This is a genomic window from Streptomyces sp. NPDC048560 (assembly GCF_040650955.1).
Taxonomy (GTDB): Bacteria; Actinomycetota; Actinomycetes; order Streptomycetales; family Streptomycetaceae; genus Streptomyces.
On sequence record NZ_JBEZIJ010000001.1, the window covers coordinates 949,288 to 1,006,958 of the forward strand.

Below are 57,671 nucleotides of genomic sequence, written 5' to 3' on the forward strand. Positions count from 1 at the left end.
TCGATGCCCTCGACATCGCCCGGGACGCCGGGAGTTACCCGTGGAGCTTCAGCGGAGTGATGGGTCTCGCCGAGCGCTGCCTCGATCCGGCCGAGGCCGACCGGCTCGAAGTCCTCACCACCACTCCGGACGAGCCGGAGGGCGCGTCACCCGGCGCGGGTGGCTACTGGTCGGAGGCGTTCCAGCGCCTCGTGTCCACGTTGCGCCTGCGCTCCGCCATGGACAGGGAGCTGACCCCCGGGTCGCCGTGAACGGAGGCGGTGCGGGGGACGCCCGCGCACGGCCCACCGACCGATCGGGCCGGTCGGCGGGCAGCGGCGAGCGGGCGGCCGTGAGCGGGTGTACCGGAAGCGGCCGGTCAGGCGCCCGCCGTCTGACGGACGTTGGCATTCACCCAGTCGACGATCGACGTCGTCGTCGCACCCGGGGTGAAGATCTCCGCGACGCCCTGCTCCTTCAGCGGCGCGATGTCCGCCTCCGGGATGATGCCGCCGCCGAACACCTTGATGTCCTCGGCCTCGCGCTCCTTGAGGAGCGCGATCACCTTCGCGAAGAGCGTGTTGTGCGCACCGGAGAGGATCGAGAGGCCGATGGCGTCGGCATCCTCCTGGATCGCCGTGTCGACGATCTGTTCGGGCGTCTGGTGGAGACCGGTATAGATGACCTCCATACCGGCGTCCCGCAGCGCCCGCGCGATCACCTTGGCTCCACGGTCATGGCCGTCGAGTCCCGGCTTGGCCACCACCACACGGATCGGACCGGTCACACCCATCACTGCCTCCACATGGATCTCCCGCGCCTGAAGGGCCGGGGATGTGAACGAACGTTATCTACAGCATCCCGCAAGCCGCCGTTTCGCGGTGGACGGGGAGGGGGAAATCACACATGGGACATGTTCGCTACGCGTCGTTCCTGGACCATGTGGCCCATCAGCCGCACGGGAACAGCCGCAAAGGGAGCCGCTGCGAGGTCGCCGTACCACCGCGCCGTCAGCCGCACGGCACGGTGGTACGGCTCCACGGCCGATCACCCGATGACCGGCACCTTCGCACCGACACCCCCATGAAGGCATTCGGGACCGGAGCCGCCTCCCGTCTGTCAGTGCAGGAGGTCGGCCATGAAGGTCCTGTCCTTCCTTTACCCGCTGTTGCGCACCCCTCTCCCCCCACTCATGCGCACTCCGTGCGCACTCCCCGCCCGGCTGTCATCCGCGCTGGTCAAAGCCACCGTGCTGGAGATCGTGATCCTCGCCGGGCACATCCTCATCTACCCCACCGGCGTCACCCCGGAGCGCCGGGACGCCACTCCTCCCGCACCGGGACCCGCAGCCGCACCGGAGCCCGAACCGACGCCCGCCCCCCTCGGCAGCGCCGGGACCGAGCCCGCCGGACCCACCGCACTGCTCGCCGGCGCAGGCACCGGCCGGCCTCCCGTCGTGCTGCTGCACGGGTTCATCGACAACCGCTCGGTGTTCGTCCTGCTGCGGCGCTCGCTCGCCCGGCACGGCTGGCGCCATCTGGAGTCCCTCAACTACTCGCCGCTGACCTGCGACATCCGCACGGCGGCCGAGCTGCTCGGCCGGCATGTCGAGGAGATCTGTGTCCGCACGGGCCACCGTGAGATCGACATCGTCGGGCACAGTCTCGGAGGCCTGATCGCCCGCTACTACGTGCAGCGGCTCGGCGGCGACCAGCGGGTGCGCACCCTCGTCACGCTCGGCACCCCGCACAACGGCACCTCCGTCGCCGCGCCCGCGAGCGCCCACCCCATCGTCCGCCAGATGCGCACCGGTTCCGCCCTCATCACGGAGCTGCGCAGGCCCGCTCCCGGCTGCCGCACCCGCTTCGTCAACTTCTGGAGCGAGCTCGACCGAGTGATGGTGCCGGTCGAGACGGCCTGCATGGACCACCCGGATCTGGACGTGGTGAACGTGCGCGTCTCGGGCATCGGCCATCTCGCCCTGCCGGTGCACCCCGCCGTCGCGGCGGGCATCCGGGAGGCCCTCGAGTCCCAGGACGCATCTCCGGACGCCGCCGCCGGCAGTTCCGGGACCGCTTCGGTGGCCTGAACCGGCCCGAACAGGGCCTGTTCCGGACCGGAGATGGATCGGAACGGGCCGGAACGGATCCGGTGCGTGGAGAGATCAGGGACCCATAAATAGAACGTATTTCGAACGTAGGGCCAAGGCTGCGCCTGCTGTCCGCCGAAAGACGGCCGATTGCCCGTTTCCTGAACAGCCGGAACCCGGCGAAGATTGTCGTCGTCACGTACCGCCGGGTACAGTCGCGGCCACTGGTTTCCCTGGAGTCCCCCACGGGCACGGGAACAGGTCCTGCTGCCGAGGCGAGAGAGAAGTTGGTGAACGACCAGCACCCCCACGCCGGGTATGTCGACTACGACAACAACCCCACCGGCAGCTTCGACACCGATCCCCTCTTCGGCACTCTCCCCGGTCAGCACGACGGCGGTTACGACAGTCCTCCCGCCCACGGCTACGACACCGGCGGCTACGGGAGCGGCTACGACAGCACCCAGGGCGCCACGTACGGCTACGACAACGGCTACGCGTCCACCGGGCAGGGCCACAGCGGCGAGTACGACTCCACCCAGTGGGACACGGGCGCGCACCGGACCGCCTCGTACGACGCCTACCCCGCTCACCCGCACGAGACCCAGCAGCCGCAGCACGAGTCGCAGCAGGCGCCGCAAGCGCAGCAGTACGACAGCACCGGGCAGTGGGACACCTCCGGTTGGGTCCAGGCCGGTCAGGCCGAGCAGTGGGGGACGACCGACACCGGCGCCTTCCCCACCAGCACGTTCGCCTCCACGGGCTACGGGACCGGGACGTACGCCACCGGCGAGTTCGTGGACGCGGGTGCCGACACGGGCGCCTACGACGCCACCGCCTGGAACTCCGGCGCCACGCCCGAACAGGCGCCGTACGAACCCGAACCGGTGTCACCCACCGCATACGAACAGCAGCCCGTCGAGCAGCAGGCCGCATACGAGCCGTTCGAGGCATACGACCCGTACAAGCCGTACGAGACAGCCGAGTTCGACGCCACTGACGTGGACACCGACGCCCACGCGTACGCCACCGAGGCACACGAGACCGCGGCCGAGTCAGAACCCGCCGACGAGTCCGACGTCCCCGCCGCCGCGTCGCACCCCGTCGTCGGCCCCCGCCCGGCCGGCCGCGCGCCCAGGGGCGGTGCGGGCAACCGCGGCCGACGCCGTACCCCCGCCAAGCGGTCCGCACTCCTGACCGTCGCCGTTCCGTCGGCCTGCGTGATGAGCGTCGCGGGCATCGCGGCCGCCTCGGTCAGCGGGATCGCCGGCGGCGAGGAGAAGAAGAGCGACACCACCTCGATGGCGGCCGCCGACCCCGCCACCGTCAAGCCGGTGACCGCCAACAACGAGCTGGACACCCAGCTCGCCAACCTCAGTGCCGACGCGGACGACTTCGCCGACCGTGCCAGCCGCACCCAGGAGCGCATCGACCTGCGCGAACGGCAGGTCGCCGAGAAGAAGAAGCGCGAGGCGGAGGCCGCACGCCGCGAGGCGCTCCGCCCCAAGTTCTCGCTCCCGGTCGCCCAGCACGGCCTCAGCGCCTACTACGGCCAGGCGGGCGTCAACTGGATGTCCGTGCACACGGGAGTCGACTTCCCCGTCGGCTACGGCACCCCGGTGCTGGCCGCGACGGACGGCACCGTACGCACGCAGTTCAACACCGCCTACGGGAACATGATCATCTTGACGGCGGCCGACGGCACCGAGACCTGGTACTGCCACCTCAGCAGCACCCGGATCCGCTCGGGCTCCGTGCAGGCGGGCGACACCATCGGGTACGCCGGGGATTCCGGGAACTCCACCGGCCCTCACCTGCACTTCGAGGTCAGGCCCGGTGGCGGCTCGGCGATCGACCCGATGCCCTGGTTCCGCAGCCACGGCCTCAATCCGAACTGATTTCTGCTCACGTATGACTGTGGCCCCGTCCTTCGCAGGACGGGGCCACAGTCATACATGGGCAGGGCAGGGCGGCTACAACTTCTCCACGGGCGCGTAGCGCAGGAGGAGCTTCTTGGGACGCTCGTCCCCGAAGTCGACCGTCGCCTTGGCCTGGTCGCCGAAGCCCTCGACGGCCGTGACCGTCCCCAGACCGAACTGGTCGTGCGTGACGCGGTCCCCCACCACCAGGGCGACCACCGGCTTGTCCGAGGTACGCCGGGTGGCGAAACCCGAAGGCCCGGACTTCGAGCGCGAGGACGACAGCGAGGACATGACACCCGACGTCGGTCCGGCCGGAGCGGCCATGGGGCCCTTGCGCTTCCACTCCAGGTGCTGGTCCGGGATCTCCTCCAGGAACCGCGAGGCCGGGTTGTACGAGGGCTGGCCCCAGGCACTGCGCATCGCGGCCCGCGTCAGGTACAGCCGCTCACGGGCGCGGGTGATGCCGACATAGGCGAGCCGCCGCTCCTCCTCCAGCTCCTTCGCCTGCCCCAGCGCCCGCATGTGCGGAAAGACGCCGTCCTCCATGCCGGTCAGGAAGACGACCGGGAACTCAAGCCCCTTGGCCGTGTGCAGCGTCATCAGCGTGATGACGCCGGAGCCGTCCTCGTCCTCGTCGGGGATCTGGTCGGAGTCGGCGACCAGGGCCACCTTCTCCAGGAACTCGGCGAGCGTGCCGGCCCCCTCCTCCTGCGCGCGCTCCTGCTCGAACTCGAGGGCGACAGCGGCCAGTTCCTGGAGGTTCTCGATGCGGGTCTCGTCCTGCGGGTCGGTCGACGCCTGGAGTTCGGCGAGATAGCCGGTGCGCTCCATGACCGCTTCCAGGACGACCGCCGGACCCGCCCCGGACTCGACGATCGTGCGGAGCTCCTCCATCAGCGTGTTGAACCGCTTCACGGCGTTGGTCGAGCGGGCCGCCATGCCGTACGCCTCGTCGACGCGGCGCAGGGCCTGCGGGAAGGAGATCTTCTCGCGCATCGACAGGGCGTCGATCATCGCTTCGGCGCGGTCACCGATGCCGCGCTTGGGCACGTTCAGGATGCGGCGCAGCGGAACGGTGTCCTCGGGGTTGGCGAGGACCCGCAGGTAGGCCAGGACGTCGCGGACCTCCTTGCGCTCGTAGAAGCGCACACCGCCGACGACCTTGTAGGGAAGTCCGACGCGGATGAAGATCTCTTCGAAGACACGGGACTGCGCGTTCGTACGGTAGAAGACGGCGACGTCGCCCGCCTTGGCGTCACCCGCGTCGGTGAGCCGGTCGATCTCGTCGGCGATGAACTGCGCCTCGTCGTGCTCGGTGTCGGCGACGTACCCCGTGATCCGGGCGCCGCTGCCGGCGTTCGTCCAGAGGTTCTTGGGGCGGCGGCTCTCGTTGCGCTCGATCACCGCGTTGGCCGCGGACAGGATCGTCTGCGTGGAGCGGTAGTTCTGCTCCAGCATGATCGTGGTGGCGTCCGGATAGTCCTCCTCGAACTGGAGGATGTTGCGGATGGTCGCGCCCCGGAAGGCGTAGATCGACTGGTCCGCGTCACCGACGACACACAGCTCGGCGGGCGCCTCGGCCTCACCTGCCGGGCCGACGAGCTCCCGTACGAGCGTGTACTGCGCGTGGTTGGTGTCCTGGTACTCGTCGACCAGCACGTGCCGGAAGCGGCGGCGGTAGTGCTCGGCGACGTCGGGGAACGCCTGGAGCAGATGCACCGTCGTCATGATGATGTCGTCGAAGTCCAGGGCGTTGGCCTCGCGCAGCCGTGCCTGGTAGAGCGCGTAGGCCTGGGCGAGGGTCTTCTCGAAGCCGTCGGCCGCCTGCCCGGCGAAGGTCTCCTCGTCGATCAGCTCGTTCTTGAGATTCGAGACCTTGGCCGTGAACGCCTTGGGGGGATACCGCTTCGGGTCGAGGTCCAGATCGCGGCAGACGAGCGCCATCAGCCGCTTGGAGTCCGCGGCGTCGTAGATCGAGAACGACGAGGTGAAGCCGAGACGCTTGGACTCGCGCCGCAGGATGCGTACGCACGCGCTGTGGAAGGTCATGACCCACATGGCGTTGGCACGCGGTCCGACGAGCTGCTCGACGCGCTCCTTCATCTCGCCCGCGGCCTTGTTGGTGAAGGTGATCGCCAGGATCTGGCCGGGATGCACCCCGCGCTCGGCCAGCAGGTGGGCGATCCGGTGGGTGAGCACCCGGGTCTTGCCCGATCCGGCACCGGCGACGATGAGCAGCGGCGAACCGGCGTGCACCACGGCGGCGCGCTGCTCGGTGTTCAGCCCGTCGAGCAGCGCCGCGGCGTCGATGACCGGACGGGGCGCTCCGTCGCGGTAGTACCCCTCGCGGGGCGGCGGGGGCGCGTCGAAGACGCCCTCGAAGAGACCCTCCGGCACCGCTTCGGGTGCGTGGTCCTCGGGAGGCGGCGGGGGCCCTTCCTCCGAGTTCTGGAGGCCGGTCAGGAAGCTGTCGTCAAAGAGGCTGCTCATCGCTTGACGAGTCTAGGCGGCCCCACTGACACCCCGGGGCCGCATTCCGCAGGACGGCCCCCCGGCCGTGCGCGTACGGAGACGGTCCGGCCACACCCCGTGAGGCGGGAGGAGCCCGCTCCGGCTCCGTACATACCGATTTCCCCAAGGTCACGAACATGTATCGGGCATATCGAACATCAACCTTCACAGGGACGCCACGGGTTGGCTAGCGTGCTCCGACGGGTGGCCCGTACCCCCTTGAGGCGAACCACGCCGAGCGGACACCCACGCCGAATCCGGGCTGCCCGCAGGGGCATTCGGAACCGGGGACCCACACGCAGCACCGGGGTGAATCGGTCCACAACCCTCACTTGGACCGTAGGGCAGCCTTCCGTTCCGCCCGAACCCGACAGCTAACCCGGTAGGCGGTCCACGGAAGGAGATGCCGGCCTTGGCGTCGCATCGCAAAGCGCGCACCCGTTTGCGCACCACCTCACCCGGCGTCGGAATCACGACGGCGGCGCTCGCCTCTGTGACTCTGCTCTCCACGCAGACCGCGACGGCCGCGCCCGCCGCACCCCGCCCCAGCATCGAGGACGTCCAGAAGAAGGTCGACGACCTCTACCGGCAGGCAGGCACGGCCACCCAGCAGTACAACAAGGCGAAGTCCGCGTCCACGGACCAGCGCGCGAAGGTCGACGGGCTCCTCGACGCGGCGGCCGAGCGGGCGGAGAAGCTGAACGAGACGCGCCGTGAGCTGGGCCAGTTCGCGGCGGCGCAGTACCGCAGCGGCGCTGTCGCCCCGACGGCGACGTTCTTCCTCGCGGAGGACCCGCAGTCGTACTTCGACCAGGACCAGCTGATGGCGCGCATGACGAGCCAGCAGCAGAAGACGGTCTCGGACTTCCGTACGCAGCAGAGCGAGGCGGCGGAGAAGCGCGCCGAGGCCACCAAGAGCCTGGAGACGCTCACCGAGGCGCAGACCACGCTGCGCACCAGCAAGCAACAGGTGCAGGAGAAGCTGACCGAGGCGCGCACCCTGCTGTCCGAGCTGACCGCCGAGGAGAAGGCGCGGCTCGCGGAGCTGGAGCGCGAGAAGGAGGCGGAGGCCAGGCGCAAGGCGCAGGAGCTGGCCCGCCAGCAGGCCGCCGCGGCGGAGGCCGAGCGCCAGGCGCAGGAGGAGGCGGCGGCGAAGGAAGCCGCCGAGGACGCCGCGCAGGAGCCCGCCCAGCCGGACACCGGTACGGACACGGGCACGGGCAGCGGTGCGGACGCGGACAGCAGCTACGCGGCGAAGGCGGACAAGGTCCTGGCGTTCGCGGCGGCCCAGATCGGCAAGCCGTACGTCTGGGGAGCGACGGGCCCCTCCTCGTACGACTGCTCGGGGCTGACGCAGGCGGCGTGGAAGGCGGCGGGCGTCGATCTGCCGCGTACCACCTGGGACCAGGTCGAGGTCGGCACCCGGGTGGCCACCGCGGATCTGCAGCCGGGTGACCTGGTGTTCTTCTACGACGACATCAGCCACGTCGGCATCTACAAGGGCGACGGCATGATGATCCACGCGCCGAAGCCGGGTGCGAACGTGCGCGAGGAGTCGATCTACTACATGCCGATCTACGGCAGCGTGCGGCCGGCCTAGCGGCCGGGGGAGACCTTCCCGGCGGCCGGACGGGCCCGACAGGAGCGCCCGTCCGGCCGCCGGACCGCACCGGGACTCAGGTCCAGAGCGTGGCGATGAAGATGTTGGCGACCGTCAGACCGCCGACCGCCGCGAACTCGCCCCTGCCCGCCCTCTCCTCGTCCCGCCTGACGTAGACGAGCGCGAGGATCACGACCAGGATCAGCAGCTTGACGCCGATCTTGATGTTGTTCACCGTCCGGTCGTCGGCCTGGTTGAGGCCCACCAGCGCGACTCCCGTGATCAGCATGGTCAGCGCACCGTGCAGCATGGCCGGTACGAATCGGGCGGTGCCCGGCCCCATCGCCTTCACCTGGGTCAGGAAACCGCCGAGCAGCGCGGCGATCCCGATGATGTGCAGAGCGACGAAGACATTGATCAGTATGGCCATGAATCGGGAGCCTGGCGGGGCCCTTATCATCCCTCGCCCGCCAGGTGGCGGTTCCTCATGACTTCGCTCGCGCCTGCCCGAATTGCCTTACCCTGACGTCTTTTTTCCGGTCGCGCAGCGGTAGCGAAACGTCACATCAAGGCAAAAGCTGTCATGACGACCCTTTCCCGTGTCCTGGGTTTAGCGTCCCTTCCCAGGTGACCGATTTCCACCGCCGTCCCGTACCTCCCGTACGTCCCCTCCGTGCCGGACGGCACCCGGTCACCGCCGGGCCCGCCGGTAGCTCCCGACGGGCAGACGAACAGGAAGGATGCCGCCCTCGTGGCAGCACACCGGAAAGCCGCTCACCGGAAGCCCAAGCAGCGCCTGTTCACCGGCTCTGCTGCCCGCACAGCGGCGACCCTGGCCTTCGCCGGGGCCGCGACCACCACCGCCTTCGACGGTGCGGCACACGCCGAACCGCAGCTCACCCCGGCCCAGGTCAGGGCGAATATCGACCGGCTGTACCACGACGCCGAGGTCGCCACCGAGCGGTACAACGGCACCAAGGAGCAGGCCGACGCGACCGCCAGGTCCGTCGACCGGCTGCGCGACGAGGCCGCCCGCCGGACCGAGCGCCTCAACACCGCACGCCACACGCTCGGTTCGCTGGCCACCGCGCAGTACCGTTCCGGCGGCATCGACCCAGCCGTCCAGCTGGCGCTCTCCTCCGACCCCGACCAGTACCTGCGGCGCGCCTCGTATCTGGACCGGGCCGCCGACCGCCAGGCCGGTCTGCTCAACGGGATCCGCCGGCAGGTCACCGGCGCCGCCCAGCTGCGCGCCCGGGCGGAGGGTGAGCTCGCGACGCTCACCGCACGCCGGGCCGAGCTGACGAAGCACAAGGAGACGGTCCGCACGAAGCTGGCCGACGCCAGGCGTCTGCTCGGCACGCTGACCGCCGGCCAGCGCGCCGACTACGAGCGCGCGGCCGACACGGCGCACGGCGGCGCGGCCGTCCGCGCCGACCGCGGCACCCCGCGCGGCGCGGTCGACGCCCCGCACGCCCGTGCCGCACAGGCCGTCGACTTCGCGTACGGGGCGATCGGCAAGCCGTACGTCTGGGGCGCCACCGGCCCCTCCTCCTACGACTGCTCCGGCCTCACCCAGGCCGCCTGGCGCGCCGCGGGGGTCTCCCTGCCCCGCACCACGTACACCCAGATCAACGCCGGGCAGCGGGTGTCCCGCTCCGAGCTCGCTCCCGGTGACCTGGTCTTCTTCTACTCGGGCATCAGCCATGTCGGGCTCTACATCGGCGGCGGCCAGATGATCCACGCACCGCGACCCGGTGCTCCCGTCCGCATCGCGCCGATCGACCAGATGCCGTTCGCCGGAGCGACCCGGGTGGCCTGAGGGAGCTCGTGGATCAGACCAGCCTGCGTGCCGTCGCCCACCGGGTCAGCTCGTGCCGGTTGGACAGCTGGAGCTTCCTGAGCACGGCGGAGACGTGCGACTCGACCGTCTTCACCGAGATGAAGAGCTGCTTGGCGATCTCCTTGTACGCGTATCCCCGGGCGATCAGCCGCAGCACCTCGCGCTCGCGCTGCGTCAGCCGGTCCAGGTCCTCGTCGACCGGCGGCGCGTCGGTCGACGCGAAGGCGTCGAGCACGAAGCCGGCAAGCCGCGGCGAGAACACCGCGTCGCCCTCCTGCACCCGGAAGACCGAGTCGACGAGATCGGTACCCGTGATCGTCTTGGTGACGTAACCGCGGGCACCGCCGCGGATGACACCGATGACGTCCTCGGCGGCGTCCGAGACGGACAGCGCCAGGAAGCGCACCGGGTTCTCGGCCGCGCCCATCATCGGGGCACAGCGCCGCAGTACCTCGACGCCGCCGCCGCCCGGCAGATGGACGTCGAGGAGGACGACCTCGGGGCGGGTCGCGGTGATGACCGTGACGGCCTGGTCGACGTCGGCGGCCTCACCGACGACCTCGACCCCGGTCTCCTCGGTACGGCCGATCTCGGCCTGGACTCCGGTACGGAACATCCGGTGGTCGTCGACGAGCACGACCCGTACCCGTCGCTCCGGGCCCCCGGTGGCTTCGGTGTTCTCGGTCATTCGCTCGCCCTTTCCATCTCCAGCTCGACTTCCGTGCCCCCACCGGGCACCGAACGCAGCCGCGCCGTACCGCCGTTGCGCTGCATCCGGCCGATGATTGATTCTCGTACGCCCATCCTGTCGCCCGGAACCGAATCCAGGTCGAATCCCGGACCGCGGTCCTTCACGGAGACGAAGACGGTGCGGCCCTCGACCTCCGCGAACACCTGGACCGCGCCGCCCTCGCCACCGTACTTGGCGGCGTTCACCATCGCCTCGCGTGCGGCCTGCATCTGGGCGGCGAGCTTCTCGTCGAGGGGGCAGTCGCCGACGACGACGACCTCCAGGGGTACGCCGTGCTTGTCCTCGACCTCGGCGGCGGCGCGCTTGACCGCCTCGGCGAGGCTGGACGGTTCGTCGTCCTCGTCCTTGCCGGTGCCCTCGGGGTTGTAGAGCCAGTTCCGCAGCTCGCGCTCCTGGGCGCGGGCCAGCCTGCGGACCTCGCCCCCGTCGTCAGCGTTGCGCTGGATCAGGGTGAGGGTGTGCAGGACCGAGTCGTGCACATGGGCCGCGACCTCGGCGCGCTCCTGGGCGCGGATGCGCATGAGCCGTTCCTCGGAGAGGTCCTGCGTCATCCGCACGAGATAGGGGCCGGCCAGCAGGGCGATGCCGGTGAGCACGGCGATGGCGGCGGTCAGGACGTTGCCGAGCTGCGCCGCCGAGCCGCGCACCACCATGAAGACGGCGAGGCCGAGGCCGACGAGGGCCACACCGGCGAGCGCGCGGGCCAGGTGCAGCACGCGGCGGCGGCGGCCGACCTCCATCCAGCGGGCCCGCCGCGCGTTGTCCGCCTGGCGCCAGACCAGTACGGAACCGGCGCCGATCAGGAGCGTCGGCCAGATGTAGCGGTCGGCCTCACTGCCCATGTCGACGTTGCCGACGAAGATCACGGCGCCGATGACCAGCGCGACGAGCGCGAAGAACTGTCCCTTGTCCGGCTTGCGGAGCCGTCTCCTGCCGTCCGGCGCGGTCTCGAAGACGGAGCGAGGTGCGTCCACTCCCCCGACGCCGAGCGGGACGACGATCCAGAACACGGCGTACAGCAGGGCGCCCAGACCGTCCGCGAAGAACAGCCCGAGGAACAGGAACCGCACCCAGGCGACGGGCAGGCCGAGGTGGCCCGCCAGTCCGCGCGCGACACCGCCGAGCAGTCGCCCGTCGGCGCTGCGGTACAGCTTGCGGACGGGCGGCTCCTCCGGGTCGGAGGAGACGGAGCTCGCGGCTCGGGCGGTGGCGGCTGGCATACGACGATCGTCACACGGGCCCGCGGGTGCCGGCATCAGGGTCGGGCCCCTATTCGACCCTGACGCCCGCGCGGAGCGGGCGACGCCGCCGCCACGGCCCCCAGGGGTCGCCTGGAGGCAATATCAGGGACCTGCCAGGGTCGGGGCGGGTGCCGCGGGGGCGTACGGACCGTCACCATGGGGACATGACCGCTACCCAGGACGCCTCCCCCGGTGTCACAACGCCCCCGGAGGAGAAACCGCAGCTGCACCGCAGCCCGCGGCAGAAAGTGGTGGCCGGGGTGTGCGGCGGGCTCGGCCGGTACTGCGACGTCGATCCGGTGATCTTCCGGATCGTGCTCGGCGTCCTCTCGGTGACCGGCGGCATCGGACTGATCTTCTACGGCTTCGCCTGGCTGCTGATCCCCATGGACGGCGAGGAGGAGAACGAGGCGCGCAAGCTGCTGTCGGGCCGGGTCGAGGGTGCTTCCCTGATCGCGCTCGTCCTCGCTCTCGTCGGCTGCGGGCTGTTCCTCTCGATGCTGCACAACGGCGGGATGCTGGCCTTCGCCGCGATGCTGTCGCTCGCCGTCATCGGCTCCACCGTCTGGGCGCAGCACCGCAGGACGGCTCCGCCCGACGCCCCGCCCGACACGGCGTCGGCGCAGGCGGCCGGGGCCACGCCGGGTCACGGCGCGCCCCCCGAGGTGAAGGCCCCGCCGACGCCGGGCAGCCCCTCCTGGTGGCGCGATCCGATCGTCAAGGACGGCACATCGGGCCCGATGGGACCCGGCTACCTCTGGGGCCCGCAGGACGCGCGGATCTCCTCCCGGGAGGCAGGAGCGCCGACGGCGACGGCGGACGCCCCGTACAGCGCCCCCTACCGTCCGCGGGGGGCCCGGGGGCCGCGGTCGATCGGCGGCCTGGTCTTCTTCCTGGCGCTGGTCGCGGGTGGCGTCGGCACGGGCCTGAGCTGGGAGGGCAGTCCGCTCGGTACGTCCCTTCAGATCGGGCTCTGCGCCGCGCTCGGAGTGTTCGCGCTCGGGCTGGTGGTCAGCTCGTTCCTGGGGCGCACCGGCTTCGGCACGATCTTCCTCACGGTCGTCACGGCCGGTCTGCTGGCCGGTGCGTCGGCCGTACCGAAGGACATCGGCACGGACTGGATCCGCGAGGAGTGGAATCCGGCCTCGGTCGCGGCCGTCCAGCCGCGGTACGAACTGGGTACCGGAGTCGCCCGGCTCGACCTGTCCGAGGTCGCCGTACCGAAGGGCGACACCGTGATGACGGCCCTGGAGGTCGGCGCGGGCCGCGCCGTCGTCGTCGTACCGGCTGACGTGACGGTGAAGGTCCACGCCGAGGCCGGCCTCGGGGACATCCGGATGCCGGCCCAGAAGCCCGGCGACGTGGACGTGGGCCCGGACCGGACCGTGGAGCAGACTCTCGCGCCGCCGGCGGGCGCCGGGCCGGCCGGCACGGTCGAACTGAGACTGGAAGTCGGCGTGGGACAAGTGGAGGTCATCCGTGCTGCTTCATGAATTCCGGCCGGGCCGAGCGGTGGCGGGCCTCGCGATGCTCACCCTGGCCGCCGGTTACGCGGCCGACGCGGCGGGCGGGTGGGATGCCACGTGGACGTTCTTCCTGCCGGTGTTCCTCGGCGGTCTCTGGCTGGCCGCGACGATCACCTGGGTGAGTTACAGGGTGCGTCGCCGTCGCGCCGCCAGGAAGGCGTCGGCGGAGAACGCGGCGGCGCCGGCCAGCACCAGCGGCAGCCAGGCCATGAGATAGATCAGGTCGTTGCCGTAGTAGTACGGCTCGGTCTGCCAGCTCACGGTCAGCCAGAGGCTGAGCGAGATCAGCGCGCCGCCGGCCGCCGCGAACCGTGCGAACAGCCCGACGAGGGTGCCGATCCCGACGAGGAGTTCACCGACCGCGATGGCGTAACCGAAGCCCACGGGGCTCTTCAGGGCGAGGTCGACGAGGGCGGGGATCGCGGACGAGTCCCGCACCGCGTTCATCATCTCGCCGATGGAGCCGGGCCCGTCGGCGGACATGAAGGCGCTGTCGGTCAGCTTGTCCAGACCGGCGTAGACGAAGGTGACACCGAGGAAGATCCGCAGCGGCAGGAGCGCGTGCTGCCGCGCCAGCCCGCGCAGACTCCTCGGTTCGCTGAGTCCGTAGCCGTTGGTTCCGTAGCCGCTCATGGCCGCCCTGCCTTCCCTTGACCCGTCACCAGACCTTACGTACGGGGCGATCGTGCTGCTCATCGGGCGTGCGGCCGATCAGCGGACACCTGCGGCCCGGGGCACCAGCGCCCAGGCCCCGGCCACCGTCGTGGCCACGTCGGGCACGACCAGACCGAGTGCGCGCAGCCGCCCGGCGACGTCGCCGACGTCGGTGGAGAGCCGGTGGGCGGCGAGCAGGAGGTGTTCGAGGCTCACGGGTTCGCCGAGGGGCACCCACTCGCCGTCAGGCAGGGCGTCCTCCCTCAGCAGGAGCAGCTCCTCCGGCCGGTACGGGTCGAGCGGGTAGTCGGCGGGCGAGATGCCGGCGCCGGCTGCCCGGAGGTGTCGTGCGACGTCGTACGGGGAGAGGCGGTTCAGGTGCGAGACGATCCGGACGAAGGCCGGACGGACGGAGAGATCGTCGCGGATGCCGCCGATGACGTAGCGGTACATGGCCGCGTAGCTCCTGTCCGGCAGCTCGTTCAGCCAGTCCCTCTCGCCGAAGCCGCCCTCGTCCGCCGTCAGCGGGTTCACGGTTGCTCCGAGCGCCTGCAGACGCGCGCGGGCCTCGTCCACGGTCATGCCGGTCGCGTCGGCTGCACGCACCACGTGGCGGGAGGTGACGTGGGTCAGCTGAGTCACCCAGGGGTTGTACGGGCTGCCGTCCATTCTGAGCAGGATCTCGTCGGTGTCGTGCACCTCCGGCAGACTTTCGCTCCAGGCATCGGGGACGACCAGCCCTCGCAGCCGCATGGCCTGCGCCGTCCGGTCCCGCTCCCAGCCCAGTTCGGTGGCCGCCTGGATCACATGGGCGAAGGGGACCGTCTCGTGTCCGGCCTTCCGCGTGTACGGGATCCATCGCCCGGCCAGCATCCGTTCCGTCCGCTCGTCGCCCAGACCGACAGGAGGCTCGGGCAGCTCGGCGGGCGCCATGCCCAGGCCGGTCAACCGGTCCCGTACGTGCGTGACGGTCCAGCCCAGCCGTGCGGCCGTGATCGTCAGATGAGCGACCGGCACCGGTACCCGGGGGTCGAGCCCGTTTCGCGTACGCGTGTCCGCACCGTAGACCTTGGACAACAGCACGAGATCGTCCCGGTCGAGGGCGTCCGGGAGGTCTCCGTAGGGGACGTCGACCGCGACGGAGCGCAGCAGCCGGGCGACCTCGGGGAGGGTGCTGTACGTCTCACGGGCCAGCGCGTGCAGGTCCAGGAGCGTGGCGGGCCCGCGAAGATCGAGCCGCGCCCGTCCCGCGACCGGGAGGACGAGCAGATCCATGGCTGCCTGCTCGGGCAGCTCGTCCTGGGGAAGCCCGGCGTCCACGAGACAGCCGTGGGCCTCCAGCAGCCGGACCGCGCGGTCCCTGGTGCAGTTCTTCACCCGGGCCATCCGGTGCACATCGGCGAGGGAAGCCACCGGGCGATCACCCTCCTGCCCGGGCGCGGTGAGTTGCCAGCCGGTGCTGAGGTCGTTGAGGTCGTCGGGGCTCTGCGTCGGGCACCGGTGGTCGCTGAGCACTCTCCGCACCTCGTGGACACCGAGCCCGCGGGCCTCCGCCAGCTCGAGGATGTGCTCGTGACCGGTCACCTCCAAGCCTGCGGAACGCCCCGGACGGCGCTCCTCCAGGTCGCGGAACAGCCCGGCTTCCACCGACTCCGCGTCAAGGAGTGGCGAGCAGGACGTCGTGTCATATCCGAGGTCCTGGAGGAGCGCCAGCACCTCAGCCAGTTCCTGGGGCCCGCTGTCAGGGCACGCGCTCATCAGCTGACGCGGTCCGATCTCACCGCCCGGACGGACCGACGGCCTCAGACCGTCCGCGTCCTGGCTGGTCAGGCGGGTCAGTTCGGCGGTGGACAGCAGGGTGACCTGTTCGGGCACCGGCAGCGAGAGGTTCAGTTCGGCAAGGCGACCGGCGGCCCAGCCGCGGGACTCGTGCAACATCTCGGCCCGCTCGTACAGGAGCGCGGGCGAGACCCACGCGTCCCACAGGGTGAGCGAGTCCTCCTCACCCTCACCGGTGTGGCCCAGCAGCTCCGCGTCCGAGGGAGCCGCGGGGCGCAGCCGTACGGTGCCGAGGTCGGGCGGACACAGGTCTCCCAGAGCCGCGCGTACCTCCTGCGGAAAGTGGGCGGCGTAGCGCCAGAGCGCGAGATGCGCGGGGAGGTGCTTGGACATGTCTCCGGACCTGTACGGGGACCCGCGCCGCTCCATGTTCCGCCCGCCCGCCCAGGTGGCCCTCAGCCCACGGTCCCCGAGCCAGAACCCGGTGCCCCGGAGGAGGGCTGTCCCGTCCTGGTAGACGAGTTCCGCGGCCACTCTGACCAGTCCGGCCACGACCGCGTCGGCGATCCTCGGCGCCACGTCCGCGATCCTCTCCAGCCACGCCACCGTGAGCACGTCGCTCTCGCTCAGTGCCTGGGCAGCGTCCTTCTTGCCGAGCAGGGCGAAGAGGGCGGGAGCCACCTCGTCGAGGATCTCGGACCGGTTCACGGAGAGCCGGGGCAGCTCCTTCTTGCCCGAGGCCTGGAGCACCGGACCCCGGAGATTGACGACGGCCCCGCGCACCACCATCGCGTCTCCCCTGCCCCGCGCCTCGTCACCGTCCCCCCGGAACCAGTGCCCGCGCACCGAGATGCCGTCCACCAGCAGCGCTCCGCCGCGCTCGCACCAGAAGACCTTGCCGCCGGGCACCGGGGCGAGGGCCCCCTCGGCGACGATGGCCTGGTCCGTCCCCGTATCGGGCTTGCTGGTGTACTCCTCCGGCTCCCAGGTCTCCGCGTCGGTTCCCACGTGGTCCGCCTCCGTACGGAAGCGGGCCACGCCCAGCACCGACCGCAGCACCTTCACGCACGAGAAGTTCTTGAGGTCCTCGCGCAGGTAGAGGCGGATGCGGGTGCCGCAGGCGTCCCCGGCGAACTTCGGCTCCTCCTGGCACTGGGCCACCTGGAAGAGGTGCTCCGGTCCGTCGATGGTGACGCGCAGCGCGGTGGACTCCGCGTTGCCGTCCGGCCGGAACTTGCGGGTGATCACCTCGATCTCGTCGGCGATCATGAAGTAGCTCAGGACGCCGATGCCGAAGCGGCTGTTCTGCTGGACGGTGATGCCGAGCTGCCGCCAGGTGAGCATCTCCTCCTGGAACGAACTCAGATGGGAGAGCCGGGCACCGCCCTGCGCGAAGGAGTGGAGCAGCTCGCGGCGGCCCATGCCCGAGCCGTTGTCGACGCAGTCGACGTACCAGCGGCCCCGGGTGTGGTCCAGCTGCTGGGTGAACACGATCGCACCCTCCCAGCCCAGGCCCTCCCCCTGCTTGGCGAGGACCCGCTGCCTCGCCTCGCGCACCTGGCAGGCGTCCATCGCGTTCTGGTAGAGCTCGCGGATGGCCAGGTGCCGGTCCCCGTACAGCGCCTCGCCGGTCAGCAGATCCCGTACGCGCGTGGCGTCGAGACCGAACCGGGTGGCGATCGGATAGAACCGCGGCTCGCCCGTCTCGGGGTCCAGCTCCGGTTTCACCTCGATGTCCGACGCCCGGCTCGGCAGATCGGCGAGCCCGGGAATCCGCAGGTTGCTGCAGAACAGTCCGTCCAGCGCATGTACCTGCTCCTGGAGGGCGACCATCAGCGCCTGGTGGCCGCACTCGGCCGCCAGCGTCAGGGTGCCCCTGTTCCCCGTCGGCATGGACCACCGGGCGCCGTCGACGGCGAGCCGTACGCGTGCGAGCCCGATGGGCTCACGGCCCCCCAGGTGCTCGACGAGGACCGAGGGGAGCTCGCTGCGGTCGAGCGCCATGAGGCGGGCGACGCAGAGCATGAGCCCGACGCGCTGGCAGGCGGGCCCGTCCTCGGGCGCCCGCGCCGCCAGGACCGGCGGTTCGGCCAGCACACCGGCGCCGTGCCGCATCGCCCGGAACAGCCAGGACACGATCGGCGGGCTGAACTCCTCCTCCAGCTCGTCGGTGCCCGCCAGCATGTTCTGGAGGAAGCGGACGAGGTCGTCGGAACGGTCGTGCGCGTTCCCGGGGTCGCAGCGGGTCTGGTGGAGCACCCATGCCTCGGCGACCCTGCGGTCGCGCCGCGAAGCCCCGGCGGCCCCCTGGCGATCACCGGGCGGGCCGTCCGCTCCGCCACCGGGGTCGGTCTGCCGCTGGAGTCTCGGGTACTGGTCCCACTCGGTGCGCAGGTCCCGGTAGTCGGCCCGCGCCGCCAGCCGGACGCGGAAGCCCAGGTACAGCACGGGCACCACCGCGAGCAGAGCGGCCTCGGCAGCGGTGAACGCGGCGACGTCGGGACGGCCGACGAGCTCGGCCATCCGCGCGGAGGCCCGCAGGTCCGACTCCCAGTCGAGCCAGGGGTCCTCACGCAGCTTCTTCCGCTCGGACGCCAGCTCCTGGTCGAGGGCGCGGACCACGGTCTCCGCCTGCGCCCGCCACTCGTCGGCCTCCTGCGGGTCTGCGACCTTGTCCCACACCGGGTGCTCGCGCACCAGCCGGACCCGCCGGCCCTCGGTGGGCCGCTCGGGCAGGACGACGAACCGGGGGCCGCCGGTCTCACCGCCGAGCCGGGGCACCTGCGGGGGCGGCGGATTCGACTGCCGGGTGCGCAGATCCGCCATCGCCGACTCCAGCAGGGTGCACAGCCGGTCGGCGAGCAGTGGGCCCTGGGCGTCGGCGAGCACCTCCCGGAAGGCTTGTGTGAAGAGGCTGAAGCGGGCTCCGTCCGGACCCGCGACGGCCGCGGGCCTGTCCGGCTCGCACGCCATCAGATAGCCGAGCTTGTCCGTGCCGGACGGCACCTTGAACGCACTGCCGTCGTCCTCGTCGAGCCGGTCACGGCAGGCGTCCACGACGAACAGGATCTGCGCGGCGGCGCTCCGCCCCGCCTGCTCGGCCCAGTCGCTCTCCAGGTTCACGTTGGTCGTGGAGAGCGACTGCGCGCTGCGCGTCTCGACGGAGGAGTCGGAGCCCGCGAACCAGTGCTGCCTGTCGTGGTGGAAGCCGTGGCCGCTGAGGAAGACCATCAGGCGCTCGCCCTCGCGCCCGCCGGCGATGAACCGGGCGATCGACTGGACGAGTTCCTTGCTCTCGAACTTCCGGCAACCACTCTCCGGATCGATCGCGTACCCCTGGTCGGTGAGCGCGCTCCGCAGTTCGCGGTATTCGTCGTCCAGGTAGTCCAGCGACGGCCAGACCGTGGAGACGTACTCCGGTACGAACAGGAGCAGTGCCCGGTGCGAGGGGCCCGCCGAGGTCGGATGTGCTGCTGAACTGTCCACTGTCATCCCGGTCACGCATCCCGTCGCCGCCGCCTGCCCGACCCCTGGAATCGTACTGGGGGCGGACCAACCGGGGGACCCGCGCGCACAGTTGTGCAACCGGTCAGGTCTCAGTCGGTCACGTCGATGACGACCCGGTTGGTCTCCACCCCGGCGGCCGTGACGACCTGGACGTCCACGACGCCGGGTTCGACCTCCACGGGCACCGGCACGGTGAGCACGGTGTCGGTGGGGTTGGCGAAGCCTCCGGCGACGGGGATCAGCGGGACGTGGACGTGGACCCGGCCGATCCTGACGACCATGCGGGCCAGCCGGTCCGGGCTTCCCGCCCCGGGAGGTACGAAACCGGCGCCACGGATCTCGATGTCGTCCCCGGTACGGATCGGCGCGTCCAGGTCCCCGGCCTCCCGGGTCCGCACGACCGAGAGGATGACCGGGCGGCCGCCCTCCGCGTACTTCCCCGCGAAGTACGTCGCGGCGGAGACCGCCACCAGGAGCGCGAGCCCCCAGGGAAGGTCGGGCAGCTGCTCGGGGCGGCGGGCCAGGCGGACCGCGGCGAACAGGACGGCGACGGCGCTGACCAGGACGTACTGCACATCGGTGAAGCTGCCGCGCCCGGAGTCGTCGGTGAGCAGGTCGGCGGCGCGCGGCCGGTCGGCCCTCAGCTTCTGCAGGCGCTGGGCCAGGACGCGTACGGTCACCACCCGCCGCACGAGGACGGCGACGGCGCACACCAGCGCGAGCACGGTCAACACCCCGGCGGAGCGCACCAGGTCCAGGCCCTCGATCAGCTCGTCGCGGTCCGCGTGCGCGGAGGCGCCCGCCAGCTGGAGCGCGAGGACGAGCACGGAGAAGACGGCGAGGAGGACCCATGAGGCGGCGACGGTACGGGAGGTGGAGAGCCGGTTGTCCTCGCCGATCAGCGGGGCGAGGAGACCGCCGCGCGCCCGGTGGAAGCGGGCGGCGCCGGTCAGCAGGCCCGCGGTGACGAGTCCGGCGAGCAGACCGGCGGTGCGGGCGGTGGACCAGCCCGCGCCGACCGCGGTGGCCGTCTCGCCGATGACGAGGGCGGCGAGACCGCCCCAGACGACGAGCAGGGTGCGCCGCCAGACCTGGTGGAGCCAGGCGTCTCCCGCCTCGCGGCCCCGGTCGGCGACGGTACGGGCCGATTCGGTCAGCTCGTCGGACACCCACTGCCGGGAGGCGGACGCCGACTGGGCGACCCCTGCCGGCAGCCCGTTGCCCGCGGCCAGTTCGTCCCGCTTGGTCAGGAATGCCGCGACCGCTCTCCTGTGCCCTTCGCGTGCTCCGTGCGGGCAGTCGCCGCACGTACAGCCACCGCCGTGCGTGCTGCTCTTTCTCGCCTCGTCCAAAGCCACGAAGAACGCCGCCCTTTCCGCTCGCTCACCGGCCAACTCACCGTCGATTTCTGCGAATTGTGCCGTACTGGACGACCGGTCACCGCATCGGGGCGAAGGGACGGCCCCATTCGTCAGAACGTTCGACTGATGCGCTGCCACAGGGGCTGGTAGTTGATCCAGGCCACGAGGTCGCTGCCCAGCTGTTCACGGGTGGCGACGGCGTCCCGGTGCTCGATCTGCACGGGCTTCCCCGCGGCCCGCGCGGCCAGCTGGACCTGGCACGAGCGCTCCAACGAGAGGAACCACCAGGCCGCCGCGTCCACCGAGTCCCCGACCGTCAGCAGCCCGTGGTTGCGCAGGATGATCGCCTTGTGGCCGCCCAGCGCGCTCGCGATCCGCCGCCCCTCCTCCTCGTCCACGACGACGCCCGTGTACGCGTCGTAGAGCGCGTGGGCCTCGTAGAAGGCGCATGCCTCCTGGGTGATCGGTTCGATGAGCTCCCCGAGCGTGGAGAGGGCCCGTCCGTGCAGCGAGTGGGTGTGCGCGACGGCGACGACGTCCGGGCGCGCCCGGTGGACCTGGGCGTGCACGGCGAACGCCGCCTGGTTGACGTGGAAGCGCCCCTGGACGACCTGGCCGTCGCCGTTGACCAGGATCAGGTCCTGCGGTCCGAGGTCCTCGAAGGGCGCCCCGAAGGGATTGACCCAGAAGCAGTCCGTGAGTTCCGGGTCCCGCGCGGTGATGTGCCCGGAGACGCCCTCCTCGTACCCGTACCGTCCGAACAGCCGCAGCGCGCCAGCCAGCCGCTCCCGGCGGTACGCGCGTTCCTCGCCCGGCGACGCGTGGACGGGCGGCATGGCGAACCGCAGCTGCTCGACAGGTATGGGCGCGGGCGTGACGGCGGGCTCGGACACGGTGGCTCCTCTGGCTCCCGGGACGTACAGGACCGGAAGTTACCTCCGGCCGTCCGAGGTGGCCAGAGTGCGCACCTCAACGATTGGGTACGGTCAGGCGCTCAGCACGAGGTAGGCGAGGCCGAGCGTTCCCCGGTAGCCGCCGTAGTAACCGGTGCGGCGGGCGTCCACCGCGGCGACGACCCCGTCGTGCAGTGGGTGCGTGGGGTTCGCCAGGGCCCAGCGCTCGCCCCTTCCGATGTTGGCGTTCGACTCGAAGAGGTCCCATTCCCGCTGGTCCGCGACGGTCACCTGGAGCGGGCGCAGCCCGGCGGCCTCGGCGTGCCGGATCAGCCCGAGCAGGGTGGGGAAGTCGTCCGGCCCGGCCTCCAGGCCCTCCAGCACGGCCGCCGAGGGCTCCTTCTCCCAGAACCCGTCGCCGAACAGCACCCGGCCCCCGGGCCGCACGGCCGCACGCAGCGCCTTCAGCGCCTGGGGCACGCCACCCGGCCAGGCATGTGCGGCGCCGATCGAGACGGCCAGGTCGTAGTCGCCGCCGGTCCAGTCGGCGGCGGGGACCTCGTGGAACCGGACGCGCTCGGCGAGGCCCCGCTCCCGCGCGAGACGCAGGCCGCGCTCGACGGCTTCCGGGTCGGTCTCCACACCGTCACCGGTCGCGCCGGGTCCCGCGGCCTCGACGAGCCGCATCAGCAGCTCGCCCCAGCCGCTGCCGAGGTCCGCGATCCGCGCCCCGTCGGCGGGATCGCAGGCGGCCACCAGCTGCGCCGCGTGTTCCTCGGAGAGCGGGGTGTTCCAGACCAGGCGGTCGTTGTGGGCGGCGGACATCAGGGCGCGGATCTCATCTGCGGACATAGGCGCGGAGCCTCGCACGGGTCCTCGCGCGACGCCACCGGTTTTCGGGGCCCCTCCTGCCCCGAACGCGGTGACGCCGCCGCCCTCCTGGGAGGGCGGCGGCGTCACCGGTCGACATCCGGGTGGGACTACTCCCACTCGATGGTGCCCGGCGGCTTGCTCGTGACGTCGAGGACGACGCGGTTGACGTCGGCGACCTCGTTGGTGATGCGGGTGGAGATCTTCGCCAGCGTCTCGTACGGCAGGCGCGACCAGTCGGCCGTCATCGCGTCCTCGGAGGAGACCGGGCGCAGGACGATCGGGTGGCCGTACGTGCGGCCGTCGCCCTGGACACCGACGCTCCGCACGTCCGCGAGGAGGACGACCGGGCACTGCCAGATGTCACGGTCCAGTCCGGCCGCGGTCAGCTCCTCGCGGGCGATGGCGTCGGCCTCGCGGAGCAGGTCGAGCCGCTCCTTGGTGACCTCGCCGACGATGCGGATACCGAGACCGGGGCCGGGGAAGGGCTGGCGCTGGACGATCTCCTCGGGCAGCCCGAGCTCCTGGCCGACCATCCGGACCTCGTCCTTGAACAGCTGGCGCAGCGGCTCGACGAGCTTGAACTCGATGTCCTCGGGAAGCCCGCCCACGTTGTGGTGCGACTTGATGTTGGCGGTTCCGGTTCCGCCGCCGGACTCGACGACGTCCGGGTAGAGCGTGCCCTGCACGAGGAAGGCGACGTCCTCGCCACCGGCGGCCTCGGCCACGATCTCGGCCTGGGCCTGCTCGAAGACGCGGATGAACTCGCGTCCGATGATCTTCCGCTTCTGCTCCGGGTCGGAGACACCGGCCAGCGCGTCGAGGAAGCGCTTCTCCGCGTCGACCACCCTGAGCTTGACGCCCGTGGCGGCCACGAAGTCCTTCTCGACCTGCTCGGTCTCGCCCTTGCGCATCAGCCCGTGGTCGACGTAGACGCAGGTGAGCTGGGAGCCGATGGCCTTCTGGACGAGTGCCGCGGCGACCGCGGAGTCCACGCCGCCGGAGAGGCCGCAGATGGCGCGCTTGTTGCCGACCTGCTCGCGGATCAGCGCGATCTGCTCCTCGACGACGTTGGTGGTCGTCCAGTTCGGCTCGATGCCGGCACCGCGGTAGAGGAAGTGCTCCAGGACCTGCTGGCCGTACGTGGAGTGCATGACCTCCGGGTGGTACTGGACGCCGTACAGCTTCTTCTCGTCGTTCTCGAAGGCGGCTACCGGTACGACGTCGGTGGACGCGGTGACGGTGAAGCCCTCGGGCGCGGCGGAGCAGGCGTCGCCGTGCGACATCCACACCGGCTGCTCGTCGGGCGTGCCCTCGAAGAGCGTGGAGCCGCTCTTGGAGACGGTGAGCGCGGTGCGGCCGTACTCACGGGCGCCGTTGTCGTCGACGGTTCCGCCGAGCGTGGTCGCCATCAGCTGGAAGCCGTAGCACATGCCGAAGACGGGGACCCCGGCCTCGAACAGCGAACGGTCCAGGGTGGGCGCCCCCTCCGCGTACACCGAGGACGGGCCGCCCGACAGGATGATCGCGCGCGGGTTCTTGGCCAGCATCTCGGCCACCGGCATCGTGGACGGGACGATCTCGCTGTAGACCCGCGCCTCACGGACACGGCGGGCGATGAGCTGGGCGTACTGCGCGCCGAAGTCGACAACGAGAACCACGTCGGTGGTGATGTCGGGGGCGGCGGGGGGTGCTGCTGGCACGGGGCGGCCTTCCGGCGGTGGAGAGGGGGTCGTACTCGTAATTCTACCGGCCGTGGAACACCTCCCCCCGCCCGGCGGATCCCGGTCCCCGTGAGGGCGCACCGGGAGGCCCGCGCCGCCCGCCGTCTCAGCATCCGGGCCCGGCTTTGGCCCGGCGGCCGGGACGGGGTCATACTGGGCGCCATGCGTCAGCACACGATCTTCGTCTTTACCTATGGCACCCGGCCCGCCGGCTGCCATGGTCGTGCTGCTTGAGCTACTGACAAGCAACGTTCCAGGCGCCCCGGGCCGACAGGCCCGGGGCGTTCTGGCGTTCCGGGCCTGTCGCTCCGGGGGCCTCACCCCACCAGGAGTCCCTCATGAGCAGCACCGCCCCCGCCCGGACGGCCACCGAGCAGACCGGCGCGCACACCGACGACGCCGCCTCGCTGATCGGCGACGCCCGCAGCCGCATCGACACCCTCGACGACCGGATCATCGGCCTCGTCCAGGAACGGATGGCCGTTTCGGCGGTCATCCAGGAGGCGCGGATCACGTCCGGGGGCCGCCGGGTGAACCTCTCCCGCGAGATGGAGGTCCTCGGCCACTACCGCGAGGCACTCGGCAAGCCGGGCACCTCGCTCGCCATGACGCTGCTGGAGCTGTGCCGCGGCCGGGTGTGACGTACGGCGCGAACGTACGGCCGTACCTGCGTTCGGGCCGGGTCTCACCCGTACGGCGCGTGACCGGTGCCGCACCGGCTTCGTTGGTCCGGGTGTCCGTGCCAACCAGGGGCGGCATCGGTAGGAAACCACGCGTGGCTCCGCTGGGGTGTGTGACGTACCGCAGGTACGTCGTGGGACCGCATCCCGGCGCGCGTGACCGGTCGGCAGGGGACAGCAGCCCGGTCACCCCAAGTGCGGTCGGTTTCGGGGACGCCCGAACCGGCCGCATCCGGTCCCACGGTTGCGCAGACCGCAACCCACCCGCTCTACGCGCCGCCCGTTCCAAGCCCAGGGCAGGTCCCCCGCTGTCCCCCGCAGCCGCGCACCGCCGCTGCCCCGGGCCCCCTCCGGCCGCACAGCGCGGCCGGGCCCCGTGAACCGCGAACCGGTCCACGGGGCCCGGTCCCGCCGCGCTCCGTTCCGTTCGAGCCCGCCTGCGCCCGGAGGACAAGATCCCGAGTCGGGCGCGCCATGACCGGGGCCGGTCAGGGCCTCGCCTTCGGCGGGACGGCCGGCATCCCCAGGAACGGCAGCTTCAGCGCGCCGAACGCGTCCTTCGGCACCGCCGGCGTGTGCGGCTCGACCGCCGAGAGCCGCCGGTACGCCTCACCCTGCGCCGGACGCGGGTCGCTCTCACCCTTGTTGGGCCAGAAGGACATGGCGCGCTCGGCCTGGGCGGTGATGGTCAGGGACGGGTTGACGCCGAGGTTCGCGGAGACCGCCGAGCCGTCGACGACCGAGATCCCCGGGTGTCCGTACAGCCGGTGGTACGGGTCGATGACCCCGCTCTCCGCGTCCGCGCCGATCGGACAGCCGCCCAGGAAGTGGGCGGTGAGCGGGGTGCCCATCAGCTCACCGATGTTCGATCCGGCGAAGCCGTTGATCTCCTGGGCGAGCAGCGTGGCGCCGCGCGTCGCCTCCTCGATCTGTGTGGGGTTGGGGGCGCCGTGGCCCTGCCGTGCGGTGAGCAGGCCCTTTCCGATGCCGCCGGGCTTGCGGTAGGTCGTCAGGGAGTTGTCCAGCGACTGCATGACCAGACCGATGATGGTCCGCTCCGACCAGCGGCGGTTGGAGAGGGAACGCGCGGCCAGCACGGGGTGCCTGACCATGCTGCCCGCCCAGCGCAGGACACGGCGGCTGCCGTACGGCACCTGGAGGAGCGTCAGCGCACCCATGGCGTTGGATCCCTTGCCGTACCGGACCGGCTCGATGTGGGTGTTCTCGTCGGGGTGGATCGACGAGGTGATGGCGACGCCCTGCGAGAAGTCGGCCTTCGCGGCGCCGTGCTTCCTGCGGTACCTGCGGTCGCTGGTCTGCGCGCCGACGAGGCCCTCGGAGTTGGTGCGGGTCAGTTCCCCGAGCCTGGACGAGAGCCGGGGCAGCAGCCCCTGGTCCTTCATCGTGTGCAGGAGCGTCTGCGTGCCGTACGTACCCGCGGCCACGATCACCTTCCGGGCGCGCAGCCGGGTGGGCTCCGCCTTCCTGCGGCGGTCGGTGGGGACGGTGGAGACGAGGTAGCCGCCGTCGGGGTCGTCCGCGAGGGCGACGACGGAGGTCATCGGGTGGATGACGGCGCCGCCCTTCTCGGCGAGGTGGAGGTAGTTCTCGTTGAGGGTGTTCTTCGCGCCGTGCCGGCAGCCCGTCATGCATTCGCCGCACTCGGTGCAGGCCTTGCGGTCGGGGCCCGCGCCGCCGAAGTACGGGTCGGCGACCACGCCTCCGGGCCGCGCCTTCGCCGTACCGTCGGCGTCCTCCCCGTCACCGAAGAAGACACCGACCGGGGCGAGGTGGAAGGTGTCGCCGACGCCCATGGCCTGCGCGACCGCCTTCAGGTGGACGTCCGAGGGGGTCGTGGTCGGGTTGAGCCGCACTCCCAGCATCCGCCTGGCCTGGTCGTAGTACGGCTTCAGCTCGTCGTGCCAGTCGGTGATGCCGGCCCACTGGCGGTCCTCGAAGAACGGGGCGGGCGGAACGTACAGCGTGTTGGCGTAGTTGAGCGAGCCGCCGCCGACGCCCGCGCCGGCGAGCACCATCACCTTGCCGAGGAGATGGACGCGCTGGAGGCCGAAGAGGCCGAGGGCCGGGGCCCAGAGGAAGTTCTTGATGTCCCAGGAGTTCTTCGGCAGGGTCGCCGCGGTGAAGCGGCGGCCCGCTTCCAGGACCCCCACCCGGTACCCCTTCTCGGTCAGTCGCAGCGCGGACACCGCGCCGCCGAACCCGGAACCGACGATCAGCACGTCGTAGTCGTACGCGGCGTCGTCCCCGGCCGCCTCGGGCACGGACCGGTTCTGGGCAGGGCTGTCCTGGGACATGGCTCTCCTCGGTACGAAAAGGACAGAAGGTGCTGCGGTGTGTGCCGGTCAGCGGGTGCTGCGGCGGTGCTGACGGTCAGCGCAGGCGGAACGCCTTCATCGCCTTCAGGCTGACGCTCATGAAGGCCGCGTGCTTCGCGTCGTCCATCCCGAAGGACGGGGCGAGCGGGATCAGCCGCTGCTGCGCGACGGTCTGGGCCTCGGTGTACTTGAGGATGCCCTCGGAGCCGTGCCGGCGGCCGAGCCCGGAGTCCTTCATGCCGCCCATCGGGGACTGGACGCTGCCGTAGGCGGGCGCGTACCCCTCGTTGATGTTGACCGTGCCGGTCCGCAGCCGGGCGGCCACCTGGTGACCGCGCTTCCCGTCCTTGGTCCACACGCTCGAATTGAGTCCGTACGGAGTGGCGTTGGCGAGGTCGACGACCGCGTCCTCGTCACTGAACCGGTAGATCGAGACGACCGGCCCGAAGGTCTCCTCGGTGCAGACGGCCATCGGCTCCTGGACGCCGTCGAGGATCGTCGGCTCGTAGAAGAGCGGGCCGATGTCGGGCCGGGCGACGCCGCCCGCGACGAGCCTGGCGCCCTTCTCGACGGCCTCGGCGACATGCCGGGTGACGGTCTCCAGCTGCCGTTCGCCGACGAGCGAACCCATGTCGGCGCCGTACGCGAGGGAGTTGCCGAGCCGCATGGCCCTGGTGCGCGCGGCGAACCGCTCCACGAAGTCGTCGGCGACGGACTCGTGGACGTACAGCCGCTCGATCGAGATGCAGAGCTGGCCCGCGGAGGAGAAGCAGGCACGGACCGCGCCCGCCGCGGCCTTCTCCACGTCCGCGTCCTTCAGGACGAGCATCGCGTTCTTGCCGCCGAGCTCCAGCGAGACCCCGACCAGCCGGGCGGCGGCACCCTGGGCGACCTGGCGGCCGGTTCCGGTGGAGCCGGTGAACGACACGTAGTCGGCGTGCTTGACGACCTCGGGGCCGACGACGGGGCCTTCCCCGAGCACGACCTGGAACACCTCGGCGGGCAGTCCGGCCTCGATGAGCAGGTCACGGGCCCACAGGGCGGTCAGCGCGGTCTCCGTGTCGGGCTTCATCACGACGGCGTTGCCGGAGACGAAGGCGGGCAGGGCGTCGCCCACGGACAGTTCCAGCGGGTAGTTCCAGGGGGCGATCTGACCGATCACGCCACGGGGCTGACGCAGCTCCGTCACCTTGGTGAGCGTCGGTATGACACCCGTGTGGCGCTTCGGCCTGAGGTACGAGGACGCCTTGCGGCCGTAGTGGCGGGCCGCGACGGCCACCGCCTGGACCTCTTCGTGGGCGTGCAGCCTGGCCTTGCCGGTCTCCAGCTGGATGAGGTCGAGGACCTCGGCCTGGCGTTCCAGTACGAGGTCGTGGAAGCGCAGGAGGACGGCGGCCCTGGCGCGTACGGGGACCGCGGCCCACGCGGGCTGGGCGGCGCGGGCCCGCTGGAAGGCGGTCGCCACGTCCTCGGGGGTGGACTCGGGCAGGTCCGCCAGCTTCTCCCCGGTGAAGGGGGTGTGGTTGGCGGTACGGCCGGAACCGACGACTCCCCGGGTCAGCTGCGCGACCACCTCGGGGGTGACCACGTCGGCGGCGGTGCGCACACCCGCCGGGGCGGGGGCGACCGGGTTCGTGCCCAGGGAGGCGCCGGAGGTGACCGTGGGTGCCTGCGAGTCCGTCATGAGGGCGAGAGTATGTGCAGCCGCACTCTTTGGGTACCCGTCGGTAATAGGTTTTCACCATCCCCACAACAGCCCCGTGCGCGGGCCTCGGGCCGCGCCACCAACCCAGCCAGTGATCGCTGGCCACATAACCGCTGATCAGCGGCTATCCCGGACCGACTGCCCCCGTCCGCAGCCGGGCGCCGGGTGCGCGGGGCCCGCACCGGGCTCACCGGAAATCTTCCCCGCCCCGGCCGGTGTCAGCCGTCGCCGGCGGGCGGCTGCCAGCTCCGCACGATCGTGTCGAACTGCTCGCGGCTCTCCGGCCAGTCCTCCTCGGGGCCCGTCATGTAGAACGCGTACTCCGGGCCTCCGGGCTCCGCGTAGTACATCTGGTCGATTCCGTGCCGGGGCCCCGGATGGTCCTTGGACTCGGTCCAGGTGAACTCCCAGAGGGATCCGGGCCGGTCCCGGTGGACGTTGGACCGGAGCACCAGGCGGCTGTACGCGGGCAGGCGCTTCTCCAGGTCCTTCTCGATGCTCTGCGTGTGCGCGAACGGGCTGTCGAAGTCCGGGTCCGGATCGATGCTGATCCGGATGCGGTGCCTGCCGTCGTCCGGCGTGTAGTCGATCTGGCTGCCGTCCGTCTGCCGTTCCCAGCCGGGCGGTACGACGATGCTGAAGCCGGCCGGGTCGTTGATCCGGCTCCAGCCCTCTGGTATCCCGGGGGTGGCCGGTTTCGACTCCTCGGTGGGCTTCGGCTCCGTCGAGGTGGCGGGACGGGTCACCGGACCCGCGGCCTCCTTCGCGGGCGGGTTCTCCTCGCCGCCCCCGTACTTCGTCACCAGGAGACCGGCCGCCGCGGCCAGCACGACGACCACGGCGAGGGCGACCAGCGCCGTACGCCAACGGGCGCCCGGGCGCGCGGGGGTGGCGGGCACGCCTCCGGGTCCGGCGGGTGCGGGCTGGGACTCCGTCCGCACCGGCTGCGTCAGATGGGTCGTGGCGCCGTCCGTCGCCAACCGCAGGGCCTCGTCGGGAACCCGCTGGGTCGGCACGTACGCCTGCGCCCCCCGGGGCTCGCGGCCCTCCATGGCGTCCAGCAGCATCTGTTCCGTCTCGGCCGCCGTCGGCCGGTCCCCCGGCTCCTTGCGCAGCAGCGCGGTGATCACCGGGCCGAGCGGGCCGGCCCGGCGGGGCGCGGGAGGTTCCTCGATGACGACGGCCTGCATGGTGGAGATGGGTGAGGTCCGGCGGAACGGTGAGCGCCCCTCGACCGCCGTGTAGAGGGTGGCGCCCAGGGACCAGAGGTCGGAGGCGGGCCCGGGGTCGCCTCCGCGCACCCGTTCGGGCGCCAGATAGTCGATGGAGCCGACGAGTTCGCCGGTCCGGGTGATGGTGGCGTCACCCTCGATCGCGGCGATCCCGAAGTCCGTGAGCAGCACCCGTCCGTCCCGGGCGAGCAGGACGTTGCCGGGCTTGACGTCACGGTGCAGCACCCCGGCGCTGTGCGCGGCGCGCAGGGCGCTCAGCACGTGGAGGCCGATCCTGGCCGCCTCGCGGGGCTCGATCTCGCCGGACTCCTTGGCGGCCTCGGCGAGCGAGGGCCCGTCGACGTACTGCATGACGATCCAGGGGCGCTTGTCGTACTCGATGACGTCGTGGACGGTGACGACACCGGGATGGGTGATGCGGGCCGCCGCGCGCGCCTCCTTCTGCGTACGGGCGTGCAGAACGGCCCGGTCGGCCTCGGCCACGTACAGCCCGGCGGTGAGTTCCTTGACGGCCACCGTCCGGTGCAGCACCTCGTCGTGGGCGCGCCAGACCTTCCCCATGCCGCCCCGCCCGAGGACCTCTCCGAGCCGGTACCGCCCGGCCAGTACGGGTCCCGCGTCAGTGCCCTGCGAATGTTCCACGTGTGTCCCCGCCCCGTTCCTTCGGATGCCAGGTTACGGAGGCGACGTACGGCCATGGAACCTCGCATCGCCCACGAGACCGCACTGTGATGCTTGTCGCCCCACCGGGTGCTGTCGGTCCCTCAGGGCGCAACGCGGTAGGAGGCGATGGCCTGTTCGTAGATCTCGGTGACGCGGTCGCGTTCGTTCTCCGGGCCGATGACCTGGACTGTGTGGTAGCGGCCGTCCACGATCATCACCAGGTTGCGGACGTAGACCTCGCGGCCACCGCTCTCCTGCCAGGTGAACTGACCTTCGGCCATGACCTGTTGGCCGACGTCGACGCGACGCAGTCCCGTGGAGGACGACCAGCTGGAGTCGCGGAAGGGCTGGAGCTCGGGCTCCTTGTCGCGCTGGTAGTCGAGCGGATCGCTGCCGTTGGCCTTGACCGTGTCCCGGCCGGGCACGATCAGCAGGCTGAACCCGTCGCTGCCGTAACGGACCTGACGGTCCGCGTTCGCCGGACTGCGCTGCCAGCCCTTGGGAGCCCCGATCTCGAAGCCCTCCGCGTCCTTGCGCAGCGCGTACCCGGGGGCGAGCGCGACGGCGGAGCGGCTGGTCTGCGGCTGCTGCGAACCGGCCGGTTCCGAGGCGTCGTCGGAAGGCGGCCGGCTGCCCGGCTCGCTCGGGGCCGCCGAACCGGACGGGGTGCCCTCCGTGCCGGCGCCCTCCTCAGGACCGGTCCTGGGCATGAACATCAGGGCGTACGTGACGGCGGCGGCCATGGCCAGCAGGATGAGGACCAGCAGCAGACGTCCCAGCCGTCGCGGCGAGTGTCCGTCCTCGCGACGGGGCGGGGGCGTACGCAGCGCCTTGGGGCCCTTGGGCTCGCGGGGCAGCCGCGGCTCGCGGCGCGTCTGCTCGTAGCGCGGCCGCTCGGACCGCTGCTTCTGCTTCCCCTGGCGGTGCCGCCCGTGCGTGGGCCCGCCCGACCGGCCGCGGCGCCTGCGGACCAGCTCACCCCTGCGGCGCACGACGGGCAGCCGGGTGTCGTCGGGCGACGGCAGGGTGACGACGTCGGTGCCGGCCTCGGGCTCGGGCGCCGAGCGGACGAGCGAACGCAGCCAGCCGCGCAGCTCCTCGAAGTCGGGGCGCTCGGTGGGGTCCTGCCGCAGCAGGGACTCGACGACCGGGCGCAGCGCGCCGCACTCCTCCGCGAAGGCGGGCGGTTCGCCGCACACCATCTGGACGAGCTCGGCCGCGTTGTCCTCGGGGTACGGGGCGTGGCCCTGGACGGCGCGGTAGAGGAGGGCGCCGAGTGCCCACAGGTCGGTGGAAGGGCCGATGGGCGGGGCGAGCTGCCAGTTCTCGTGGACCGGGCCCGCCTGCTCGGGGGCCCAGCGCTCGGTGACCGCGCCGACGACGGCGATCCGTGCCTGGCGTGCGCGTTCGGCGGCCAGCGGCGTCGCGGGGCCCCGGTAGGCGGGCGTGGTGGCGCTGCTGCCCGCGACGACCTCCTCCCAGCTTCCCGAGGGCGCGGCGGCGGGCAGCTGCCTGCGCTCCTGGGGAGCGCCGTGGCCGGGCCCCCTGGGGCCACCGCCCAGGCGGCGGGAGTCGGCGCGCAGGGCGTCCTCGCCGGAGCCGCCCGCGGGTACGGGGCGGCCGGCTCCGGGGCCGTCGTCCCAGGTACCGGCCAGGTGCACCCTCCGGCCGGGCGGCTCGTCCCGCCCGCCGTCCTCTTCGTCGTCGTCCTCGTCCTCGTCGTCGTACACGTCCTCGGCCGTGGAGCTCCACGCTCCGGGCAGCAGCGGGTGCTCGGCGGGCGGGCGGCTGTTCGGGAGTGCGCCCCGGCCGTCCTCGTCGTCGTGCCGCTCCTCGTCGTCGTGCCGCTCCTCGTTGACGCGGGCCGCGGCACGGGCGCCCGCACGGTAGGCCGCGATGGCGCCTGCGCGCGCGGCCCGCAGCTGCGCGGCGCTCCCGGCACCGGGCTCGGCGGCATGGGGGTGGACGGGTACGGCGGGGTGCGCCGGACGCGGTACGAGCTGCCCGCCCTCGGCAGACGGCGGCGCCTGACCGAAGGGAGGGCCCTGCGGGGCGTCGAGCGCGGCGGGGGTGCGGGAGGCCGGGACCCCGGCGGCGGGCGGCGGGAGGTACGGCTCAGGGTCCGCCGGCGGCACGTACGGGCCGGTGGGTCCGGACTCGACCGCCGGGGCCGCGTAGTCGTCCTGGTCGTCGTTGCGCGGGGCGGGAACGTAGCCGCAGAGCGCCTCCTCGGCCGCCCCGGCGGCCAGGCCGGTCAGCACGACCCGGCCGTCGTCACAGATCAGCACCGTCCGTACGGTGATGTTCCGGTGCGTCCAGCCATGCGCGTGGAGTACGGCCAGGGCCGTGAGCACGTCGGAGCCGATCTCGGCGGCCCGGTACGGGTTGAGCGGCCGTTCCGCGAGGAGCGCCGCGAGCGGGCGGGCGGCGACCAGTTCGCTCACGATCCACAGCGAACCCGCCTCGGCGAACACGTCGAAGACCTGGTCGAGCCGAGGGTGGTCGGGGACCTGGGCCGCGGCCTGGGCCGCCTCGATCGCGCGCCGCACAGCGGGGTCCGTGGACCTGCGCACCGTACGGCCGGTGGCGCGCCGGGCTGCGGACGGCGGCCCGTCCGCGCGGAAGTCGCGCGGGTCACGGCCGTCGTCGAGCACCTCCGCGTCCACGACCTCCGGCAACGGCACCTGCCGCACCAGGACTTCCTGGCCGCTGTAGGTGTCGAACGCCCGGGTCTCGACCAGTTCGTACTCGTCGGACGGGGGCAGCGGAAGGCGGTAGCGGTCGGCAAGCACCCGACCCGCATAGTCGTCCACGACGCCTCCCCAGAGCGCGCTGTCCCCCGGTCACCGAGTACATAGAAAGCCGTCAGTTGTGGTCATTCGCCGTGCAATTGACCCGTCGTTCCGGCTGCGTACGGTCCTCGGCCTCTCACGATACGTGGCAAGTCGCCGCCGCGCGGCCGGGTCACCGCAACCCAGCCGTTCCGCGGCTCCGTCAGTCGGCGGGCTTGAACGTGGCGAACGCCGTCTCGCGGAGCGTCCGGCACTGCTTGCCGTTCCACTCGCTCGCCTTGCAGCTGATCATGATCGAGTACCCGTGTGTGGCGTCGACCTTGAAGCCCCGGTTCAGTATCCGGATGCGCTGCCCGTCCTGGTTCCGCTCGAACTTCCAGTCGGCGACCGTCGGATAGCCGTTGTACCGGACGGTGTCGATGCCCAGATGCTTGTAGCCGTTGCTGAGGGCGCTGGTGCCCGCCACCGCCCCCGCCCAGGCGGCCTTGGCGTCGTCGCCGGGTGAACTGTTGTAGTCGACCTGAACGCGCGGGAAGCCGCCGTCGACGGCGTATATCTGGCCCGAGTTGCTGCCCGCGATCTTGTAGGGCGTGAAGTTCCCGGGCATCGCCATGACGAAGTGGAACCGCTTGTTGGTGACCGACTCGTATCCGGCGGGAAGCCCGCCGGAATCCGGCTTGTCGGTCTTCGGGTCCTTCGCAGGCTTGTCGGAGGGCTCGTCGGACGGCTTGGCCGTGTCCTTCCCCTCGCCGTTCTTGCCCGCGTTCTCGTCCGTTTCCTTGCCCTTGCCCTGTCCCGAGGCGCCGGAGCCGCCCGTGGCGGCGCCCGCCGACGCGGACGTGTCACCCCCGGCCGAACTGCCGCCCTGCGGATCCTCGTCGTCGCCGAAGCTGAACGCGAGGACGGTGCCGACCACAGCGAGCACGACGATGCCCGCGACGACCGCGAGCGTGCGGCGCGGGACCACGTCGGTGAGCGAGGCGCGGACCTGGGCGGTGGGTGAACTCGCGGGACGCCGCGGGGGCACACCGGCGGCCGAAGCCGTCGTCACGGCCGCCGCGGGCGCCGCCTTGGCGTTCCGCACGGAGCGCAGCGCGCCGCGCAGCCGCTCCCGGGCCCCCTCACCGGCACCGGCCGCGACCGAGGCGGACTTGGAGGCGGGCTTGGAGGCGGGCTTGGGGACGGACCTCGACGGGGCCTTGGGTGCCCGCTCGGGCGGCGCTCCGGCAGCGGCCGCAGCGACGTCGGCGTCCGTGGGCAGCGCCATGACCTGCGTCGAGTCGGCAGGCGGGGGTACGGGCCGCTCGGGGGCGTTGATCACGTCGTTGAGGAGGGCTCGCGCACCGGCGTCGTCGAGCCGCTGCTCGGGGTCCCTGGCCAGCAGGCCGTAGATGACCTCCTCCAGCGGCCCCGCGTTCTTGGGCGGGTCGAGCGGCTCGGTCATGACGGCGGTCAGGGTGGCGATCGCCGACCCCTTGTCGTAGGGCGGGCACCCCTCGACGCTCGCGTACAGCAGTCCGCCGAGCGACCACAGGTCGGCGGGCGGTCCGGGCTTGTGCCCCCGGGCCCGCTCCGGCGAGATGTACGAGGGCGCGCCGACGAGCATGCCCGTCGAGGTCACGGACGGGTCGCCCTCGACCTGGGCGATCCCGAAGTCGGTCAGTACGACGCGGCCGTCCTCGGAGATCAGGACGTTGGACGGCTTCACGTCGCGGTGCAGGATGCCCTCGCGGTGTGCCTGGCGCAGCACGTCGAGGATGGCGAGGCCCACCTCGGCCGCGCGCCTCGGCGTCAGTGTCCCGTCCTCGCGGATCGCCTCGGCGAGGGACTTGCCCTCGATGAGTTCCATGACGATCCACGGCCGGTCGTCCTCGTCGACGACGTCGTAGACCGTCACCGCGCCGTTGTTGCGGATCCTGGCGATCGCCTTCGCCTCACGCAGGGTTCGCGTGATCAGCCGGCGCTTCTCGTCCTCGTCGATGGCCGAGGGGAACCGCAGTTCCTTGACGGCCACCGTGCGGCCCAGCGTCTCGTCCACGGCTCGCCAGACCGTGCCCATTCCGCCACGGCCGAGCACCGCCCCGAGCCGGTAGCGCCCCGCGAGAAGACGGTCTTCCTTGTCCCGTTGGGGCTCCCGTGCCTGCTCCGCCTCCGACATGCGTCCCCTCTGCGATCAACCCGCCCTGGCAGAGCGTTCATTGTCCCTCACCCCTGGAGCGGCCCTGGTGCCGGGTCCGTACGGCGAGAGTGCCCAGCGAACCACACCTGGCACCCGCTGACTCCTACCTCCCCCGGCTCGTCGTCCGGGGCGGCGCCCGGGGGCGAGGCCGCGGGCCCCAACTGCGCCTACCCGCCACACGACTTCTATGCCCCGTCCGGTCGCCGCATCCGGTCCGGACGCCACATGGGGGCCACGGAGGCGGCGGCTGACGCCCCGACGGCCTGCCTGTCCTAGATGGGCACGATGTCGGGCGCTCCCAGCCGCGCCGCGTCCGCCGTCTGGTCGTCCGGCTGGCGCTGCGACTCCCGTTCCGCCTCCACCCGCTTCTCGTAGTGCTCGACCTCCCGGTCGATCTGGCCGGAGTCCCAGCCCAGCACCGGCGCCATCAGTTCGGCACAGAGCCGTGCGCTGCGGGTGCCCCGGTCGAAGGTCTCGATGGAGATGCGGGTACGCCGTGTGAGTACGTCGTCGAGGTGACGGGCCCCTTCGTGCGAGGCGGCGTAGACGATCTCGGCGCGCAGGTAGTCGTCCGCGGCCGGAAGCGGTTGGCCCAGAGAGGGGTCGGCCTCGATCAGGTCGAGGAGTTCCTCGGTCAGCGAGCCGTAACGGTTGAGGAGATGCTCCAGCCGGGCGACGTGCAGACCCGTCCGGGCCGCGATCCTCGCCCGCGCGTTCCACAGGGCCCGGTATCCCTCGGCGCCGAGCAGCGGAACGTCCTCGGTGACACAGTCCGCCACCCGCTGGTCGAGCCCGTGCACCGCCTCGTCCACCGCGTCCTTCGCCATCACCCGGTACGTCGTGTACTTGCCGCCCGCGACGACGACGAGCCCGGGCAGCGGGTGCGCCACCGTGTGCTCGCGCGACAGCTTGCTGGTGGCGTCCGACTCACCGGCCAGCAGCGGCCTCAGACCCGCGTAGACGCCCTGCACGTCGTCCCTGGTCAGGGGCGTGGCCAGCACGGAGTTCACATGCTCGAGCAGATAATCGATATCGGCGCTGGACGCGGCCGGGTGCGTCTTGTCCAGGTCCCATTCGGTGTCCGTCGTGCCGACGATCCAGTGCCGGCCCCACGGGATGACGAACAGGACGGACTTCTCGGTCCGCAGGATCAGTCCGGTCGAGGAGTGGATGCGGTCCTTCGGCACGACCAGGTGGATGCCCTTGGACGCGCGCACGTGGAACTGTCCGCGCTCCCCGATCAGCGCCTGGGTGTCGTCCGTCCACACCCCGGTCGCGTTCACCACCTGTTTGGCCCTGATCTCGTAGACGCCACCGGCCTCGACGTCCTCCACGCGGGCCCCGACGACCCGTTCCCCCTCACGGAGGAATCCGATGACACGCGCCCGGTTCGCCGCGTGTGCGCCGTAGACCGCGGCGGTGCGCACCAGGGTGGCCACGTAGCGGGCGTCGTCCATCTGGGCGTCGTAGTACTGCAGCGCCCCGACCAGGGCGTCCTTCTTCAGCGCGGGGGCGACCCGCAGGGCCTGGCGGCGGGAGAGGTGCCGGTGGGTGGGCAGCCCCCGGCCGTGCCCGGAGGACACGGACATCGCGTCGTACAGGGCCACGCCCGAGCCCGCGTACAGCCGCTCCCAGCCCTTGTGCTGCAAGGGGTAGAGGAAAGGCACCGGCTTCACCAGGTGCGGCGCCAGCCGTTCCAGCAGCAGTCCGCGCTCCTTGAGCGCCTCCCGTACCAGCGCGAAGTCGAGCATCTCCAGATAGCGCAGTCCGCCGTGGATCAGCTTGCTCGACCTGCTCGACGTGCCGGACGCCCAGTCGCGCGCCTCGACCAGCCCGGTCGAGAGCCCTCTGGTTGCCGCGTCCAGCGCGGTCCCGGCGCCGACCACACCCGCGCCCACGACCAGCACGTCCAACTCGCGCTCGGCCATCGCCGCGAGCGCCTCGACACGCTCGGCGGGTCCCAGTGTCGCTGTCCTCACTGCTGCCTCCCGGTAGATCGGGTGTCCGGCACGGTGCGCGGGCCGCCACTCGTGCCGGCCCGGCTGTGCCCACCACTCGATTCTGTCCGCGGACCGCGACTTCAGCCACCGCCTGTGGACAACACCCCGGCGACTGACGTCACACAATGCGACATATAGGTCATATTTACGCTTAGTCTGACATTGCGCTGTCCCCAGCAGTTGCGCTTTCCAGCCTCATGGTCTTAGGGCGCGTCCGACCCTCATCTCCGCCGGACAGACCCCGGCCGTGATCCGCCGGACAGGCCCTAGGGAAGGACGACCCTCCACATGCCCGCAGACCTCGCTGTCATCGGACTCGGTCATCTCGGCCTGCCCCTCGCCCAAGCCGCCACGGCAGCGGGCATCCAGACCGTCGGCTACGACACCGATCCGCGGCCCTTCGCCGAACTCTCGGCGGGCCGCAGCCCCGTCGAGGGCTCGCTCACCGCCTCGGACATCCGCCGGATGCTCTCCGGAGGATTCCGCCCCACCACCAACCCGGCCGAGCTCGGGCGCGTCCGCACCGCCGTCATCTGCGCCCCCACACCCCTCGGCGCGGACCGCACCCTGGACCTCGGCGCCCTCGGCGACGCGGCCCGCGCGCTGGCCGCCCGGCTGCGCCCCCACACCACGGTGCTGCTCGAATCGGCCGTGCCCCCCGGCACCACCGAGAACTTCCTGCGGCCCCTCCTGGAAGAGGGCTCGGGGCTGCGCGCCGGACGCGACTTCCACCTCGCCTGCTCCCCCAGCCGCCTGGACCCCGGCAGCCGCACGCACGTCTACGCCAACACCCCGAAGGTGATCGGCGGCCTCACCCCGGCGTGCACCGAGTCGGCAGCCGCGTTCTACGGCCGGCTCACCGACAAGGTCGTCCGGGCCCGGGGACCGCGCGAGGCGGAGATGACCAAGGTGCTGGAGACCAACTTCCGGCACGTCAACATCGCCCTGGTCAACGAGATGGCCGTGCTCTGCCACGACCTCGGAGTCGACTTCTGGGACGTCATCAGGTGCGCGGAGACCAAGCCCTTCGGCTTCCAGCCCTTCCGCCCCGGCCCCGGCGTCGGCGGCCACGGCACCCCCGTGGACCCCGGCTACCTCCCCTACAACAGCCGCACCCCCGGCCATCCGTTGCGCATGGTCTCGCTCGCCCAGGAGATCAACGACCGGATGCCCCAGTACGTGATCCAGCGCTGCGCCACCCTCCTGAACGAACACGGCAAGTCCGTCCGGGGCGCCCGCGTGCTGCTCCTCGGCGTCACGTACAAGCCGGACCTCGCCGACCAGGAGGCTTCACCCGCCCGCGAGATCGCGGGCCGGCTCATGGACATGGGCGCCCAGATCGGCTACCACGACCCCCACGTCCTGGACTGGCGCGTGCGCGAACTGCCCGTCCCCCGCGCCGACTCGCTGTACGAGGCCGCGGCGGCCGCCGACCTGACGGTGCTTCTCCAGCACCACCGCACCTACGACCTGCAGGGCCTCGCGGTGAAGGCCCAACTCCTCCTGGACACCCGGGGAGCAACCCCGGCAGGGGCGGCGCACCGGCTCTGAGACAGGCCGCCCGCCCAATTCCCGCAAGGGATTTCGGTGGGCGATGTCCGAGTGGACTGCTAGCCTGCGGCGTCACTTCTCGCACAGCCGTGCGCTTTCGTCCCAGGGGGAAGATCCACCATGAGCCAGCCCGTGCCGCCGAACCCGCCGCAGCAGCCCTACGGCGGCCAGCCGTCCGACGGCAACCCGTACGCCCAGCAGCCCGCCCAGCCCGGCGCGCCGACCGGCAACCCGTTCGCGGGCGAGCAGCAGCCCGGCCAGTTCGGCGGCGGCGTCCCGTTCGCCCCGGCGCCCCCGGCCCGCGACAACCTCGCCCTCGGCATCCTGACGGCGCTCGGCACCGCCGTCGTCGCGGCCATCCTCTACGGCGTCCTCGCCGGCTCCATCGAGCGCGAGGTCGGCTACGCGGCGGTCGGCGTCGGCTTCCTCATCGGCTTCGCGGCGGCCAAGGTCGGCGGCAGCAACCCGGTCGTCATCGGCGCCGGTGCCGTCTTCGCCATCGGCGCCGTCTACCTCGGTCAGCTCGTCGGCATGTCGATGATCCTGGCGGAGGCGTCCGGCCTGTCGTTCTCCGGTGTCTTCTTCGACCACTTCGGCGACGTGACCAAGATCTGGAACGAGGAGGCCGACTTCATGACGTACCTCTTCCTCGCCCTCGGTCCGATCGCCGCGATCGGTGGCGCCCGCAAGGCCGACTAGTCGCCCTGCGGTACGCATGACGGGAGGGCCCGGACCACACGGTGGTCCGGGCCCTCCCGTCATGCGTACCCGGGTGTCCGGGGTGGGTCAGCGGCGGTGCTGCGAGTCCGCCACCGTCACCTCGACGCGCTGGAACTCCTTGAGGTCGCTGTAGCCCGTGGTGGCCATCGCGCGGCGCAGGGCGCCGAAGATGTTCATGGAGCCGTCAGGGGTGTGCGAGGGGCCCGTGAGGACCTCCTCCGTCGTCCCGACGGAGCCCAGGTCCACCAGCTTGCCGCGCGGCACGTCCTCGTGGACGGCCTCCATGCCCCAGTGCCGGCCGCGACCGGGCGCGTCCGTCGCACGGGCCAGCGGGGAGCCCATCATCACGGCGTCCGCGCCACAGGCGACGGCCTTCGGGATGTCGCCGGACCAGCCGACGCCACCGTCCGCGATCACGTGCACGTACCGGCCGCCCGACTCGTCCATGTAGTCGCGACGGGCCCCGGCCACATCGGCGACCGCGGTCGCCATGGGGACCTGGATGCCGAAGACGTTGCGCGTGGTGTGCGCCGCGCCGCCGCCGAAGCCGACGAGGACACCGGCCGCGCCGGTGCGCATGAGGTGGAGTGCCGCGGTGTACGTGGCGCAGCCGCCGACGATCACCGGGACGTCCAGCTCGTAGATGAACTGCTTAAGGTTCAGCGGCTCGGCCGCGCCCGAGACGTGCTCGGCGGAGACCGTCGTGCCGCGGATGACGAAGATGTCGACACCCGCGTCGACGACCGCCTTGGAGAACTGCGCGGTGCGCTGCGGGGAGAGCGCGGCGGCGGTGACGACACCGGAATCGCGCACCTCCTTGATGCGCTGCCCGATCAGCTCCTCCTGGATCGGAGCGGAGTAGATCTCCTGGAGGCGGCGGGTCGCGGACTCGACCGGCATCTCCGCGATCTCGTCGAGGAGCGGCTGCGGGTCGGTGTGCCGGGTCCACAGCCCTTCCAGGTTGAGGACGCCCAGGCCGCCGAGCTCGCCGATCCTGATGGCGTGCTGCGGGGACACCACGGAGTCCATGGGGGCGGCCAGGAACGGCAGCTCGAACCGGTAGGCGTCGATCTGCCAGGCGATCGAGACCTCCTTCGGGTCCCGCGTACGACGGCTCGGAACGACGGCGATGTCGTCGAATGCGTACGCCCGGCGGCCGCGCTTGCCGCGCCCGATCTCGATCTCAGTCACGATGGTGTGGCCTTTCCCTCTACGTCTGCACTGCCAGTATCCCCGACACACGTCGGAGGGGCGGCCCCGGGAACCCCCGGGGCCGCCCCTCGGGCGACGGTGCGGCTACTTCCTGCTGTAGTTCGGCGCCTCGACGGTCATCTGGATGTCGTGCGGGTGGCTCTCCTTGAGACCCGCCGACGTGATCCGTACGAAACGGCCGTTGTTCTGGAGCTCGGGCACCGTCCGGCCGCCGACGTAGAACATCGACTGGCGCAGACCGCCGGTGAGCTGGTGGACGACCGCGGAGAGCGGGCCCCGGTAGGGGACCTGGCCCTCGATGCCCTCGGGGACGAGCTTCTCGTCGGAGGCGACGCCCTCCTGGAAGTAACGGTCCTTCGAGAACGACTTGCGGTCGCCACGGGTCTGCATCGCGGCGAGCGAACCCATGCCGCGGTACGACTTGAACTGCTTGCCGTTGATGAAGAGCAGCTCGCCCGGGGACTCCTCGCAGCCCGCGAGCAGCGAGCCGAGCATCACGGTGTCGGCGCCGGCCACGAGGGCCTTGGCGATGTCGCCGGAGTACTGGAGGCCGCCGTCACCGATGACCGGGACGCCCGCAGCCTTGGCGGCGAGGGACGCCTCGTAGATCGCGGTGACCTGCGGGACACCGATGCCGGCGACCACACGGGTGGTGCAGATGGAGCCGGGGCCGACGCCGACCTTGATGCCGTCGACGCCTGCGTCGATCAGGGCCTGGGCGCCGTCACGGGTGGCGATGTTGCCGCCGATGACGTCGACCGAGGAGTTCGACTTGATCTTGGCGACCATGTCGCCGACGAGCCGGGAGTGACCGTGGGCGGTGTCGACGACGATGAAGTCGACGCCCGCCTCGACGAGCGCCTGGGCCCTCTCGTAGGCGTCGCCCGCGACGCCTACGGCGGCGCCGACCAGCAGCCGGCCACCCTTGTCCTTGGCCGCGTTCGGGTACTTCTCGGCCTTGACGAAGTCCTTGACTGTGATGAGGCCCTTGAGGATTCCGTGGTCGTCGACCAGCGGAAGCTTCTCGATCTTGTGGCGGCGCAGCAGCTCCATGGCGTCCACGCCGGAGATGCCGACCTTGCCCGTGACCAGCGGCATGGGCGTCATGACCTCGCGCACCTGGCGCGTACGGTCCGGCTCGAAGGCCATGTCACGGTTGGTGACGATGCCGAGGAGCTTGCCCGCCGCGTCGGTGACCGGGACGCCGCTGATGCGGAACTTGGCGCAGAGGTCGTTGGCCTCCAGCAGCGTCGCGTCCGGGTGCACCGTGATCGGGTCGGTGACCATGCCGGACTCGGAGCGCTTCACCAGGTCGACCTGGTTGGCCTGGTCGGCGATGGAGAGGTTGCGGTGCAGAACGCCCGCGCCGCCCTGCCGCGCCATGGCGATGGCCATGCGCGCCTCGGTGACCTTGTCCATCGCCGCGGAGAGCAGCGGGATGTTCACCCGGACGTTCTTCGAGATGTACGAGGAAGTGTCGATCTGATCGGGCGCCATGTCGGACGCGCCCGGCAGCAGCAGCACGTCGTCGTATGTCAGCCCGAGCGTCGCGAATTTCTCGGGCACTCCGTCGACGTTTGCAGTCATGACACCTTCCCCAAATGGCCTTGATCGGTGCGGATGTCCATGCTAACGGGCTTCCGGGGTGTCTCATTCCACGATCAAGATCGGTAAGCGGTTCTGTACGTTCCTACGTGCGCGCGGCCGGGAGGCGCCTACTGCCCCGCGAGGGCGCGCAGCCTGCTCAGCGCGCGGTGTTGGGCGACACGGACGGCTCCCGGGGACATCCCCAGCATCTGTCCGGTCTCCTCGGCCGTCAGTCCGACCGCGACCCGCAGGACCAGCAGCTCGCGCTGGTTCTCCGGGAGGTTGGCCAGCAGCTTCTTGGCCCAGGCCGCGTCACTGCTGAGCAGGGCGCGCTCCTCGGGGCCGAGCGAGTCGTCGGGCCGCTCCGGCATCTCGTCGGAGGGCACGGCCGTCGATCCGGGGTGCCGCATGGCGGCACGCTGGAGGTCGGCGACCTTGTGGCCCGCGATGGCGAAGACGAATGCCTCGAAGGGTCTGCCGGTGTCCTTGTACCGCGGCAGCGCCATCAGCACCGCGACACAGACCTCCTGCGCCAGGTCCTCCACGAAGTGACGGGCATCACCGGGAAGCCGGTTCAGCCGGGACCTGCAGTAGCGCAGCGCGAGGGGGTGGACATGGGCCAGCAGGTCGTGGGTGGCCTGCGCGTCGCCGTCGACGGCACGGTGCACCAGTGCACCGATCACCGTCGTCTCGTCGTCGCGCATCGAACCATGGTGCCTTGGTGCCGCCGGATCTGCGGCACCGCGTCCTGAGTTGTGCACCGAAGCGTTATGAGCGGGTGCGCCGGATGTCATGTCCTGCGCCCTCCCCTTCCGCTCGACCGAATCGTTCCCGAGGAACTCCACGTCTCAAGGATGCGGCATCGGCCGGGAAGCGTCACATATCGCTGGTCGGAGGGGCTGGATCCCAGGCCCGCCGCCCCGCGGTCCCCGTCACCCCGCCCGCCGGTGCGCGGACGGGGGATGGCTCGGCCGCCGGCCGTGGCCAGGTGTCAGCGGACGAGACCCCAGCGGAAGCCGAGTGCCACGGCGTGTGCGCGGTCCGAGGCTCCGAGCTTCTTGAAGAGGCGCCTCGCGTGCGTCTTCACCGTGTCCTCCGAGAGGAACAGCTCGCGCCCGATCTCGGCGTTGGACCGGCCGTGGCTCATGCCTTCGAGCACCTGGATCTCACGCGCGGTGAGCGTCGGCGCCGCACCCATCTCGGCGGACCGCAGCCTGCGCGGAGCCAGCCGCCAGGTCGGGTCGGCCAGGGCCTGCGTCACGGTGGCCCGCAGCTCGGCGCGCGAGGCGTCCTTGTGCAGATACCCGCGGGCACCCGCGGCGACCGCCAGCGCGACACCGTCGAGGTCCTCGGCGACGGTCAGCATGATGATCCGGGCCCCCGGGTCTGCGGACAGCAGCCGCCGGACCGTCTCCACACCCCCCAGACCGGGCATACGTACGTCCATCAGAATCAGATCCGAACGATCGGCTCCCCAGCGGCGGAGAACTTCCTCGCCGTTGGCCGCCGTCGTCACGCGCTCGACACCGGGCACGGTGGCAACCGCGCGGCGGAGCGCTTCTCGGGCAAGCGGGGAGTCGTCGCAGACGAGGACGGATGTCATGACCGTCCTCCGCAGCTGATGCGCGTCACCTTGAGCCTCCAGGCTGATACAAGTCGTCACCTGTGCGGTTGACCCCCTCGGACATCTGCCCGAGCTCGTTCTTCGTCAACCGCCTCCGCACACTCAACGATGGTCACTCGAAAGAGTTACGGGTGGGAACGTCGAGTTCGGCACTCTACGTGAGTGTCCGCACACGGAGGAGAACGGCGCAGATCATCCAAGCGTCAACCGAAACTTCACCCGAAGGTATGCCCCATTTAGCGGATTTTCTTCCCTTTTACGGGTGTCTGTGGCTAGATTCGCAATCAGTCATATTTACATCTACTAACACCGTAGATGTACGGTCGGGACTCCGGTCACCGACGATCCACAACGGTCGAGGATGCCGTTTCCGACTCAGCACGGTTTCGAGGGGACAAGCAATGGCAGATTTCTCCCGCCTTCCCGGACCCAATGCAGATCTGTGGGACTGGCAGCTCCTGGCCGCCTGCCGAGGGGTCGACAGCTCACTCTTCTTCCACCCGGAGGGTGAGCGCGGGGCGGCCCGGAGCGCTCGCGAGACCTCGGCGAAAGAGGTGTGCATGCGCTGCCCGGTACGGGCGGAGTGCGCGGCACACGCACTGGCGGTACGGGAGCCCTACGGAGTGTGGGGCGGCCTGACCGAGGACGAGCGCGAAGAGCTCATGGGCAGGGCGCGCAACCGGCTGATCACCGCGGCGCACTCAAGCGCCGGGGCCGGCCCCGATCACGCCTGACACCCGACGCTCCCAGCCGACAGAGAAACGTTTCTTCATAGGTAGTTCCCCACACACCCACCGAAGCGGGCAGCCCCGGGCGCGACCGGTGCTGCCCGCTTCAGCGTGCGGCGGCCCGGGAGAGCTCGTCCAGGGTGGCGGCCACCGCGGGGACCTGGGCCAGGTCCGGGAGGGTCAGCGCGACGATCTCGCGTTCGATGGGCGGTTCGACGGTGACGGTCCGGGCCCCCTTCGGGCGTACCGACTCGATGGCCAGCTCGGGCAGGACGGCCACCCCGAGCCCCGCTCCCACCAGTCCGATCACCGCCGGGTAGTCGTCGGTGGCGAAGTCGATCCTGGGGGTGAAGCCGGACGCCTCGCAGACCTCCACGAGCTGGCGGCGGCAGCGCGGGCAGCCCGCGATCCACGGCTCGTCGGCGAGTTCCCCGATGCCCACGGCCTCCGCGTCCGCCAGCCGGTGCCCCTCGGGGACCAGTCCGATCAGCCGGTCGGCCAGCAGGGGCCGCACGACCAGGTCGTCCCACTCACCGCCGGGCGCCCCGTACCGGAAGGCCAGCGCGATGTCGCAGTCGCCGTCCCGGAGCATCTCCACCGAGCGCGGCGGCTCCGCCTCGACGAGCGAGACCCGGGTGCCCGGGTGGGCCGCGCGCAGGGCGGCGAGTGCGCCCGGGACGAGGGTGGAACTGCCACTGGGGAACGAGACGAGCCGGACCCGGCCCGCCCGCAGTCCGGCGATCGCGGCGACCTCCTCCTCGGCGGCGGTCAGCCCGGCGAGAATGCCGGACGCATGGCGCACGAGGGCCTCGCCCGCCTGGGTCAGCCTCATCTCGCGGCCCGTCCTGATGAGCAGGGTGGTGCCCGCCGACGCCTCCAGCGCCTTCATCTGCTGGCTGACGGCGGGCTGGGTGCAGCCCAGCTCGCGCGCGGCGGCGGAGAACGAACCGGTCGTCGACACGGCGCGCAGGACTCGGAGATGCCGGGCTTCGATCACCTGTCCACCATAAGCGACTCTTGGGGAAGGCGAGGATAATTGGCGTGCAACTTTGAGTGACCACTCGCTAGCGTGTCCGGCATGAAGCTGCTGACCGTGAATGTGGGCCGCCCCAAGGCGTCCGAGCACACCAATGGCCCCGGGGGCGTCACCGGGATCGACAAACACCCGGCCGACGGCCCCGTGCACGTGTCGGACCCCGGGCCGAAGGGGACGGGGGGCAGTGGTCTGGCCGGGGACGCGGTGTGCGATCTGCGGCATCACGGCGGCACCGACCAGGCGGTGTACGCCTTCGCGCGCGAGGAGCTCGACGCCTGGGAGACCGTGCTCGGCCGGCAGGTGGCCAACGGCGCGTTCGGCGAGAACCTCACGACCCGGGGCATCGATGTGAGCGGGGCCAGGATCGGGGAGCGCTGGAGGATCGGCCCGGGCCTCGTCCTGGAGGTCACCACGGGCCGCATTCCGTGCCGTACGTTCGCGGGCCACCTCGGCGAGAAGGGCTGGGTGAAGCGGTTCACCGCACAGGCGGCGCCCGGCGCCTATCTGCGGGTCATCGAGCCGGGGACGATACGTGCCGGGGACCCGGTCGAGATCGTGCACCGGCCGGACCACGACGTCACCGTGTCCCTGGTGTTCCGGGCCCTCACGACCGAGCGGACACTGCTGTCCCGGCTGCCGGCGGCCGGAGACGCACTGCACCCGGAGGCCCTGCGCGACGCGCGGGCCTACGTGCGGAAGCAGGGGGCCGACAACTGACGGCCCGGCAGGCGCCCCGACCCGTCCCACGCGCGCGGGCGGGTCGACCGGCCGCGCACGTGGGGCACTAACGTGCCGCCTATGACGACAGCACTGATTACGGGCGCGACGGCGGGGATCGGGGCCGCCTTCGCACGGCGGCTCGCGGGCGAGGGGCACAACCTGGTCCTGGTGGCCCGTGACACCGAGCGGCTGCGGGTCCAGGCCACCGAACTGCACGACCGGCACGGCATCGAGGCCGAGGTCCTGACCGCCGACCTGTCCGAGGACAAGGGGATCGCGGCGGTCGAGGCCCGCCTCGGTGACCGCCGCCAGGCGGTGGACCTCCTGGTGAACAACGCCGGCTTCGGCAACAAGGGGCGCTACCTGGAGGTCCCCATGGCCGATGAGCTGACGATGCTGAAGGTGCACTGCGAGGCGGTGCTGCGGCTGACGTCCGCCGCCGCGACAGGCATGAAGGAGCGGGGACGCGGCGGAGTGATCAACGTGGCGTCGGTCGCGGCGTTCGTGCCGCGCGGGACGTACGGGGCGTCCAAGGCGTGGGTCGTGCAGTTCACCCAGGGGGCGGCGAAGGACCTGTCGGGTTCGGGCGTGCGGCTGATGGCACTCTGCCCCGGGTTCGTGCGGACGGAGTTCCACCAGCGCGCCGGTATGGGGACGGGCAGCATCCCGGGCTGGATGTGGCTCGACGCGGACAAGCTGGTGACGAGCGCGCTGTCGGATCTGGCGCGCGGCCGGACGGTGTCGATTCCGGATGCCCGGTACAAGGCGCTGATGGGGCTGGTGAAGGTGACGCCCCGCAGCCTGCTCGGCGGGGTCACCTCCAGGACCGGCCGCAAGTACGGGCCTCGGTAACGGGGCACGGAGGGCCGGGCCTTCCGAGGCGACGGGCGCGACCGGTTCCCCCTCGGACCGGAAGCGGAGGTTGTCGGCGCAGCGAGCACCGCGGCGTGAGGCGATGTCTCACAATTCCTCCGTACGAAGAGTCGGAGTCGAATGCGGACCGGCACCGCCGCCGGAATCCTGGACTCGGACCGATCGAACGTCACGCTGCGCGTTTGAATGATCGAAACTCTCGTCATTCGATCATGTGGTCTAGGGTCGGGGAACCAAGTCGAGGGGACTGCTGCCATGCGCGAAAGTGCCGCTGAACGTCATGACCGCCTGCTGGGGCTGGTGCGGGACCGGGGCTCGGCCCGGGTCTCGGACCTCGCCTCCCAGCTGGGTGTCTCACCCGTCACGGTGCGCCGGGACGTGGAGGACCTGGCGGGCCGGGGCCTGCTCGACCGGGTGCACGGTTCGGTCTCCTGGCCGCAGGGCCGTGACGCCGCCACGTCCGAGGCCCTGGGCGGTACGGGCAGGGGGCTGATCCTCGGGATGCTCGCGCCCTCCGCGACGTACTACTTCGCCGAGGTGATCCGTGGGGCCCACGAGGCCGCGGCCCGCGCCGGGGCACGGCTGATCCTGCGGATCTCGGACTACCGGCCGGAGGAGGACCACGCCCGCACGCAGGGCCTGCTCGCCGCCGGCGCGGAGGGCGTGCTGGTCGCGCCCGGCTGGCGGCGGCCCGGCGACCCTGCGGCGTACGGCGACTGGATCACCTCGCTGCCCGTGCCCACGGTGCTCCTCGAACGGCAGCCCGCCGCCGGATCGCCGCTGGACGCCCTCGACCGGGTCTGCTCGGACCACCGGCACGGGGTGCTGCTCGCCCTGCGGCACCTGGTGGGGCTGGGCCATGGGGCGCCGCTCCTTATGGCCCGCGCCGATTCGCCGACGGCGGTCGCGGTGCGGTCCGGGTACGAGGAGGCACTCGCCGTGATGGGGCTGCGCGCCCCGCAGGGCGTGATCGGTTCCGTACCGGCGGACCAGGCGCCGGACGCCTTCGAGGAGGCCGTGCAGGCCCTGCGCGAGTCGGTCGTCTCCGGGGTCGCGACCGCGGCCCTGATCCACAACGACGTGGACGCCATCCAGGTCGTGCAGCGCCTGGCCGAACTCGGGGTGCAGGTGCCCCGGGACCTGGCGCTCATCGCCTACGACGACGAGGTGGCGGCGCTCGCCGACACCCCGCTCACCGCCGTGGCCCCGCCCAAGCGGGAGGTGGGAAGACATGCGACGGAACTGCTGGTGGAACGCCTCACGGAGGCCGGGGAAACCGCCACCGCGCCGCCTCGCCGCCACGTGGCGCTGCTCCCGCAGCTCCGGGTCCGCAGCTCCTGCGGGGACCCCCTGACGTAACACCTCCGGCTCCCCTGGCGACACACCTCCGGCTCCCTTGTCGACCTCTTCCGTTCATAACCGTTCTGATCTTTTTTCGATCAATCAATCTTTCGCTCTTGACTTCGGTCACGGCTGGTTCAAGGATCACGGCCAACGCCCCATGTCGCCGCCTGTTCAGGAGCCTCGCCGTGAGCCGCAGTTGGAGCAGAACGTCCCACGTCATCCTCGGTGCCGCCACCGCCCTCGCCGTTCTCACGGCGTGCGGCGGCGGTGAGGACGGAGCCGCACCCGGAAGCGACGGCAAGCCCGTCAGCGTCACCTTCTGGGGCTGGGCGAAGGGATCGAAGGAGGTCGTCGACGCGTTCAACGCCTCGCACAAGGACATCAGGGTCGTCTACGAGGAGATCCCGTCCGGGAACGCGGGCGGCTACGCCAAGATCTCCAACGCGGTGAAGGCGGGCAACGCGCCCGACCTCGTCAGCATCGAGTACCCCCAGCTGCCCGAGTTCGTCAGCCAGGGCTCCGTCCAGGACATCAGCGAGTACCTCACGGACGACATCAAGAAGAAGCTGCTGCCGCAGGCGGTGGAACTGACCACGCTCGGCGGCAAGAACTGGGCCGTCCCCTTCGACGCCTCGCCGCAGGCGTTCTACTACCGCAAGGACCTGTTCGAGAAGTACGGCGTCGAGGTCCCCACCACGTGGGACGACTTCCGCAAGGCGGCCGAGAAGGTCAAGCAGGCCGACAGGAAGGCCCGTATCGGCACGTTCTTCCCCGACGACCCCACCACCTTCCAGGCCATGGCATGGCAGGCGGGGGCCCAGTGGTACAAGGCCGAGGGCGACACCTGGAAGGTGAACACCACCGACGAGGCGACGACCAGGACCGCCCGCTACTGGCAGGGTCTGATCGACGACGACCTCATAAGGGCCAACGCCTCGTTCAGCCCGGAGTGGACCAACTCGCTCAAGAGCGGCGGCACGGTCGGCTACCTCGGAGCGGCCTGGGGAGCCGGTGTCCTGAAGGGCACACTGCCCGAGCAGAGCGGCAAGTGGGCGGTCGCGCCCATGCCCTGCTGGGACGGAACCCCGGCGAGCGGAATGCTCGGCGGGTCCACCTTCGCCGTGTCGAAGAACAGCGAGAAGGCCGAGGCGGCGGTCGAGTTCGCCACCTGGATGTCGACGACGCCCGAAGGCGTCAAGGCCCGTATCGCGTCCGGCACCTCCAGCGCCTTCCCCGCCGCGACCGCGCTGCGTCCGGTGGCCAAGGCGGCCTTCGACGCCGGCTATTTCGGGGGCACGGACATCTACCAGGTCTTCGAGGGAGCGGCGACGTCCATCCGGCCCGACTGGGCCTGGGGACCGACGACCGGCACCTCGAACACGGTCATCAAGGACCAGTTCGGGAAGGTCGCGAGCGGCGACACGACCATCGCCGAAGCGGTGAAGGCCGGTCATGACGCCACGGTCACCGAGCTCAGGAAGCGCGGCCTGAAGGTCGAGGACGCCGGCTGATGAAGCGCGCCCGGACAACCAGAGCCGCCGCAGTCCTGCTGGGCCCGTTCTTCGCACTGTTCACCGTGGTCATGGTGGTGCCGATCGGTTACGCGGTCTGGCTCAGCCTGTTCACCGAGAAGCAGTCCGGTCTGGGCTTCGGTGGCACCGAGACCGTCTTCAGCGGCCTCGACAACTACGCGGCGGCGCTGGGCGACCGGGCCTTCCGCGAGGGTTTCGTCGTCCTGCTCGGATACTGCCTCCTCTACATCCCGCTCATGGTCGGCGGAGCCCTCGCACTCGCCCTGCTGCTCGACTCGGCCCTCGCCCGCGCCCGCCGGTTCTTCCAGCTCGCGCTGTTCCTCCCGCACGCCGTGCCGGGGATCATCGCCGCGCTGATCTGGGTCTACCTCTACACACCCCAGCTCAGCCCGGTGGTCGGCGCGATGGAGGCCGGGGGGATCGGCTTCGACTTCTTCTCCCCCGAGGGAGCACTCCCCTCCGTCGTCAACATCGCGCTGTGGGAATGGCTCGGCTACAACATGGTGATCTTCTACGCCGCGCTCCAGGCCGTCGACCGTTCCGTACTCGAAGCGGCCACGGTGGACGGCGCGGGAGCCTGGCGGATCGCCTTCTCCATCAAGGTGCCGCTGATCAGCGCCTCGGTGGCGATGGTCGCCCTGTTCACGGTCATCGGCTCGCTCCAGCTCTTCACCGAGCCGCTGATCCTCGCCAAGGGGACCGGCTCCGCCGTCTCCTCCACCTGGACGCCGAACATGTACGCGTACACCGCGGCCTTCGAACGCAACGACTACGGGCTCGCCGCCGCCGCCTCGATCCTGCTGGCCCTCACCGCCGCGCTGCTGTCCTTCGTCGTCACCCGCTTCACCGGACGCAAGGGCAGGAAGGCATGAACCCCTCAGCTCCCCCGAACCGCTGGATGTCGAAGACCGCCGTCAACGGCTTCCTGCTGCTCGCCGTCCTCTACATGCTCTTCCCGCTCGTCTGGCTGGTCACCGCGGCGACGAAGGACACCGGCGACCTGCTCGCGGGCAACGCCTTCTCCTTCGAGGGCTTCAACCTCGGCGAGAACCTGTCGGACCTCGCCGCCTACGGCGACGGCATCTACTTCCGCTGGTACGTCAACAGCCTGCTCTACGCGGGCGTCGGCGCGCTCGCCTGCTCCCTGATCTGCGTGGCCGCCGGCTACGCCTTCGACAAGTACGACTTCCGGGGCAAGGAGAAACTGTTCGGCCTGGTCCTGATGGGCGTGCTGGTCCCGACCACCGCGCTCGCCCTGCCCATGTACCTCCTGGCCTCGAAGACCGGGGTGGTCAACACCTACTGGTCGGTGCTGATCCCCGTACTGGTCAACCCGTTCGGCGTGTATCTCGCGCGGGTCTTCTGTACGGGATACATCCCCGACGAGGCGCTGGAGGCCGCCCGGATCGACGGGGCCGGTGAGCTGCGCACCTTCTGGTCCATCGGTCTGCGCATGGTGATGCCGGGCTTCGTGACCGTCTTCCTCTTCCAGTTCACCGCGATCTGGAACAACTTCTTCCTCCCCCTGGTGATGCTCTCGGACCGCGAGCTCTTCCCCCTGAGCCTCGGCCTGTACGCCTGGAACACCAACACCCATGGCGAGCCGAGCTTCTACCCGCTCGTCGTCACGGGCTCCCTCCTCGCCGTCATCCCCCTGATCGTCGCCTTCGTCTCCCTGCAGCGGCACTGGAAGGCGGGACTGACGGCGGGAAGTGTGAAGTGACCGTCAGGCGAGCCTTCGAGGAGTCGAGTTCCACCATGCCCCACGCCACTGACAACCGGCCCCGCGCGCTGCTCGCGATGGGCCCCGGCATCGCCGGCCGGCTCTTCGCCGAACGCCATCGCACCCGGCTGGCCGCCCTCACCCGTACGGACCCGGATCTCGTCGCCCACGATCTGGCCGCCCCCGGCCCGGAGGTGGCCGCCGCGCTCGCCGGCGCAGACGTGCTGCTGACCTGCTGGGGCGCCACCCCGCTGACGGCGGACATCCTGGCCGCCGCCCCCCGGCTGCGCGCGGTCGTGCACGCGGCCGGGTCCGTCAAGCACCACATCACCGACGCCTGCTGGGAACGCGGCATCGCCGTCACCTCGGCGGCCGACGCCAACGCGCTGCCCGTGGCCGAGTTCACCCTCGCCGCGATCCTCTTCGCCAACAAGCGGGTACTGCACGCCGCCCAGCGCTTCCGTGCCCTGCGGGCGGACCACGACTGGCTCGGTGACATGGAGGCGAGCGGCAACTACCGCCGTACGGTCGGCGTCATCGGCGCGTCCCGCATCGGGCGCCGCGTCATGGAACTGCTGCGCCCGTTCGACCTGGACGTGATGCTGTACGACCCGTACGTCTCCCCCGCCGAGGCCGCCGCCCTCGGCGTGCGGCCGGCGACGCTGTCCGAGCTGTGCGCCGGCAGTGCGGTGGTCTCCGTCCACGCTCCTCAGCTGCCCGAGACGCGCCATCTCGTCGGGGCGGCGCAGCTGGCGCTGATGCCGGCTGGTGCGACGCTGATCAACACGGCGCGTGGTTCGCTGATCGACGAGGACGCGCTGATCCGGGAACTGGAGAGCGGGCGGCTGCACGCGGTGCTGGATGTGACGGAGCCGGAAGTGCCGGTGGCGGACTCCCCGTTGTACGACCTGCCGAACGTCCTGCTCACTCCGCATATCGCGGGCTCGCTGGGAAACGAGCTGCATCGCATGGCGGATCAGGCACTGGACGAACTGGAACGCTTCGCCGGTGGCCGCCCGTTCGCGGACCCGGTGACCGCGGAGGCGCTGAACCGCTCCGCGTGACGGGCTGCCCGGGAACGACCGGGGCCCGGTACCCCCGCGACGGGGGTACCGGGCCTCAGTGGTGTGCCGGGTGCGTACTAGTGGGAGTGACCGTGGCCGTGGCCGTGACCGGCGTCGCCCTCGTCGTCCGCCGGCTTCTCGACGACCAGGGTCTCGGTCGTGAGCAGCAGCGACGCGATCGACGCGGCGTTCTCCAGGGCGGAGCGGGTGACCTTGACCGGGTCGATGACGCCGGCCTTCACCAGGTCGCCGTACTCGCCGGTGGCGGCGTTGAAGCCCTGGCCCTTGTCGAGCTCGGCGACCTTGGAGGTGATGACGTAACCCTCCAGGCCGGCGTTCTCGGCGATCCAGCGCAGCGGCTCGACGGCGGCGCGGCGCACGACCGCGACACCGGTGGCCTCGTCGCCGGTCTTGCCGAGGTTGCCCTCGAGGACCTTGACGGCGTGGACCAGAGCGGAGCCACCACCGGAGACGATGCCTTCCTCGACCGCGGCGCGGGTCGCGGAGATGGCGTCCTCCAGACGGTGCTTCTTCTCCTTGAGCTCCACCTCGGTGGCAGCACCGACGCGGATCACGCAGACGCCGCCGGCCAGCTTCGCGAGGCGCTCCTGGAGCTTCTCGCGGTCCCAGTCGGAGTCCGTGGAGTCGATCTCGGCCTTGATCTGGTTGACCCGGCCCTTGACGTCGGCGGAGTCGCCGCCGCCCTCGACGATGGTCGTGTCGTCCTTGGAGACGGTGACGCGGCGGGCGGTGCCCAGCACGTCGAGACCGGCCTGGTCGAGCTTGAGGCCGACCTCTTCGGCGATGACGGTCGCACCCGTGAGGGTGGCGATGTCGCCGAGCATGGCCTTGCGGCGGTCACCGAAGCCCGGGGCCTTCACCGCTACGGCGTTGAAGGTGCCACGGATCTTGTTGACGACCAGGGTCGACAGGGCTTCGCCCTCGACGTCCTCGGCGATGATCAGCAGCGGCTTCGAGCCACCCGACTGGATGACCTTCTCCAGGAGCGGGAGCAGCTCCTGGATGGAGCCGATCTTGCCCTGGTGGATCAGGATGTACGGGTCGTCGAGGACGGCCTCCATACGCTCCTGGTCGGTCACCATGTACGGGGAGAGGTAGCCCTTGTCGAAGGCCATGCCCTCGGTGAACTCGAGGTCCAGACCGAAGGTGTTGGACTCCTCGACGGTGATGACACCGTCCTTGCCGACCTTGTCCATCGCGTCCGCGATGAGCTCGCCGACCTGGGTGTCCTGCGCGGAGAGCGCGGCCACGGCGGCGATGTCGGACTTGTCCTCGATCGGGCGGGCGGTCGCGAGGAGCTCCTCGGACACGGCCTTGACCGCGGCGTCGATGCCCTTCTTCAGGGCCGCCGGGGAGGCGCCCGCGGCGACGTTGCGCAGGCCCTCGCGGACGAGCGCCTGGGCCAGGACGGTGGCGGTGGTGGTGCCGTCACCGGCTACGTCGTTGGTCTTGGTCGCCACCTCCTTCACCAGCTGGGCACCGAGGTTCTCGTACGGGTCGTCGAGCTCGACCTCGCGCGCGATGGTGACACCGTCGTTGGTGATGGTGGGAGCGCCGAACTTCTTGTCGATGACGACGTTGCGGCCCTTGGGGCCGATCGTCACCTTGACCGTGTCGGCAAGCTTGTTGACGCCGCGCTCAAGGGCGCGACGGGCGTCCTCGTCGAACTTCAGAATCTTCGCCATGGGCTGTTGCCTGTCCTCTCAAAACGAACTGCGCCCCTGACCGCCCGGCTAGTTATTTCGCAGGGGGCCAGGGGCGCAGAACAGAAACAAACGTGGGTGAATTACTTCTCGACGATCGCGAGCACGTCGCGGGCCGAGAGGACGAGGTACTCCTCGCCGTTGTACTTCACCTCGGTGCCGCCGTACTTGCTGTACAGAACGACATCGCCGGTCTTGACGTCGAGCGGAAGCCGCTCGCCGTTCTCGAAGCGGCCCGGGCCCACGGCAAGGACGACGCCCTCCTGGGGCTTCTCCTTGGCGGTGTCGGGAATGACCAGGCCGGAGGCCGTGGTCTGCTCGGCGTCGAGCGGCTGGACCACAATGCGGTCCTCGAGCGGCTTGATCGCAACCTTGGAGCTGGTGGTCGACACGATCCGGTCTCCCCCTTCGGAGATCTCACGGGGTTTAACAGTCTGTGGGGTGGCGACCAGGTCGATCCGTCGTCGCGGGTGCCGGACCTGCCCTGTCGCGCAGTTGTGCTGGCACTCTCCAGTGGGGAGTGCCAGCACTGAGACTATGACCGCGATTAGCACTCGGTCAAGCGGAGTGCCAATTCACCACCCCCGCGTGGCGAACATGCCGATCATCGGTGCGGTATCGATCGGGGCACCATGAGGTCACCGTCCGGACAACGCCGGGGCGCGCCGCACGGTTCCGCACGACCGTGCGGACATGCGGGATCGCCCGAACACGCCGACGCGCCCGTCCCCCTTCGCCCGCGGCCACGCCGACGCGGTGGTGGGCCTCCTCGTCGTCGCACTCGAACTGGTGGTGTACGTGATCGCCGCGATCCGGACCGCCTTACCGGACGGCGACGGGAGCGGCGGCCACCCGGCGGGCCGCGCGGGGCCGGCCCCGCCCGCCGTGCCGGCGGCCGACTGGACGGCCACGGTGACGTTCGGAGTGATCGCCGCCGCGGCCGTCGTCCTCGCCGTGCTGATGTTCCGCTTCCACAACCCGTGGACCGGCGCGACGCAGGTGCTCACCGCGCTCACGCTCTGCCTCGTGACGGTTTCGGCCGGCGGGGACGCCTCGCGCGAGACGCACCCGTCCCCCGCGAACACGCCCGGATGGTCCTCACCGCCCTGCCTCAGCGGTGGCGACAGCGACGAGTGCGCGAGGAGCGGGGGCTGACCCCGGCGGGCCGCGCGGGGGCCGGGGGTCAGACGTAGTCCTCCAGCCTGGCGACCGCGTAACCCTTGTCGGTGACCGTCTTCATGACCCGCCGGATCATGTCGGTCATGGAGCCCTTCCAGTCCCCGGGCCCCCGGAAGTGCGTGAGGATGATGTCGCCGGGATGCAGGTCGCGGTCCCACTCGCGCCACTCCATGTGGTCGGGGAACGCCTCCGAGGCCCACAGCGGCACGGCCTTGATGCCGCAGGACTTGGCGATGCGGAGGGTGTCGCGGTTGTAGTTGCCGTACGGCGGCCGGAAGAGCGTGGGCCGCTTCCCGAACTGCTTCGCCATCATGTCCTGCTGGCCGCAGATCTCCCGCTTCTGCTGGTCGTACGAAAGACCCGGCATGTAGCGGTGGTTCAGCGTGTGGTTGCTGAGGGTGACACCCAGGGCCTGCATCTTCTTGAAGTAGCCGTAGTCCTCCTTGACCACGTAGTCGCTGAGGAAGGCGCTGTAGGGGATGTCCAGTTCCGTCATCATCCGCAGCAGCGCGGGATCCTTCTCGGCCCCGTCGTCCATCGTCAGGAAGACGACGCGCTCCTTCGTCGGCACGGTGGTGAAGACGGGCGGCAGGGCGTCCCCGCCGGTGACCTCGAAGCCCTTGCGCGTGGTGATGCGCGGTTTGACGGCCGGCGGTTCCGGCGCGACGAGCGGGACCTTGGCCAGTCGCCACTTCTTGGCCGCCGCGACCCTGGCGGCCTGCTTACGCCGCACCTTCTCGGCGTACGCGGAAAGCGCTTCGGCCGGCGCGGCCTTCGCGGGCGGCCCGTCCTGACCGGCGGCGGGCGACGCCGGACGCTTCCCTCCGGTATTGCCGCCCGCACCCTCGGCGGCGCAGCCGGAAACGACGGCGGCGGCGAGGAGGGCGACCAGGGCCGTACAGACCGGCCCACGGGCGAGAGAGCCCGGTCTGTGCCATTTCATGACAGATACTTCCTTTTGTCGTACTAGTTGCATGGCGCCGCATCCTGCCAGTGCGCGCGCGAGTGCCCGGTCCGACACCGCCACCGGGCCCGCCCGGTCCCCCGGCTGGCTCACAATGGGCCGGGTGAACGCTCTCCCCACGTCCGGCACACCCGATCCGCTCGCCGGCTTCCGCGCCCTGCTCGCCCCCGAGGGCGCCGCTCTCCTGGCCGAGCTGCGGGACCACGACCCCGCGCGGGAGCTGGCCACCGCGACCCGCCTGCGTCGCGGCCAC

At 71.1% G+C, this 57,671-nt stretch carries 45 protein-coding genes and 1 riboswitch (2 of these 46 only partly in view); of the genes, 20 read left to right on the forward strand and 25 right to left on the reverse strand.

Translation table 11 applies throughout. The features are described from left to right. Positions 1-251: the 3' end of a DUF5691 domain-containing protein gene (locus AB0C82_RS04185; RefSeq protein ID WP_362836074.1), read on the forward strand. It extends 1,339 nt beyond the left edge of the window; only the last 251 of its 1,590 coding nucleotides appear in the window; its start codon lies beyond the left edge, outside the window; it ends in the stop codon at positions 249-251. 107 nt (positions 252-358) lie between these two features. Here the strand turns inward: AB0C82_RS04185 and AB0C82_RS04190 are convergent, their stop codons facing one another. Then, the gene (locus tag AB0C82_RS04190; protein WP_362836076.1) at positions 359-772 is read right to left on the reverse strand and encodes a cobalamin B12-binding domain-containing protein; all 414 of its coding nucleotides are present in this window, start codon (positions 770-772) and stop codon (positions 359-361) included. Between the two features lie 399 nt (positions 773-1,171). On the opposite strand from AB0C82_RS04190, the gene AB0C82_RS04195 reads away from it, so the two are divergent. Together AB0C82_RS04195 and AB0C82_RS04200 are read left to right on the forward strand one after the other, a co-directional pair. Further along, a complete protein-coding gene (locus AB0C82_RS04195; protein ID WP_362837041.1) occupies positions 1,172-2,068 on the forward strand; it encodes an alpha/beta fold hydrolase in 897 nt (298 codons plus the stop codon). Positions 2,069-2,358: 290 nt separating this feature from the next. Further along, the gene (locus AB0C82_RS04200; protein WP_362836078.1) at positions 2,359-3,966 is read left to right on the forward strand and encodes a peptidoglycan DD-metalloendopeptidase family protein; all 1,608 of its coding nucleotides are present in this window, start codon (positions 2,359-2,361) and stop codon (positions 3,964-3,966) included. Between the two features lie 75 nt (positions 3,967-4,041). Here the strand turns inward: AB0C82_RS04200 and pcrA are convergent, their stop codons facing one another. Continuing rightward, positions 4,042-6,480 (reverse strand): DNA helicase PcrA, encoded by a 2,439-nt coding sequence (pcrA, locus tag AB0C82_RS04205; RefSeq protein WP_362836080.1) that lies wholly within the window; start codon positions 6,478-6,480, stop codon positions 4,042-4,044. Between the two features lie 260 nt (positions 6,481-6,740). Continuing rightward, positions 6,741-6,906, forward strand: a riboswitch (cyclic di-AMP (ydaO/yuaA leader). Here pcrA and AB0C82_RS04210 point away from each other — a divergent pair. Beyond that, complete coding sequence (locus AB0C82_RS04210; protein ID WP_362836082.1) at positions 6,905-8,101, forward strand: NlpC/P60 family protein; 1,197 nt, start codon at positions 6,905-6,907, stop codon at positions 8,099-8,101. (Overlaps the previous riboswitch by 2 nt.) 76 nt (positions 8,102-8,177) lie before the next feature. Here AB0C82_RS04210 and AB0C82_RS04215 read toward each other — a convergent pair whose 3' ends face one another. After that, positions 8,178-8,531: a hypothetical protein gene (locus AB0C82_RS04215; RefSeq protein WP_362836084.1), complete on the reverse strand. Its 354-nt coding sequence runs from the start codon at positions 8,529-8,531 to the stop codon at positions 8,178-8,180. Positions 8,532-8,852: 321 nt separating this feature from the next. On the opposite strand from AB0C82_RS04215, the gene AB0C82_RS04220 reads away from it, so the two are divergent. Next, entirely contained in the window at positions 8,853-9,923 is a 1,071-nt protein-coding gene (locus AB0C82_RS04220) for a C40 family peptidase (protein WP_362836085.1), read from the forward strand. A gap of 13 nt (positions 9,924-9,936) precedes the next feature. Here AB0C82_RS04220 and AB0C82_RS04225 read toward each other — a convergent pair whose 3' ends face one another. After that, complete coding sequence (locus AB0C82_RS04225; protein WP_362836087.1) at positions 9,937-10,632, reverse strand: response regulator transcription factor; 696 nt, start codon at positions 10,630-10,632, stop codon at positions 9,937-9,939. Then, entirely contained in the window at positions 10,629-11,915 is a 1,287-nt protein-coding gene (locus AB0C82_RS04230) for a PspC domain-containing protein (RefSeq protein WP_362836089.1), read from the reverse strand. The genes AB0C82_RS04225 and AB0C82_RS04230 overlap by 4 nt, the downstream gene beginning before the upstream one ends. Before the next feature lie 185 nt (positions 11,916-12,100). Here AB0C82_RS04230 and AB0C82_RS04235 point away from each other — a divergent pair, with 185 nt between their 5' ends. Both AB0C82_RS04235 and AB0C82_RS04240 read left to right on the forward strand, forming a co-directional pair. Next, complete coding sequence (locus tag AB0C82_RS04235; protein WP_362836091.1) at positions 12,101-13,429, forward strand: PspC domain-containing protein; 1,329 nt, start codon at positions 12,101-12,103, stop codon at positions 13,427-13,429. Next, positions 13,416-13,679: a hypothetical protein gene (locus AB0C82_RS04240; RefSeq protein ID WP_362836093.1), complete on the forward strand. Its 264-nt coding sequence runs from the start codon at positions 13,416-13,418 to the stop codon at positions 13,677-13,679. Before AB0C82_RS04235 ends, AB0C82_RS04240 begins: the two co-directional genes overlap by 14 nt. Here the strand turns inward: AB0C82_RS04240 and AB0C82_RS04245 are convergent. From AB0C82_RS04245 to guaA, 6 genes are all read right to left on the reverse strand, one after another. Further along, positions 13,586-14,095: a DoxX family protein gene (locus tag AB0C82_RS04245; RefSeq protein WP_362836095.1), complete on the reverse strand. Its 510-nt coding sequence runs from the start codon at positions 14,093-14,095 to the stop codon at positions 13,586-13,588. The two genes, AB0C82_RS04240 and AB0C82_RS04245, sit on opposite strands and share 94 nt — an antisense overlap. A gap of 78 nt (positions 14,096-14,173) precedes the next feature. Beyond that, positions 14,174-19,387, reverse strand: a complete 5,214-nt coding sequence (locus AB0C82_RS04250) for a caspase family protein (RefSeq protein ID WP_362836097.1) — start codon at positions 19,385-19,387, stop codon at positions 14,174-14,176. Between the two features lie 104 nt (positions 19,388-19,491). Further along, complete coding sequence (locus AB0C82_RS04255; protein WP_362836099.1) at positions 19,492-20,760, reverse strand: hypothetical protein; 1,269 nt, start codon at positions 20,758-20,760, stop codon at positions 19,492-19,494. Positions 20,761-20,873: 113 nt separating this feature from the next. Further along, entirely contained in the window at positions 20,874-21,656 is a 783-nt protein-coding gene (locus tag AB0C82_RS04260; RefSeq protein WP_362836101.1) for a class II aldolase/adducin family protein, read from the reverse strand. A 93-nt stretch (positions 21,657-21,749) separates the two neighbouring features. After that, positions 21,750-22,508, reverse strand: a complete 759-nt coding sequence (locus AB0C82_RS04265) for a class I SAM-dependent methyltransferase (protein ID WP_362836102.1) — start codon at positions 22,506-22,508, stop codon at positions 21,750-21,752. Positions 22,509-22,636: 128 nt separating this feature from the next. After that, positions 22,637-24,229: a glutamine-hydrolyzing GMP synthase gene (gene guaA / locus AB0C82_RS04270; RefSeq protein ID WP_362836104.1), complete on the reverse strand. Its 1,593-nt coding sequence runs from the start codon at positions 24,227-24,229 to the stop codon at positions 22,637-22,639. A 359-nt stretch (positions 24,230-24,588) separates the two neighbouring features. Here guaA and AB0C82_RS04275 point away from each other — a divergent pair, with 359 nt between their 5' ends. Beyond that, positions 24,589-24,891 (forward strand): chorismate mutase, encoded by a 303-nt coding sequence (locus AB0C82_RS04275; protein WP_362836106.1) that lies wholly within the window; start codon positions 24,589-24,591, stop codon positions 24,889-24,891. 527 nt (positions 24,892-25,418) lie between these two features. On the opposite strand, the gene AB0C82_RS04280 is transcribed toward AB0C82_RS04275, so the two are convergent. The 6 genes from AB0C82_RS04280 to AB0C82_RS04305 all read right to left on the reverse strand — a co-directional run bounded on the left by AB0C82_RS04280 (position 25,419) and on the right by AB0C82_RS04305 (position 37,816). Further along, the gene (locus AB0C82_RS04280) at positions 25,419-27,245 is read right to left on the reverse strand and encodes a GMC family oxidoreductase (RefSeq protein ID WP_362836108.1); all 1,827 of its coding nucleotides are present in this window, start codon (positions 27,243-27,245) and stop codon (positions 25,419-25,421) included. 76 nt (positions 27,246-27,321) lie between these two features. After that, entirely contained in the window at positions 27,322-28,950 is a 1,629-nt protein-coding gene (locus AB0C82_RS04285) for a succinic semialdehyde dehydrogenase (RefSeq protein ID WP_362836110.1), read from the reverse strand. Positions 28,951-29,189: 239 nt separating this feature from the next. After that, a complete protein-coding gene (locus tag AB0C82_RS04290; protein WP_362836112.1) occupies positions 29,190-30,845 on the reverse strand; it encodes a protein kinase in 1,656 nt (551 codons plus the stop codon). Between the two features lie 122 nt (positions 30,846-30,967). Further along, positions 30,968-33,679: a protein kinase gene (locus AB0C82_RS04295; protein ID WP_362836114.1), complete on the reverse strand. Its 2,712-nt coding sequence runs from the start codon at positions 33,677-33,679 to the stop codon at positions 30,968-30,970. A 181-nt stretch (positions 33,680-33,860) separates the two neighbouring features. Beyond that, positions 33,861-35,816 carry a serine/threonine-protein kinase gene (locus tag AB0C82_RS04300; protein ID WP_362836116.1) on the reverse strand — a complete coding sequence of 652 codons (1,956 nt, stop codon included), beginning with the start codon at positions 35,814-35,816 and terminating at the stop codon, positions 33,861-33,863. A 293-nt stretch (positions 35,817-36,109) separates the two neighbouring features. Continuing rightward, the gene (locus tag AB0C82_RS04305; RefSeq protein WP_362836118.1) at positions 36,110-37,816 is read right to left on the reverse strand and encodes a glycerol-3-phosphate dehydrogenase/oxidase; all 1,707 of its coding nucleotides are present in this window, start codon (positions 37,814-37,816) and stop codon (positions 36,110-36,112) included. Positions 37,817-38,125: 309 nt separating this feature from the next. Here AB0C82_RS04305 and AB0C82_RS04310 point away from each other — a divergent pair, with 309 nt between their 5' ends. Then, on the forward strand, positions 38,126-39,388 hold the full coding sequence (locus AB0C82_RS04310) for a nucleotide sugar dehydrogenase (protein ID WP_362836120.1): 1,263 nt from the start codon (positions 38,126-38,128) through the stop codon (positions 39,386-39,388). Positions 39,389-39,508: 120 nt separating this feature from the next. Then, on the forward strand, positions 39,509-40,087 hold the full coding sequence (locus AB0C82_RS04315; protein WP_362836122.1) for a hypothetical protein: 579 nt from the start codon (positions 39,509-39,511) through the stop codon (positions 40,085-40,087). Positions 40,088-40,174: 87 nt separating this feature from the next. Here the strand turns inward: AB0C82_RS04315 and AB0C82_RS04320 are convergent, their stop codons facing one another. The 4 genes from AB0C82_RS04320 to AB0C82_RS04335 all read right to left on the reverse strand — a co-directional run bounded on the left by AB0C82_RS04320 (position 40,175) and on the right by AB0C82_RS04335 (position 44,510). Further along, positions 40,175-41,299: a GuaB3 family IMP dehydrogenase-related protein gene (locus AB0C82_RS04320; protein WP_362836124.1), complete on the reverse strand. Its 1,125-nt coding sequence runs from the start codon at positions 41,297-41,299 to the stop codon at positions 40,175-40,177. Positions 41,300-41,404: 105 nt separating this feature from the next. Beyond that, positions 41,405-42,907, reverse strand: coding sequence for an IMP dehydrogenase (gene guaB / locus AB0C82_RS04325; protein WP_362836126.1), 1,503 nt, complete (start codon positions 42,905-42,907; stop codon positions 41,405-41,407). Positions 42,908-43,035: 128 nt separating this feature from the next. After that, the gene (locus AB0C82_RS04330; RefSeq protein WP_056796454.1) at positions 43,036-43,611 is read right to left on the reverse strand and encodes a sigma-70 family RNA polymerase sigma factor; all 576 of its coding nucleotides are present in this window, start codon (positions 43,609-43,611) and stop codon (positions 43,036-43,038) included. A 287-nt stretch (positions 43,612-43,898) separates the two neighbouring features. Beyond that, positions 43,899-44,510: a response regulator transcription factor gene (locus tag AB0C82_RS04335; RefSeq protein ID WP_003948568.1), complete on the reverse strand. Its 612-nt coding sequence runs from the start codon at positions 44,508-44,510 to the stop codon at positions 43,899-43,901. 422 nt (positions 44,511-44,932) lie between these two features. Here AB0C82_RS04335 and AB0C82_RS04340 point away from each other — a divergent pair, with 422 nt between their 5' ends. Beyond that, on the forward strand, positions 44,933-45,265 hold the full coding sequence (locus tag AB0C82_RS04340) for a WhiB family transcriptional regulator (protein ID WP_362836128.1): 333 nt from the start codon (positions 44,933-44,935) through the stop codon (positions 45,263-45,265). Between the two features lie 100 nt (positions 45,266-45,365). Here AB0C82_RS04340 and AB0C82_RS04345 read toward each other — a convergent pair whose 3' ends face one another. Continuing rightward, complete coding sequence (locus tag AB0C82_RS04345; protein ID WP_362836130.1) at positions 45,366-46,256, reverse strand: LysR family transcriptional regulator; 891 nt, start codon at positions 46,254-46,256, stop codon at positions 45,366-45,368. A gap of 81 nt (positions 46,257-46,337) precedes the next feature. Here AB0C82_RS04345 and AB0C82_RS04350 point away from each other — a divergent pair, with 81 nt between their 5' ends. The 7 genes from AB0C82_RS04350 (at position 46,338) to AB0C82_RS04380 (ending at position 53,551) form a co-directional block, all read left to right on the forward strand. Then, a complete protein-coding gene (locus AB0C82_RS04350; RefSeq protein WP_362836132.1) occupies positions 46,338-47,012 on the forward strand; it encodes an MOSC domain-containing protein in 675 nt (224 codons plus the stop codon). An 81-nt stretch (positions 47,013-47,093) separates the two neighbouring features. Further along, positions 47,094-47,867 carry an SDR family oxidoreductase gene (locus tag AB0C82_RS04355; protein WP_362836134.1) on the forward strand — a complete coding sequence of 258 codons (774 nt, stop codon included), beginning with the start codon at positions 47,094-47,096 and terminating at the stop codon, positions 47,865-47,867. Positions 47,868-48,143: 276 nt separating this feature from the next. After that, positions 48,144-49,247: a substrate-binding domain-containing protein gene (locus AB0C82_RS04360; RefSeq protein WP_362836136.1), complete on the forward strand. Its 1,104-nt coding sequence runs from the start codon at positions 48,144-48,146 to the stop codon at positions 49,245-49,247. A 170-nt stretch (positions 49,248-49,417) separates the two neighbouring features. Next, positions 49,418-50,743: a sugar ABC transporter substrate-binding protein gene (locus AB0C82_RS04365; protein ID WP_362836138.1), complete on the forward strand. Its 1,326-nt coding sequence runs from the start codon at positions 49,418-49,420 to the stop codon at positions 50,741-50,743. Continuing rightward, the gene (locus tag AB0C82_RS04370) at positions 50,743-51,636 is read left to right on the forward strand and encodes a sugar ABC transporter permease (protein WP_362836140.1); all 894 of its coding nucleotides are present in this window, start codon (positions 50,743-50,745) and stop codon (positions 51,634-51,636) included. The genes AB0C82_RS04365 and AB0C82_RS04370 overlap by 1 nt, the downstream gene beginning before the upstream one ends. Then, the gene (locus AB0C82_RS04375) at positions 51,633-52,487 is read left to right on the forward strand and encodes a carbohydrate ABC transporter permease (protein ID WP_362836142.1); all 855 of its coding nucleotides are present in this window, start codon (positions 51,633-51,635) and stop codon (positions 52,485-52,487) included. Before AB0C82_RS04370 ends, AB0C82_RS04375 begins: the two co-directional genes overlap by 4 nt. 35 nt (positions 52,488-52,522) lie before the next feature. Next, complete coding sequence (locus AB0C82_RS04380) at positions 52,523-53,551, forward strand: hydroxyacid dehydrogenase (RefSeq protein WP_362836144.1); 1,029 nt, start codon at positions 52,523-52,525, stop codon at positions 53,549-53,551. Between the two features lie 77 nt (positions 53,552-53,628). On the opposite strand, the gene groL is transcribed toward AB0C82_RS04380, so the two are convergent. Next, positions 53,629-55,257, reverse strand: a complete 1,629-nt coding sequence (groL, locus tag AB0C82_RS04385) for a chaperonin GroEL (protein WP_362836146.1) — start codon at positions 55,255-55,257, stop codon at positions 53,629-53,631. A gap of 101 nt (positions 55,258-55,358) precedes the next feature. Then, positions 55,359-55,667: a co-chaperone GroES gene (gene groES / locus AB0C82_RS04390; protein WP_003966899.1), complete on the reverse strand. Its 309-nt coding sequence runs from the start codon at positions 55,665-55,667 to the stop codon at positions 55,359-55,361. Between the two features lie 301 nt (positions 55,668-55,968). On the opposite strand from groES, the gene AB0C82_RS04395 reads away from it, so the two are divergent. Continuing rightward, positions 55,969-56,430 carry a DUF6234 family protein gene (locus AB0C82_RS04395; protein WP_362836148.1) on the forward strand — a complete coding sequence of 154 codons (462 nt, stop codon included), beginning with the start codon at positions 55,969-55,971 and terminating at the stop codon, positions 56,428-56,430. A gap of 28 nt (positions 56,431-56,458) precedes the next feature. Here the strand turns inward: AB0C82_RS04395 and AB0C82_RS04400 are convergent, their stop codons facing one another. Next, positions 56,459-57,397 carry a polysaccharide deacetylase family protein gene (locus AB0C82_RS04400; protein ID WP_362836150.1) on the reverse strand — a complete coding sequence of 313 codons (939 nt, stop codon included), beginning with the start codon at positions 57,395-57,397 and terminating at the stop codon, positions 56,459-56,461. 115 nt (positions 57,398-57,512) lie between these two features. Here AB0C82_RS04400 and AB0C82_RS04405 point away from each other — a divergent pair, with 115 nt between their 5' ends. After that, positions 57,513-57,671 carry the beginning of a class I SAM-dependent methyltransferase gene (locus tag AB0C82_RS04405; protein ID WP_362837043.1) on the forward strand. Its footprint extends 1,065 nt past the window's final position, so only the first 159 of its 1,224 coding nucleotides appear in the window; the start codon lies at positions 57,513-57,515; its stop codon lies beyond the right edge, outside the window.

Bases quoted from the DNA above. Each gene is read 5' to 3' on its own strand.
- AB0C82_RS04190 (WP_362836076.1), bottom strand. From the start codon at position 772: ATGGGTGTGACCGGTCCGATCCGTGTGGTGGTGGCCAAGCCGGGACTC.
- AB0C82_RS04195 (WP_362837041.1), top strand. From the start codon at position 1,172: ATGCGCACTCCGTGCGCACTCCCCGCCCGGCTGTCATCCGCGCTGGTC.
- pcrA (WP_362836080.1), bottom strand. From the start codon at position 6,480: ATGAGCAGCCTCTTTGACGACAGCTTCCTGACCGGCCTCCAGAACTCG.
- AB0C82_RS04210 (WP_362836082.1), top strand. From the start codon at position 6,905: ATGCCGGCCTTGGCGTCGCATCGCAAAGCGCGCACCCGTTTGCGCACC.
- AB0C82_RS04215 (WP_362836084.1), bottom strand. From the start codon at position 8,531: ATGGCCATACTGATCAATGTCTTCGTCGCTCTGCACATCATCGGGATC.
- AB0C82_RS04225 (WP_362836087.1), bottom strand. From the start codon at position 10,632: ATGACCGAGAACACCGAAGCCACCGGGGGCCCGGAGCGACGGGTACGG.
- AB0C82_RS04230 (WP_362836089.1), bottom strand. From the start codon at position 11,915: ATGCCAGCCGCCACCGCCCGAGCCGCGAGCTCCGTCTCCTCCGACCCG.
- AB0C82_RS04235 (WP_362836091.1), top strand. From the start codon at position 12,101: ATGACCGCTACCCAGGACGCCTCCCCCGGTGTCACAACGCCCCCGGAG.
- AB0C82_RS04245 (WP_362836095.1), bottom strand. From the start codon at position 14,095: ATGAGCGGCTACGGAACCAACGGCTACGGACTCAGCGAACCGAGGAGT.
- AB0C82_RS04250 (WP_362836097.1), bottom strand. From the start codon at position 19,387: ATGACAGTGGACAGTTCAGCAGCACATCCGACCTCGGCGGGCCCCTCG.
- AB0C82_RS04265 (WP_362836102.1), bottom strand. From the start codon at position 22,508: ATGTCCGCAGATGAGATCCGCGCCCTGATGTCCGCCGCCCACAACGAC.
- AB0C82_RS04275 (WP_362836106.1), top strand. From the start codon at position 24,589: ATGAGCAGCACCGCCCCCGCCCGGACGGCCACCGAGCAGACCGGCGCG.
- AB0C82_RS04280 (WP_362836108.1), bottom strand. From the start codon at position 27,245: ATGTCCCAGGACAGCCCTGCCCAGAACCGGTCCGTGCCCGAGGCGGCC.
- AB0C82_RS04285 (WP_362836110.1), bottom strand. From the start codon at position 28,950: ATGACGGACTCGCAGGCACCCACGGTCACCTCCGGCGCCTCCCTGGGC.
- AB0C82_RS04300 (WP_362836116.1), bottom strand. From the start codon at position 35,816: ATGTCGGAGGCGGAGCAGGCACGGGAGCCCCAACGGGACAAGGAAGAC.
- AB0C82_RS04310 (WP_362836120.1), top strand. From the start codon at position 38,126: ATGCCCGCAGACCTCGCTGTCATCGGACTCGGTCATCTCGGCCTGCCC.
- AB0C82_RS04315 (WP_362836122.1), top strand. From the start codon at position 39,509: ATGAGCCAGCCCGTGCCGCCGAACCCGCCGCAGCAGCCCTACGGCGGC.
- guaB (WP_362836126.1), bottom strand. From the start codon at position 42,907: ATGACTGCAAACGTCGACGGAGTGCCCGAGAAATTCGCGACGCTCGGG.
- AB0C82_RS04330 (WP_056796454.1), bottom strand. From the start codon at position 43,611: ATGCGCGACGACGAGACGACGGTGATCGGTGCACTGGTGCACCGTGCC.
- AB0C82_RS04335 (WP_003948568.1), bottom strand. From the start codon at position 44,510: ATGACATCCGTCCTCGTCTGCGACGACTCCCCGCTTGCCCGAGAAGCG.
- AB0C82_RS04340 (WP_362836128.1), top strand. From the start codon at position 44,933: ATGGCAGATTTCTCCCGCCTTCCCGGACCCAATGCAGATCTGTGGGAC.
- AB0C82_RS04350 (WP_362836132.1), top strand. From the start codon at position 46,338: ATGAAGCTGCTGACCGTGAATGTGGGCCGCCCCAAGGCGTCCGAGCAC.
- AB0C82_RS04355 (WP_362836134.1), top strand. From the start codon at position 47,094: ATGACGACAGCACTGATTACGGGCGCGACGGCGGGGATCGGGGCCGCC.
- AB0C82_RS04360 (WP_362836136.1), top strand. From the start codon at position 48,144: ATGCGCGAAAGTGCCGCTGAACGTCATGACCGCCTGCTGGGGCTGGTG.
- AB0C82_RS04370 (WP_362836140.1), top strand. From the start codon at position 50,743: ATGAAGCGCGCCCGGACAACCAGAGCCGCCGCAGTCCTGCTGGGCCCG.
- AB0C82_RS04375 (WP_362836142.1), top strand. From the start codon at position 51,633: ATGAACCCCTCAGCTCCCCCGAACCGCTGGATGTCGAAGACCGCCGTC.
- AB0C82_RS04380 (WP_362836144.1), top strand. From the start codon at position 52,523: ATGCCCCACGCCACTGACAACCGGCCCCGCGCGCTGCTCGCGATGGGC.
- groL (WP_362836146.1), bottom strand. From the start codon at position 55,257: ATGGCGAAGATTCTGAAGTTCGACGAGGACGCCCGTCGCGCCCTTGAG.
- AB0C82_RS04395 (WP_362836148.1), top strand. From the start codon at position 55,969: ATGCGGGATCGCCCGAACACGCCGACGCGCCCGTCCCCCTTCGCCCGC.
- AB0C82_RS04400 (WP_362836150.1), bottom strand. From the start codon at position 57,397: ATGAAATGGCACAGACCGGGCTCTCTCGCCCGTGGGCCGGTCTGTACG.